The sequence below is a fragment of the Bacillus sp. ABP14 genome (assembly GCF_001831375.1).
GTDB classification, from domain to species: Bacteria; Bacillota; Bacilli; order Bacillales; family Bacillaceae_G; genus Bacillus_A; species Bacillus_A paranthracis.
Genome location: NZ_CP017016.1, coordinates 87,501 through 143,454 on the forward strand (window position 1 = coordinate 87,501; position 55,954 = coordinate 143,454).

At 39.4% G+C, this 55,954-nt stretch carries 70 protein-coding genes, 2 rRNA genes and 2 other annotated features (2 of these 74 only partly in view); all 72 genes read left to right on the forward strand.

Annotation, left to right across the window (positions count from 1 at the left end; translation table 11 throughout):
• A 23S ribosomal RNA gene (locus BGI23_RS00450) occupies positions 1–769 on the forward strand (it extends 2,154 nt beyond the left edge of the window).
• 50 nt (positions 770–819) lie between these two features.
• Positions 820–935 (forward strand): 5S ribosomal RNA (rrf, locus tag BGI23_RS00455).
• Positions 936–1,141: 206 nt separating this feature from the next.
• Positions 1,142–1,603: a transcriptional regulator CtsR gene (gene ctsR / locus BGI23_RS00460; protein WP_001244563.1), complete on the forward strand. Its 462-nt coding sequence runs from the start codon at positions 1,142–1,144 to the stop codon at positions 1,601–1,603.
• 171 nt (positions 1,604–1,774) lie between these two features.
• Positions 1,775–2,323, forward strand: coding sequence for a protein-arginine kinase activator protein McsA (locus BGI23_RS00465; protein WP_044790592.1), 549 nt, complete (start codon positions 1,775–1,777; stop codon positions 2,321–2,323).
• A 4-nt stretch (positions 2,324–2,327) separates the two neighbouring features.
• Complete coding sequence (locus BGI23_RS00470) at positions 2,328–3,392, forward strand: protein-arginine kinase McsB (protein WP_000050825.1); 1,065 nt, start codon at positions 2,328–2,330, stop codon at positions 3,390–3,392.
• A gap of 22 nt (positions 3,393–3,414) precedes the next feature.
• Positions 3,415–5,850 (forward strand): ATP-dependent protease ATP-binding subunit ClpC, encoded by a 2,436-nt coding sequence (gene clpC, locus BGI23_RS00475; protein ID WP_000971177.1) that lies wholly within the window; start codon positions 3,415–3,417, stop codon positions 5,848–5,850.
• 96 nt (positions 5,851–5,946) lie between these two features.
• On the forward strand, positions 5,947–7,323 hold the full coding sequence (gene radA / locus BGI23_RS00480; protein ID WP_001085212.1) for a DNA repair protein RadA: 1,377 nt from the start codon (positions 5,947–5,949) through the stop codon (positions 7,321–7,323).
• A gap of 3 nt (positions 7,324–7,326) precedes the next feature.
• The gene (disA, locus tag BGI23_RS00485) at positions 7,327–8,400 is read left to right on the forward strand and encodes a DNA integrity scanning diadenylate cyclase DisA (protein ID WP_000392171.1); all 1,074 of its coding nucleotides are present in this window, start codon (positions 7,327–7,329) and stop codon (positions 8,398–8,400) included.
• A gap of 160 nt (positions 8,401–8,560) precedes the next feature.
• The gene (locus tag BGI23_RS00490; protein WP_000919684.1) at positions 8,561–9,670 is read left to right on the forward strand and encodes a PIN/TRAM domain-containing protein; all 1,110 of its coding nucleotides are present in this window, start codon (positions 8,561–8,563) and stop codon (positions 9,668–9,670) included.
• A 16-nt stretch (positions 9,671–9,686) separates the two neighbouring features.
• Positions 9,687–10,367 carry a 2-C-methyl-D-erythritol 4-phosphate cytidylyltransferase gene (gene ispD / locus BGI23_RS00495; protein ID WP_000288305.1) on the forward strand — a complete coding sequence of 227 codons (681 nt, stop codon included), beginning with the start codon at positions 9,687–9,689 and terminating at the stop codon, positions 10,365–10,367.
• Positions 10,368–10,482: 115 nt separating this feature from the next.
• Positions 10,483–10,959, forward strand: coding sequence for a 2-C-methyl-D-erythritol 2,4-cyclodiphosphate synthase (gene ispF, locus BGI23_RS00500; RefSeq protein WP_000488383.1), 477 nt, complete (start codon positions 10,483–10,485; stop codon positions 10,957–10,959).
• Positions 10,960–11,048: 89 nt separating this feature from the next.
• Positions 11,049–12,506 carry a glutamate--tRNA ligase gene (gene gltX, locus BGI23_RS00505; RefSeq protein WP_044790591.1) on the forward strand — a complete coding sequence of 486 codons (1,458 nt, stop codon included), beginning with the start codon at positions 11,049–11,051 and terminating at the stop codon, positions 12,504–12,506.
• A 47-nt stretch (positions 12,507–12,553) separates the two neighbouring features.
• Positions 12,554–12,799, forward strand: a binding site (T-box leader).
• 138 nt (positions 12,800–12,937) lie between these two features.
• A complete protein-coding gene (cysE, locus tag BGI23_RS00510; protein ID WP_000476500.1) occupies positions 12,938–13,603 on the forward strand; it encodes a serine O-acetyltransferase in 666 nt (221 codons plus the stop codon).
• Positions 13,584–14,981: a cysteine--tRNA ligase gene (cysS, locus tag BGI23_RS00515; protein ID WP_000152260.1), complete on the forward strand. Its 1,398-nt coding sequence runs from the start codon at positions 13,584–13,586 to the stop codon at positions 14,979–14,981. The genes cysE and cysS overlap by 20 nt, the downstream gene beginning before the upstream one ends.
• A gap of 2 nt (positions 14,982–14,983) precedes the next feature.
• Positions 14,984–15,391 (forward strand): Mini-ribonuclease 3, encoded by a 408-nt coding sequence (locus tag BGI23_RS00520; RefSeq protein WP_000564261.1) that lies wholly within the window; start codon positions 14,984–14,986, stop codon positions 15,389–15,391.
• Positions 15,388–16,131 carry a 23S rRNA (guanosine(2251)-2'-O)-methyltransferase RlmB gene (gene rlmB, locus BGI23_RS00525; protein WP_000093759.1) on the forward strand — a complete coding sequence of 248 codons (744 nt, stop codon included), beginning with the start codon at positions 15,388–15,390 and terminating at the stop codon, positions 16,129–16,131. The genes BGI23_RS00520 and rlmB overlap by 4 nt, the downstream gene beginning before the upstream one ends.
• 3 nt (positions 16,132–16,134) lie before the next feature.
• Entirely contained in the window at positions 16,135–16,647 is a 513-nt protein-coding gene (locus BGI23_RS00530; protein ID WP_000997882.1) for an NYN domain-containing protein, read from the forward strand.
• A gap of 67 nt (positions 16,648–16,714) precedes the next feature.
• Positions 16,715–17,374, forward strand: coding sequence for an RNA polymerase factor sigma-70 (locus tag BGI23_RS00535; protein WP_000387198.1), 660 nt, complete (start codon positions 16,715–16,717; stop codon positions 17,372–17,374).
• A gap of 128 nt (positions 17,375–17,502) precedes the next feature.
• A complete protein-coding gene (gene rpmG, locus BGI23_RS00540) occupies positions 17,503–17,649 on the forward strand; it encodes a 50S ribosomal protein L33 (RefSeq protein ID WP_002070160.1) in 147 nt (48 codons plus the stop codon).
• Positions 17,650–17,681: 32 nt separating this feature from the next.
• Positions 17,682–17,861 carry a preprotein translocase subunit SecE gene (gene secE, locus BGI23_RS00545; protein ID WP_001241321.1) on the forward strand — a complete coding sequence of 60 codons (180 nt, stop codon included), beginning with the start codon at positions 17,682–17,684 and terminating at the stop codon, positions 17,859–17,861.
• Positions 17,862–17,992: 131 nt separating this feature from the next.
• Positions 17,993–18,526, forward strand: a complete 534-nt coding sequence (gene nusG / locus BGI23_RS00550; protein WP_000415794.1) for a transcription termination/antitermination protein NusG — start codon at positions 17,993–17,995, stop codon at positions 18,524–18,526.
• A gap of 167 nt (positions 18,527–18,693) precedes the next feature.
• Positions 18,694–19,119 (forward strand): 50S ribosomal protein L11, encoded by a 426-nt coding sequence (gene rplK, locus BGI23_RS00555; RefSeq protein ID WP_001085872.1) that lies wholly within the window; start codon positions 18,694–18,696, stop codon positions 19,117–19,119.
• A gap of 177 nt (positions 19,120–19,296) precedes the next feature.
• Entirely contained in the window at positions 19,297–19,989 is a 693-nt protein-coding gene (gene rplA, locus BGI23_RS00560) for a 50S ribosomal protein L1 (RefSeq protein ID WP_002020168.1), read from the forward strand.
• A 49-nt stretch (positions 19,990–20,038) separates the two neighbouring features.
• Positions 20,039–20,182 (forward strand) — a sequence feature (ribosomal protein L10 leader region).
• 39 nt (positions 20,183–20,221) lie between these two features.
• Positions 20,222–20,722 (forward strand): 50S ribosomal protein L10, encoded by a 501-nt coding sequence (gene rplJ, locus BGI23_RS00565; protein WP_000048716.1) that lies wholly within the window; start codon positions 20,222–20,224, stop codon positions 20,720–20,722.
• Positions 20,723–20,789: 67 nt separating this feature from the next.
• Positions 20,790–21,149, forward strand: coding sequence for a 50S ribosomal protein L7/L12 (gene rplL, locus BGI23_RS00570; protein ID WP_000159736.1), 360 nt, complete (start codon positions 20,790–20,792; stop codon positions 21,147–21,149).
• 76 nt (positions 21,150–21,225) lie between these two features.
• Positions 21,226–21,825 carry a class I SAM-dependent methyltransferase gene (locus tag BGI23_RS00575; RefSeq protein ID WP_070805070.1) on the forward strand — a complete coding sequence of 200 codons (600 nt, stop codon included), beginning with the start codon at positions 21,226–21,228 and terminating at the stop codon, positions 21,823–21,825.
• A gap of 292 nt (positions 21,826–22,117) precedes the next feature.
• Positions 22,118–25,651 (forward strand): DNA-directed RNA polymerase subunit beta, encoded by a 3,534-nt coding sequence (gene rpoB / locus BGI23_RS00580; RefSeq protein ID WP_000147555.1) that lies wholly within the window; start codon positions 22,118–22,120, stop codon positions 25,649–25,651.
• Positions 25,652–25,688: 37 nt separating this feature from the next.
• Positions 25,689–29,300: a DNA-directed RNA polymerase subunit beta' gene (gene rpoC, locus BGI23_RS00585; protein ID WP_000567938.1), complete on the forward strand. Its 3,612-nt coding sequence runs from the start codon at positions 25,689–25,691 to the stop codon at positions 29,298–29,300.
• 113 nt (positions 29,301–29,413) lie between these two features.
• Positions 29,414–29,662, forward strand: coding sequence for a 50S ribosomal protein L7ae-like protein (locus BGI23_RS00590; RefSeq protein ID WP_000121830.1), 249 nt, complete (start codon positions 29,414–29,416; stop codon positions 29,660–29,662).
• Positions 29,663–29,776: 114 nt separating this feature from the next.
• Positions 29,777–30,199, forward strand: coding sequence for a 30S ribosomal protein S12 (gene rpsL / locus BGI23_RS00595; protein ID WP_001142340.1), 423 nt, complete (start codon positions 29,777–29,779; stop codon positions 30,197–30,199).
• Between the two features lie 29 nt (positions 30,200–30,228).
• Positions 30,229–30,699: a 30S ribosomal protein S7 gene (rpsG, locus tag BGI23_RS00600; protein WP_001137493.1), complete on the forward strand. Its 471-nt coding sequence runs from the start codon at positions 30,229–30,231 to the stop codon at positions 30,697–30,699.
• Between the two features lie 206 nt (positions 30,700–30,905).
• Complete coding sequence (fusA, locus tag BGI23_RS00605) at positions 30,906–32,984, forward strand: elongation factor G (RefSeq protein WP_000532231.1); 2,079 nt, start codon at positions 30,906–30,908, stop codon at positions 32,982–32,984.
• Positions 32,985–33,101: 117 nt separating this feature from the next.
• On the forward strand, positions 33,102–34,289 hold the full coding sequence (tuf, locus tag BGI23_RS00610; protein ID WP_001029615.1) for an elongation factor Tu: 1,188 nt from the start codon (positions 33,102–33,104) through the stop codon (positions 34,287–34,289).
• A gap of 400 nt (positions 34,290–34,689) precedes the next feature.
• Positions 34,690–34,998, forward strand: coding sequence for a 30S ribosomal protein S10 (gene rpsJ / locus BGI23_RS00615; RefSeq protein WP_001040596.1), 309 nt, complete (start codon positions 34,690–34,692; stop codon positions 34,996–34,998).
• Positions 34,999–35,032: 34 nt separating this feature from the next.
• The gene (gene rplC / locus BGI23_RS00620) at positions 35,033–35,665 is read left to right on the forward strand and encodes a 50S ribosomal protein L3 (protein ID WP_000160207.1); all 633 of its coding nucleotides are present in this window, start codon (positions 35,033–35,035) and stop codon (positions 35,663–35,665) included.
• A 25-nt stretch (positions 35,666–35,690) separates the two neighbouring features.
• On the forward strand, positions 35,691–36,314 hold the full coding sequence (rplD, locus tag BGI23_RS00625) for a 50S ribosomal protein L4 (RefSeq protein WP_001127258.1): 624 nt from the start codon (positions 35,691–35,693) through the stop codon (positions 36,312–36,314).
• Positions 36,314–36,604 (forward strand): 50S ribosomal protein L23, encoded by a 291-nt coding sequence (gene rplW, locus BGI23_RS00630; protein WP_001205558.1) that lies wholly within the window; start codon positions 36,314–36,316, stop codon positions 36,602–36,604. The genes rplD and rplW overlap by 1 nt, the downstream gene beginning before the upstream one ends.
• A gap of 28 nt (positions 36,605–36,632) precedes the next feature.
• Positions 36,633–37,463 (forward strand): 50S ribosomal protein L2, encoded by an 831-nt coding sequence (gene rplB / locus BGI23_RS00635; protein ID WP_000511580.1) that lies wholly within the window; start codon positions 36,633–36,635, stop codon positions 37,461–37,463.
• Between the two features lie 60 nt (positions 37,464–37,523).
• Complete coding sequence (gene rpsS, locus BGI23_RS00640) at positions 37,524–37,802, forward strand: 30S ribosomal protein S19 (protein WP_000124453.1); 279 nt, start codon at positions 37,524–37,526, stop codon at positions 37,800–37,802.
• Between the two features lie 17 nt (positions 37,803–37,819).
• Entirely contained in the window at positions 37,820–38,161 is a 342-nt protein-coding gene (gene rplV / locus BGI23_RS00645; RefSeq protein WP_001148024.1) for a 50S ribosomal protein L22, read from the forward strand.
• A gap of 3 nt (positions 38,162–38,164) precedes the next feature.
• Positions 38,165–38,824, forward strand: a complete 660-nt coding sequence (gene rpsC / locus BGI23_RS00650; protein ID WP_000529956.1) for a 30S ribosomal protein S3 — start codon at positions 38,165–38,167, stop codon at positions 38,822–38,824.
• 1 nt (position 38,825) lies between these two features.
• On the forward strand, positions 38,826–39,260 hold the full coding sequence (rplP, locus tag BGI23_RS00655) for a 50S ribosomal protein L16 (protein WP_000928971.1): 435 nt from the start codon (positions 38,826–38,828) through the stop codon (positions 39,258–39,260).
• Complete coding sequence (gene rpmC / locus BGI23_RS00660; protein WP_000855718.1) at positions 39,250–39,450, forward strand: 50S ribosomal protein L29; 201 nt, start codon at positions 39,250–39,252, stop codon at positions 39,448–39,450. Before rplP ends, rpmC begins: the two co-directional genes overlap by 11 nt.
• Positions 39,451–39,470: 20 nt before the next feature.
• Positions 39,471–39,734, forward strand: coding sequence for a 30S ribosomal protein S17 (gene rpsQ / locus BGI23_RS00665; RefSeq protein WP_000004106.1), 264 nt, complete (start codon positions 39,471–39,473; stop codon positions 39,732–39,734).
• Positions 39,735–39,777: 43 nt separating this feature from the next.
• Positions 39,778–40,146, forward strand: a complete 369-nt coding sequence (rplN, locus tag BGI23_RS00670; RefSeq protein ID WP_000615912.1) for a 50S ribosomal protein L14 — start codon at positions 39,778–39,780, stop codon at positions 40,144–40,146.
• Positions 40,147–40,184: 38 nt separating this feature from the next.
• On the forward strand, positions 40,185–40,496 hold the full coding sequence (gene rplX / locus BGI23_RS00675; protein WP_000558200.1) for a 50S ribosomal protein L24: 312 nt from the start codon (positions 40,185–40,187) through the stop codon (positions 40,494–40,496).
• Between the two features lie 26 nt (positions 40,497–40,522).
• Positions 40,523–41,062 (forward strand): 50S ribosomal protein L5, encoded by a 540-nt coding sequence (gene rplE, locus BGI23_RS00680; protein ID WP_001080827.1) that lies wholly within the window; start codon positions 40,523–40,525, stop codon positions 41,060–41,062.
• A gap of 33 nt (positions 41,063–41,095) precedes the next feature.
• Complete coding sequence (rpsN, locus tag BGI23_RS00685; protein WP_001085700.1) at positions 41,096–41,281, forward strand: 30S ribosomal protein S14; 186 nt, start codon at positions 41,096–41,098, stop codon at positions 41,279–41,281.
• A gap of 29 nt (positions 41,282–41,310) precedes the next feature.
• Complete coding sequence (gene rpsH / locus BGI23_RS00690) at positions 41,311–41,709, forward strand: 30S ribosomal protein S8 (RefSeq protein WP_000245511.1); 399 nt, start codon at positions 41,311–41,313, stop codon at positions 41,707–41,709.
• Between the two features lie 32 nt (positions 41,710–41,741).
• Positions 41,742–42,281: a 50S ribosomal protein L6 gene (gene rplF, locus BGI23_RS00695; RefSeq protein ID WP_000086558.1), complete on the forward strand. Its 540-nt coding sequence runs from the start codon at positions 41,742–41,744 to the stop codon at positions 42,279–42,281.
• Between the two features lie 31 nt (positions 42,282–42,312).
• A complete protein-coding gene (gene rplR / locus BGI23_RS00700) occupies positions 42,313–42,675 on the forward strand; it encodes a 50S ribosomal protein L18 (protein ID WP_000628816.1) in 363 nt (120 codons plus the stop codon).
• A 21-nt stretch (positions 42,676–42,696) separates the two neighbouring features.
• Positions 42,697–43,197, forward strand: a complete 501-nt coding sequence (gene rpsE / locus BGI23_RS00705; RefSeq protein ID WP_000554646.1) for a 30S ribosomal protein S5 — start codon at positions 42,697–42,699, stop codon at positions 43,195–43,197.
• 13 nt (positions 43,198–43,210) lie between these two features.
• Positions 43,211–43,393 (forward strand): 50S ribosomal protein L30, encoded by a 183-nt coding sequence (gene rpmD / locus BGI23_RS00710; RefSeq protein ID WP_001085234.1) that lies wholly within the window; start codon positions 43,211–43,213, stop codon positions 43,391–43,393.
• A 33-nt stretch (positions 43,394–43,426) separates the two neighbouring features.
• The gene (gene rplO / locus BGI23_RS00715; protein ID WP_000766080.1) at positions 43,427–43,867 is read left to right on the forward strand and encodes a 50S ribosomal protein L15; all 441 of its coding nucleotides are present in this window, start codon (positions 43,427–43,429) and stop codon (positions 43,865–43,867) included.
• Positions 43,867–45,168, forward strand: a complete 1,302-nt coding sequence (gene secY / locus BGI23_RS00720) for a preprotein translocase subunit SecY (protein WP_000490114.1) — start codon at positions 43,867–43,869, stop codon at positions 45,166–45,168. Before rplO ends, secY begins: the two co-directional genes overlap by 1 nt.
• A 56-nt stretch (positions 45,169–45,224) precedes the next feature.
• Positions 45,225–45,875, forward strand: a complete 651-nt coding sequence (locus BGI23_RS00725) for an adenylate kinase (RefSeq protein WP_001048996.1) — start codon at positions 45,225–45,227, stop codon at positions 45,873–45,875.
• Positions 45,875–46,621: a type I methionyl aminopeptidase gene (map, locus tag BGI23_RS00730; RefSeq protein WP_000582539.1), complete on the forward strand. Its 747-nt coding sequence runs from the start codon at positions 45,875–45,877 to the stop codon at positions 46,619–46,621. Before BGI23_RS00725 ends, map begins: the two co-directional genes overlap by 1 nt.
• Positions 46,622–46,689: 68 nt before the next feature.
• Positions 46,690–46,908 (forward strand): translation initiation factor IF-1, encoded by a 219-nt coding sequence (gene infA, locus BGI23_RS00735; protein ID WP_001029884.1) that lies wholly within the window; start codon positions 46,690–46,692, stop codon positions 46,906–46,908.
• A 35-nt stretch (positions 46,909–46,943) separates the two neighbouring features.
• The gene (gene rpmJ, locus BGI23_RS00740; protein WP_000868344.1) at positions 46,944–47,057 is read left to right on the forward strand and encodes a 50S ribosomal protein L36; all 114 of its coding nucleotides are present in this window, start codon (positions 46,944–46,946) and stop codon (positions 47,055–47,057) included.
• 21 nt (positions 47,058–47,078) lie between these two features.
• The gene (rpsM, locus tag BGI23_RS00745) at positions 47,079–47,444 is read left to right on the forward strand and encodes a 30S ribosomal protein S13 (protein ID WP_000090789.1); all 366 of its coding nucleotides are present in this window, start codon (positions 47,079–47,081) and stop codon (positions 47,442–47,444) included.
• A 24-nt stretch (positions 47,445–47,468) separates the two neighbouring features.
• Positions 47,469–47,858 carry a 30S ribosomal protein S11 gene (gene rpsK, locus BGI23_RS00750; RefSeq protein WP_000101799.1) on the forward strand — a complete coding sequence of 130 codons (390 nt, stop codon included), beginning with the start codon at positions 47,469–47,471 and terminating at the stop codon, positions 47,856–47,858.
• Between the two features lie 180 nt (positions 47,859–48,038).
• Positions 48,039–48,983 (forward strand): DNA-directed RNA polymerase subunit alpha, encoded by a 945-nt coding sequence (locus BGI23_RS00755; protein WP_000569643.1) that lies wholly within the window; start codon positions 48,039–48,041, stop codon positions 48,981–48,983.
• A 35-nt stretch (positions 48,984–49,018) separates the two neighbouring features.
• Positions 49,019–49,381, forward strand: coding sequence for a 50S ribosomal protein L17 (gene rplQ, locus BGI23_RS00760; RefSeq protein ID WP_000331490.1), 363 nt, complete (start codon positions 49,019–49,021; stop codon positions 49,379–49,381).
• Positions 49,382–49,484: 103 nt separating this feature from the next.
• The gene (locus BGI23_RS00765) at positions 49,485–50,327 is read left to right on the forward strand and encodes an energy-coupling factor ABC transporter ATP-binding protein (RefSeq protein WP_000711783.1); all 843 of its coding nucleotides are present in this window, start codon (positions 49,485–49,487) and stop codon (positions 50,325–50,327) included.
• Positions 50,303–51,184 carry an energy-coupling factor ABC transporter ATP-binding protein gene (locus BGI23_RS00770; RefSeq protein WP_000406520.1) on the forward strand — a complete coding sequence of 294 codons (882 nt, stop codon included), beginning with the start codon at positions 50,303–50,305 and terminating at the stop codon, positions 51,182–51,184. The genes BGI23_RS00765 and BGI23_RS00770 overlap by 25 nt, the downstream gene beginning before the upstream one ends.
• Entirely contained in the window at positions 51,172–51,966 is a 795-nt protein-coding gene (locus BGI23_RS00775) for an energy-coupling factor transporter transmembrane component T family protein (protein WP_001186536.1), read from the forward strand. Before BGI23_RS00770 ends, BGI23_RS00775 begins: the two co-directional genes overlap by 13 nt.
• A 14-nt stretch (positions 51,967–51,980) precedes the next feature.
• Positions 51,981–52,724 carry a tRNA pseudouridine(38-40) synthase TruA gene (gene truA, locus BGI23_RS00780; RefSeq protein WP_070807269.1) on the forward strand — a complete coding sequence of 248 codons (744 nt, stop codon included), beginning with the start codon at positions 51,981–51,983 and terminating at the stop codon, positions 52,722–52,724.
• Positions 52,725–52,876: 152 nt separating this feature from the next.
• On the forward strand, positions 52,877–53,314 hold the full coding sequence (gene rplM, locus BGI23_RS00785) for a 50S ribosomal protein L13 (protein WP_001260793.1): 438 nt from the start codon (positions 52,877–52,879) through the stop codon (positions 53,312–53,314).
• Positions 53,315–53,335: 21 nt separating this feature from the next.
• Positions 53,336–53,728, forward strand: coding sequence for a 30S ribosomal protein S9 (rpsI, locus tag BGI23_RS00790; protein ID WP_000079986.1), 393 nt, complete (start codon positions 53,336–53,338; stop codon positions 53,726–53,728).
• A gap of 161 nt (positions 53,729–53,889) precedes the next feature.
• A complete protein-coding gene (locus tag BGI23_RS00795; RefSeq protein ID WP_001101006.1) occupies positions 53,890–54,318 on the forward strand; it encodes a YbaK family protein in 429 nt (142 codons plus the stop codon).
• A 66-nt stretch (positions 54,319–54,384) separates the two neighbouring features.
• Positions 54,385–55,098, forward strand: coding sequence for an N-acetylmuramoyl-L-alanine amidase CwlD (gene cwlD, locus BGI23_RS00800; protein WP_000822435.1), 714 nt, complete (start codon positions 54,385–54,387; stop codon positions 55,096–55,098).
• A 144-nt stretch (positions 55,099–55,242) separates the two neighbouring features.
• Positions 55,243–55,954, forward strand: partial view of an Mrp/NBP35 family ATP-binding protein gene (locus tag BGI23_RS00805; protein ID WP_000256606.1) — the 5' portion only. The gene runs 356 nt beyond the window's last position; only the first 712 of its 1,068 coding nucleotides appear in the window; the start codon lies at positions 55,243–55,245; its stop codon lies off the right edge, out of view.

Genomic DNA, 55,954 nt, shown 5'->3' on the forward strand with positions numbered 1-55,954 from the left:
TTGAAACCGGAGCGCTAGCTTCGGTGGAGGCGCTGGTGGGATACCGCCCTGACTGTATTGAAATTCTAACCTACGGGTCTTATCGACCCGGGAGACAGTGTCAGGTGGGCAGTTTGACTGGGGCGGTCGCCTCCTAAAGTGTAACGGAGGCGCCCAAAGGTTCCCTCAGAATGGTTGGAAATCATTCGTAGAGTGCAAAGGCATAAGGGAGCTTGACTGCGAGACCTACAAGTCGAGCAGGGACGAAAGTCGGGCTTAGTGATCCGGTGGTTCCGCATGGAAGGGCCATCGCTCAACGGATAAAAGCTACCCCGGGGATAACAGGCTTATCTCCCCCAAGAGTCCACATCGACGGGGAGGTTTGGCACCTCGATGTCGGCTCATCGCATCCTGGGGCTGTAGTCGGTCCCAAGGGTTGGGCTGTTCGCCCATTAAAGCGGTACGCGAGCTGGGTTCAGAACGTCGTGAGACAGTTCGGTCCCTATCCGTCGTGGGCGTAGGAAATTTGAGAGGAGCTGTCCTTAGTACGAGAGGACCGGGATGGACGCACCGCTGGTGTACCAGTTGTTCTGCCAAGGGCATAGCTGGGTAGCTATGTGCGGAAGGGATAAGTGCTGAAAGCATCTAAGCATGAAGCCCCCCTCAAGATGAGATTTCCCATAGCGTAAGCTAGTAAGATCCCTGAAAGATGATCAGGTTGATAGGTTCGAGGTGGAAGCATGGTGACATGTGGAGCTGACGAATACTAATAGATCGAGGACTTAACCATATAATATGTAGCAAATGTTATCTAGTTTTGAAGGAATATGCCTTCAATAGTTTGGTGATGATGGCAGAGAGGTCACACCCGTTCCCATACCGAACACGGAAGTTAAGCTCTCTAGCGCCGATGGTAGTTGGGACCTTGTCCCTGTGAGAGTAGGACGTCGCCAAGCAACTAAACACGAGTCAAATGACTCGTGTTTTTTCGTGTTTTCTTTTATAATCCATAGTAATAAAAAATGTATTTAAATAATTATTATTTTGATTAAATACAGGGGAATGTGGCTAGGATAGTAAATAAGCAAAACAGTTGCAAATTTTATTAATACGTATATAATTAAAGTCAAAGATAGTCAAAGTCAATAAAGGTGGCGGATAAATGAGAAATATATCTGATATCATTGAGCAATATCTAAAGCAAGTTATTGACTTAAGTAATAATAATGTGATTGAAATCAAGAGAAATGAGATTGCGGATCGATTCGAGTGCGTACCATCTCAAATCAATTATGTAATCAATACCCGTTTTACGTTAGAAAGAGGATTTGTAGTAGAAAGTAAACGTGGTGGAGGAGGTTACATTCGCATTATAAAAGTCAAACTGCATGACGATATAGACATTATTGATCAAATGCTTCATATGATTGATCATAGCGTTGCGCAAGGAAATGCAGAGAGTATGATTATACGTTTAATAGAAGAGGGAATCATAACGAATCGTGAAGCTAAACTTATGTTAAGCGTACTAGATCGTTCTGTATTATCAATGGATGTTCCTTCTCGAGATGAACTTAGGGCTCGAATATTATGCGCAATGTTAAGAACACTGAAATATAAATAAATACAGCTTTTGTAAAAGAATAATAACTAAAAGATAAGGCAGTTAAATATTGTAGAAGTTTTGAAAAAAGAACACGCACTTTTGTAAACGAATAAAGGAAAGTGAACAGTCTAGTAATGTATGAAAAGTACTATGAGATAGATCGTTCCTGTTGTAAAGGTGGGGATAGTGATGACTTGTCAAAACTGTAATATAAGACCAGCAACTTTACATTATACAAAAGTAATTAACGAAAAGAAGGCGGAAGTTCATCTTTGTGAGCAATGTGCAGAACAAAGTGGCTATACGTCTTTCTTTCAATCATCGCAGTCTAACTTTTCATTCCATGATTTATTTGCTGGGTTATTACACGGTGAATCAACAATGTTTGAAGAAGGAAAAAGCGGATTTTCGAACACAAGTATATTGAGATGTCCAAATTGTAAAATGACATATGAGCAACTTACAAAGGTAGGACGCTTTGGATGTGCTTCTTGTTACGATACATTTAAGGAACATTTAAAGCCGTTATTAAAACGTCTTCACGGCGGGCATACAGATCATTGTGGAAAAATTCCGGAGCGTATAGAAGGAAATATTCACTTAAAGAAAGAATTAGATGAACTAAAACTCATTCTGAAACAATACGTACAGAAAGAGGAATTTGAGAAAGCTGCTGAAGTAAGGGATAAAATTAGAAACCTTGAAACTCAGCTTAGTGAGCATAGAGAGGGGGAATAGTTCTATGTCACTGGACAAAATTATGAATGAAGCGATTAGTCCATGGATGAAGGGGGATGGCCCTGATTCTGATATTGTTTTAAGTAGTCGAATTCGTTTGGCTCGTAATTTTAAAAAATATCAATTCTCTACTATGCAAAACGAAGAAGAAGCTAAACAGATTCAAGAATTATTTAAAAAGGAATTTATAAATAAAACAGTAGAACCTTTTGGAGAGTTTGAACTATTAAAAATGAATGAATTAACGCCTCTTCAAAGGAGAGTATTAGTTGAAAAGCATTTAATTAGTCCCAACCTTGCAGGAACAGAATATGGAGCGTGTCTATTGTCAGAAAACGAACATATTAGTGTTATGCTGAATGAAGAAGACCATATTCGGATTCAGTGCTTATTTTCAGGATTGCAGTTATCAGAGGCCCTTCAAAGTGCCAATCAAATAGATAATTGGATTGAGAAAGAGGTTGAATATGCTTTTGATGAATCACTTGGATATATTACGAGCTGCCCTACTAACGTTGGTACAGGACTTAGGGCTTCCGTAATGATCCATTTACCGGGGCTCGTTTTAACGAAAAGAATTAGCCGTATTATACAAGTAATTCAAAAATTAGGGTTAGTAGTAAGAGGAATATACGGTGAAGGTAGCGAAGCGTTAGGTAATATATTTCAAGTGTCAAACCAAATGACGCTAGGAAAATCTGAAGAAGATATTATTGCAGATTTAAAGAGTGTTATTCAACAAATCATACAGCAAGAAAAGATGGCTAGAGAATTAATTGTACAAAATTCAAGTATTGAGCTTGAAGATAAAGTTTATCGCTCTTATGGCATACTAGCTAACAGTCGTTTAATTCAATCTGCGGAAGCAGCCAATTGCTTATCAGATTTACGACTTGGTATTGATTTAGGATATATAAAAGGTATATCGAGAAATATTTTGACTGAGCTAATGGTTCTTACACAACCAGGCATTTTACAACAATATGCGGGAGGACCTTTAGGGCCAGAAGAAAGAGATTATCGAAGAGCAACCTTAATCCGTGAGCGATTACGTATTGAAAAAAACTAAGCGCAAGTAGGAGGCGATTTCTATGATGTTTGGAAGATTTACAGAAAGAGCACAGAAAGTATTAGCTTTATCTCAAGAGGAAGCGATTCGTATTGGGCATAACAATATTGGAACAGAACATATTTTACTTGGGCTTGTACGCGAAGGTGAAGGAATTGCAGCAAAAGCGTTGATTGCTCTTGGATTAAGCCCGGAGAAAGTTCAAAAAGAGGTAGAAGCGTTAATTGGACGCGGAACAGAAGCTTCTCAAACCGTACATTATACACCGCGTGCTAAAAAGGTTATTGAGCTGTCTATGGATGAAGCTCGTAAATTAGGTCATTCTTACGTTGGAACAGAACATATTTTACTTGGTTTAATCCGCGAGGGTGAAGGGGTAGCAGCACGTGTTTTAAATAACTTAGGTGTTAGCTTAAATAAGGCAAGACAACAAGTATTGCAACTTCTTGGAAGTAATGAAGCAAGTTCAGGTCATCAAGGTGGTTCTTCAACAAATGCAAATACACCAACACTTGATAGCTTAGCACGTGATTTAACAGTTGTTGCACGTGAAAATCGTTTAGACCCTGTTATTGGACGTGGTAAAGAAATTCAACGTGTAATTGAGGTTTTAAGCCGTAGAACAAAAAACAATCCTGTATTAATTGGGGAGCCTGGTGTAGGTAAAACGGCAATTGCAGAAGGATTAGCACAACAAATCGTAAATAATGAAGTTCCTGAAACTTTAAGAGATAAGCGTGTTATGACACTAGATATGGGTACAGTGGTAGCCGGAACGAAATACCGTGGTGAATTTGAAGACCGTTTGAAGAAAGTAATGGATGAAATCCGCCAAGCAGGAAATATCATTCTATTTATTGATGAACTTCATACATTAATTGGTGCAGGTGGAGCAGAAGGTGCTATTGACGCATCGAACATTTTAAAACCATCTTTAGCTCGTGGGGAATTACAATGTATTGGGGCGACAACGTTAGATGAATATCGCAAATATATTGAAAAAGATGCAGCTTTAGAGAGACGTTTCCAACCAATTCACGTTGATGAGCCAAGTTTAGATGAATCAACTCAAATTTTGAAAGGTTTACGCGATCGTTATGAGGCACATCACCGCGTATCTATTACAGATGATGCAATTGATGCAGCTGTAAAGCTTTCAGATCGTTATATTACAGATCGTTTCTTACCAGATAAAGCAATTGATTTAATTGATGAAGCTGCTTCAAAGGTTCGCTTACGCTCTTATACAACACCACCAAATCTAAAAGAGCTTGAAGTGAAGCTTGAGGAAATTAGAAAAGAAAAAGATGCAGCTGTACAAAGTCAAGAGTTTGAAAAAGCTGCTTCCTTACGTGATATGGAACAACGTTTACGTGAGAAGTTAGAAGATACGAAGCGTCAATGGAAAGAGCAACAAGGAAAAGAAAACTCAGAAGTGACAGTAGAAGATATTGCAAATGTTGTTTCTACGTGGACTCGTATCCCAGTTTCTAAACTTGCACAAACAGAGACTGATAAATTATTAAACTTAGAATCCATCCTTCACGATCGTGTTATTGGTCAAGATGAAGCGGTAGTAGCTGTAGCAAAAGCTGTTCGCCGTGCTAGAGCAGGATTGAAAGATCCGAAACGTCCGATTGGCTCGTTTATTTTCTTAGGACCAACAGGTGTAGGTAAAACGGAGTTAGCAAGAGCGTTAGCAGAATCTATGTTCGGTGATGAAGATGCAATGATTCGCATCGATATGTCTGAGTACATGGAGAAACATTCTACTTCTCGTTTAGTTGGATCTCCTCCAGGGTATGTTGGATATGAAGAAGGTGGACAATTAACAGAAAAAGTTCGCCGTAAGCCATATTCAGTTGTCCTATTAGACGAGGTAGAGAAAGCTCACCCTGATGTGTTTAACATTTTACTACAAGTATTAGAAGATGGTCGCTTAACAGATTCGAAAGGGCGTACAGTTGATTTCCGCAATACAATTGTTATTATGACATCTAACGTTGGTGCAGAGGCGTTAAAACGTAATAAGCATCTTGGATTTAACGTACAAGATGAGGGCCGCGATTATTCGGATATGAAAGGTAAAGTAATGGATGAGCTGAAAAAAGCCTTCCGTCCAGAATTCTTAAACCGTATTGATGAAATTATCGTGTTCCATATGCTTGAGAAAAAACATATTCAAGAGATTGTAACACTTATGGTAAATCAGTTAGTAAATCGCTTAAAAGAGCAAGAAATTGAATTGCAATTAACAGAAGGAGCAATTTCGGCCATTGCTGATAAAGGGTTTGACCGAGAGTACGGTGCTCGTCCGCTTCGTAGAGCAATTCAGAAACATGTAGAAGATAGACTATCGGAAGAACTTTTAAAAGGTGCTATTGAGAAAGGACAAAAAGTTATCTTTGATGTTGAAGGAGAATCATTTGTCATTCATAGTGCTGAAAAGGTAAAATAAGTATAGACAAACTAAGAGGGCTACGAGATAGCCCTCTTTCTTGTACGACAAGGATAAATTGTTTATAGATGAAAGTGAAGTGAGATATAAAACGATATGGCTAAAAAGAAAACAAAATTCACATGTCAAGAGTGTGGGTATCAGTCACCAAAATATATGGGGAAATGTCCTGGATGTGGTCAATGGAATACGCTTGTTGAAGAGATGGAACCGGTTGTATCATCAAGGCGCCTTAATTATGCCAATGCAATTCAAACAGAAGTAACAAAACCAAGACGTCTAACAGAAGTGGAAACAAAGTCTGAGGCGCGTATTGAAACAAAATTTCAAGAATTTAACCGTGTACTTGGTGGCGGGATTGTAGATGGATCCTTAGTACTGATTGGTGGAGACCCCGGGATTGGAAAATCAACGTTACTATTACAAATATCATCGCAATTAGCAGATTCTTCATATGATGTCCTATATATATCGGGTGAAGAATCAGCAAAACAGATTAAACTGCGTGCGGATCGTTTACATGTAAATGGTAGTAATCTATTTGTTGTATCAGAGACGGATTTACAGCGAATTGCAACACATATTGAAGAGGTGAACCCAGCCTTTGTTGTTATTGATTCTATTCAAACAATACATCTACCTGAAGTAACATCAGCGCCGGGAAGTGTGGCACAAGTTCGTGAATGTACAGCGGAATTAATGAAACTTGCAAAAACGAAAGGAATCCCTATTTTTATCGTTGGACATGTGACAAAAGAGGGGGCGATTGCAGGACCTCGTATGTTAGAACATATGGTCGATGCAGTTCTTTATTTTGAAGGAGACCGTCATCATACATACCGTATTTTGCGAGCAGTAAAGAATCGCTTTGGTTCTACGAATGAAATGGGTATTTTTGAAATGAAAGAACTTGGTCTTGCAGAAGTATTAAACCCTTCTGAGATTTTCCTTGAGGAAAGACCAGTTGGGGTTGCGGGATCAACAGTGGTTGCCTCAATGGAAGGAACAAGACCAGTTTTAGTAGAAATACAAGCATTAATTTCCCCTACTAGTTTTGGAAACCCTCGAAGAATGGCAACGGGAATTGATCATAACCGTGTATCGCTTATTATGGCAGTGCTAGAAAAAAGAACAGGCTTATTATTGCAAAATCAGGATGCATATTTAAAAGTAGCAGGTGGTTTGAAGTTAGATGAACCAGCAATTGATTTAGCTGTCGCTTTAAGTATAGCTTCAAGTTTTAGAGATAAATCTACGGCACCAACCGATGCAGTAATAGGAGAAGTAGGATTAACTGGAGAAATAAGAAGAGTATCAAGAATTGAACAACGTGTACAAGAAGCGGCTAAATTAGGATTTCAACGCGCTATTATTCCTAGAAAAAATTTGGGAGGATGGACAATTCCAGATGGGATTGAGGTAGTTGGTGTATCTAATTTAGGAGAAGCACTTCGTTTGACATTAGGAGGCTAGGCTATGGAAGAAAACAAGCAACGTGTCAAAAGTATGATTAATATTTTACAACTTGTGGCCCCGGGAACACCACTGCGCGAAGGGATAGATAATGTACTTCGCGCACAAACAGGGGGATTAATTGTTCTTGGATATAATGAGCAGATTAAAAGTATTGTTGATGGAGGTTTTCATATTAATTGTGCATTCTCTCCAGCTAGTTTATATGAATTAGCAAAAATGGATGGGGCACTTATTTTAAATGAAACTGGAAGTAAAATTTTGATTTCGAACGCACAGTTAGTTCCAGAGTCATCTATTGACTCTATTGAGACAGGTATGCGCCACCGAACGGCGGAGCGTGTAGCAAAGCAGACAGGCAGCCTTGTTGTGGCTATTTCACAAAGACGTAACGTAATTACGCTATATCAAGGGAATTTACGTTATACACTAAAAGATATAGGCGTTATTTTAACAAAGGCGAATCAAGCTATCCAAACGTTAGAAAAATATAAGGCTGTATGGAATGATGGGATTACGAATTTGGGCATTCTAGAATTTGAAGAGGTTGTTACAATGTCCGAGGTAGTCCATGTTTTACATAGTGTTGAAATGGTACTACGTATTAAAAATGAAATATTGAGCTATATTCATGAATTGGGAACAGAAGGTAGGTTAATTCGTTTACAACTTACGGAACTATTAGCCGACTTAGAAGCAGAGGCAGCGCTATTAATTAAAGATTACTATCAAGAAAAAACACAAGACCATCATCAAATTTTGAAAAAGTTACAAGAACTTGCGAATACACAACTTCTAGAGGACAGTGATTTAGTTAAATTGCTCGGATACCCGGGACAAACGAGTTTAGAAGAAAGTGTGACGCCGAGAGGATACCGAATCACAAGCAAAATTTCGCGTGTTCCACCACTTATCATTGAAAACTTAATTAATCGATTTAAAACTTTGCAAGGTGTTTGTCGTGCAACTATTAATGAATTAGATGATGTGGAAGGAATTGGGGAAGTCAGGGCGAAGAAAATACGAGAAGGTCTAAAAAGAATTCAAGAGCATCTCTATATGAGTAGACACAATTAAGAATATTACATTGATTCTATAATATAACGACACTAGAACATTTTTGGTATATGATATGATATATTGGTAAATAAAACTATTTATAAAAAAACACGTCCGCTTTTGCATTCGGCGTTTTGATTAGCGAAACAATGGTTAATAATGAGTAGGAGGTGGTTGGATGTTAAAACGGATTGTACAGCTCTTCTTTTTAGTAATCGGGGGAGCGTTAGGGATTTACTTAATCCCAAAAGTTATTAATGTATTAGACATCGGTGCTGTTCCATTATTGGAAGGATCGTATGTTCGTGCAATTATTGGTGCAATTATTTTATTTTTAACAACATTTTGGCTTGTAGATTATATTGTTCAACTTATTAAGCATATTGAAGAGGCTCTTGTAAAAGCGCCTGTAGCAGATGTTTTGTTTGGTACATTAGGTTTAATCTCTGGGCTTATTGTTGCGTATTTAATTTTAATACCAATTCGTGAATTTACAATTCCAGTTATTAGTACAGTGTTGCAAGTGTTCTTTACTCTTTTACTAGGATATTTAGGATTCCAAGTAGGGTTTAAAAAGAGGAATGAATTGCTAGGATTATTTACATTACCACAACGTGGGAAAAAGAAAAATAATAATAGTGAGAATGAAGAACCAGAAAATGAGGTAGAAGAATCTTTAGCGCATTGGAAAATTCTCGATACAAGTGTAATTATCGATGGACGTATTGCTGATATTTGCCAAACAAAGTTTTTAGAAGGAACAATTGTCATTCCACAATTCGTGTTAGAAGAACTTCAGCACATTGCCGATTCTTCTGATGCTTTAAAACGTAATCGTGGTCGTAGAGGATTAGATATTTTAAATCGTATTCAAAAAGAGATGCCGATTCCGGTAGAAATTTATGAAGGCGATTTCGACGATATTCAAGAAGTGGATAGCAAACTTGTAAAGTTAGCGAAAATCACTGGTGGAACGGTAGTAACGAATGACTTCAACTTAAACAAAGTCTCTGAATTACAAGGGGTAACGGTGTTAAACATTAACGATTTAGCTAATGCAATTAAACCTGTTGTACTCCCAGGTGAAGAACTAAGTGTTTATGTTGTAAAAGATGGAAAAGAACAAAATCAAGGTGTAGCATATTTAGATGACGGCACGATGATTGTAGTAGAAGATGGTAGAGAATATGTAGGCTCACAACTCGATGTACTCGTTACGAGTGTGTTACAAACGTCGGCTGGGCGCATGATTTTTGCCAAACGTAAATTATTAGAAAAAGCATTATAAGTAGAGGATTATTAATATGTATACATTAATTATTCCGGCAGCTGGTCAAGGAAAGCGGATGGGTGCTGGCAAAAATAAGTTGTTCTTACTTATTAATGAAGTACCGATTATTGTGCATACGTTACGTGCTTTCGAACAGGATAAAGCATGTAAAAATATTATTATGGCAATTAACGAAGAAGAGCGTCCGTATTTTGAAGAGTTAATGCAGAAGTATCCGGTTGCAAAGCCAGTACAATTTATTCAAGGTGGAGCTGAAAGACAAGATAGTGTATATAATGCGATTCAGCATACGAGTGATGTTGAGTATGTTCTTGTACATGACGGTGCGCGCCCGTTCGTAACGAATAAAGTGATCCAAGATGTATTAACTGCAGCAGAAAAATATGGAGCTTCCATTTGTGCGGTGCCAGTGAAAGATACTGTTAAGAAAGTAGAGCAGGGTGTTGTTGTAGAAACAGTAGAAAGATCTCAGCTGACAGCTGTACAAACACCGCAAGGGTTCTCTGTTTCTCTTTTGTTAGAAGCTCATAGAAGTGCGAAGCAGAGTTGTTTCCTTGGTACAGATGATGCAAGTCTCGTAGAACGTATCGGGAAGCAAGTAGGTGTAGTAGAGGGGAGTTACTATAATATTAAAGTGACGACTCCAGAGGATTTACTAATTGCTGAAAGTTTTCTTCATGTTCAAAAGAAATGATAGCAATGATTATAGCGAAGAGAAGCTCGGCAAAGGCCGGGCTTTTCTTTATAAGGATAGCGATATAATATAGAATCATAAAGCTCAGTAGTTTAGCTCGAGGAGGATGTAAAAAATGTTTCGAATTGGACAAGGTTTTGATGTGCATGAATTCGCGGAAGGTAGACCGTTAATTATTGGCGGAATTACAATTCCACATGAGAAAGGATTAATCGGTCACTCTGATGCAGATGTATTGTTACATACAATCGCGGATGCGTGTTTAGGTGCAATTGCAGCAGGAGATATTGGGAAACATTTTCCTGATACAGACCCCGCCTTTAAAGATGCTGATTCAGCTATATTATTGCAAAAGGTTTGGGGATTTGTGCGTGAACAAGGTTATGAATTAGGGAATTTAGATTGTACAATTATTGCTCAAAAGCCAAAAATGGCACCACATATTGAAAGTATGCGTAAACGCATTAGTGAACTATTAGAAACGTCTATTGATAATATCAATGTAAAGGCAACAACAACAGAAAAACTAGGATTTACAGGTAGAGAAGAAGGAATTGCTTCTCAAGCAGTTGTTTTATTACAGAAAAAATAATGGTTTTTAATTCGTAAGATGGATAATCACATTTTTTTGGTGTACAATTATAGAATGTGTTGACATTAAGAATGGAAGGTGTACCAATTATGGAAAAGCAAGTGAGAGTGCGCTATGCGCCAAGTCCAACAGGACACTTACATATCGGAAATGCGCGTACGGCATTATTTAATTATTTATTTGCTCGTCATCAAGATGGTAAGTTTATTATTCGTATTGAAGATACTGATGTAAAACGTAATGTTGCTGGTGGAGAAGAAAGCCAATTAAAATACTTGAAATGGCTCGGTATGGACTGGGATGAAGGTGTTGATGTTGGTGGTGAATTTGGACCATATCGTCAAACAGAGCGTTTAGATATTTATAAAAAGTTATATGAAGATTTATTAGAGCGTGGTTTAGCTTACAAATGTTATATGACAGAAGAAGAGCTAGAAGCAGAACGCGAAGGGCAAATCGCTCGTGGTGAAACACCTCGTTATGCAGGTAACCATCGTGATTTAACTGAAGCGCAAGTGAAAGAATTTGAAGCTGAGGGACGTATTCCAAGTATTCGTTTCCGTGTACCAGCTGACCGTGATTACACATTTAAAGATATTGTAAAAGATGAAGTTGCATTCCATTCAAATGATTTCGGTGATTTCGTTATCGTGAAAAAAGATGGGATTCCAACTTATAACTTTGCAGTAGCAGTAGATGATCACTTAATGGAAATTACACACGTACTTCGTGGTGATGACCATATTTCAAACACGCCAAAACAAATGATGATTTATGAAGCTTTCGGTTGGGATATTCCTCAATTCGGTCATATGACTTTAATTGTAAATGAAAGCCGTAAAAAATTAAGTAAGCGTGATGAATCTATTATTCAATTTATCGAGCAATATAAAGAACTTGGATATCTTCCAGAAGCAATCTTTAACTTCATTGCACTACTAGGTTGGTCGCCAGTAGGAGAAGAAGAAATCTTCTCTCAAGAAGAGTTTATCAAAATGTTCGATGCAGCTCGTTTATCAAAATCACCTGCATTATTTGATTCTCAAAAACTGAAATGGATGAACAACCAATATATGAAAAAGCAAGATTTAGATACGGTGGTAGAATTAAGCTTACCGCATTTAGTGAAAGCTGGACGTATAGGTGAAACTTTAAGTGAACAAGAACAAGCTTGGATTCGTGATGTAATTGCGTTATATCATGAACAAATGAGCTTTGGAGCTGAAATTGTAGAGCTTTCTGAAATGTTCTTCAAAGATCATGTTGATTATGAAGAAGAAGGACAAGAAGTATTAAAAGGTGAACAAGTACCAGAAGTACTTCGTGCATTTGCTGGTCAAGTAGAAGCACTAGAAGCTATGGAACCGGCAGCAGTTAAGGCGGCTATTAAAGCAGTTCAAAAGGAAACAGGTCATAAAGGTAAAAACCTATTTATGCCAATCCGTGTTGCAACTACTGGTCAAACACACGGCCCGGAGCTTCCTAATGCTATTGCACTTCTTGGAAAAGAAAAAGTTTTAAATCGTCTTCAAAAAGTAATTGGTTAACATTTTCTAGGTTTAGAAATATAATAAGTATACTTAAAACCTAATAAGGAAAAGCGACGAGAAGGAGAAGTAGAAAATCAGGCTTTTTACAGAGAGAACCACCTTAGGCTGGAAGTGGTTTATAAGCGGGTTTTTGAAATGCCCCTTCGAGTCTTCTGCTGAACAGCAAATTGTTTTGCGAAACGTCTTAGGACGTAAAGTAAGCAGAAGCGGTGTACACCGTTATCAGAGATGAGTTTGAGGCTTTTTTTAGCCTAAACAGAGTGGAACCGCGCTTATAAGGCGTCTCTGTCAATATGACAGAGGCGTCTTTTTTTATACCGTAAAATTGGGTATGAGTATAAGTTTTATCCACGTGTATAAAGATTTAGGGGGATAAGTAGGGAGTTAGTTCACTCGAAAAAGCAGCCCATAAAGGGGAGGGAACGTCGATGTTTAAGAGGCTTCGGGAAGATATTGAAGTCGTTTTTGAACAGGATCCAGCGGCAAGAAGTTATTTCGAAGTCATTTTGACTTACTCTGGATTACATGCAGTTTGGGCCCATCGAATTGCACATGCTTTTTATAAAAAGAATTTCTTCTTTATTGCACGTTGGATCTCACAAGTTAGTCGTTTCTTTACTGGCATTGAGATTCATCCAGGAGCAACAATTGGTCGTCGTTTTTTCATTGACCATGGAATGGGAGTTGTAATTGGAGAAACGTGCGAAATTGGTGACAATGTAACGATCTATCAAGGAGTTACATTAGGTGGTACGGGTAAAGAAAAGGGAAAGAGGCACCCTACAATTCAGGATAATGTATTAATTGCAACAGGTGCTAAAGTACTAGGCTCTATTACAGTTGGAGAGAATTCTAAAATTGGAGCAGGTTCTGTCGTATTAAAAGAAGTCCCTGCACATTCTACAGTTGTAGGTATACCTGGCCGAGTCGTTATTCAAAATGGCGTAAAGATTGGTCAAGAATTGAATCATTCCGACCTTCCAGACCCAATTTTTGATAAATTAAAGGTCATGGAAGTAGAACTTGATAAATTGAAAAAACAACTTGAAGTAAAGGTAGAAAGGAAGGATAAAAATGACTATTCACATTTATAATACGTTAACACGTCAAAAGGAAGAGTTTATTCCATTAGAAGAAAATAAGGTAAAGATGTATGTATGCGGACCTACAGTTTATAACTATATTCACATCGGGAACGCAAGACCACCTATGGTATTTGATACAGTGCGCCGTTATTTAGAATATAAAGGATACGATGTGCAGTATGTATCTAACTTTACTGACGTAGATGATAAATTAATTAAAGCCGCAAATGAGTTAGGCGAAGATGTGCCGACAATTGCGGACCGTTTCGTGGAAGCGTACTTTGAAGATGTAACGGCATTAGGTTGCAAACATGCAACAGTTCATCCGCGTGTAACAGAAAATATGGATATTATTATTGAATTTATTCAAGAACTTGTGAATAAAGGATATGCATATGAATCAGAAGGGGATGTGTACTTTAGAACGAAGGAATTCGAAGGGTACGGTAAGTTATCACATCAACCGATCGCGGACTTACGTCACGGTGCGCGTATTGAAGTAGGAGAAAAGAAACAAGACCCTCTTGATTTTGCACTATGGAAAGCTGCGAAAGAAGGAGAAATCTTCTGGGAAAGCCCTTGGGGTCAAGGTCGTCCAGGCTGGCATATCGAATGCTCGGCAATGGCACGTAAATACTTAGGGGATACAATTGATATTCACGCCGGTGGTCAAGACTTGGCATTTCCTCATCATGAGAATGAAATCGCGCAGTCTGAGGCGCTAACAGGAAAAACATTTGCACGTTATTGGATGCACAATGGATATATTAATATTAATAATGAAAAAATGTCTAAGTCACTTGGGAACTTCATTTTAGTTCACGATATCATTAAGCAATATGATCCGCAGTTAATTAGATTCTTTATGCTATCAGTACATTATCGTCACCCAATTAATTTCAGTGAAGAGTTATTACGAAGCACAAATAACGGACTGGAAAGAATTAAAACAGCTTACGGTAATTTGAAACACCGTATGGAAAGTAGTACGGATTTAACAGATCATAATGAGAAATGGTTAGCTGATCTGGAAAAATTCCAAACTGCATTTGAAGAAGCGATGAATGATGATTTCAATACTGCTAATGCAATCACTGAGTTATATAATGTAGCAAATCATGCAAATCAATATTTACTGGAAGAACATACGTCTACAGTGGTAATTCAAGCATACGTAAAACAACTTGAAACATTATTTGATATTTTAGGGTTAGAATTAGCACAAGAAGAGTTACTAGATGAAGAAATTGAGGCGCTTATTCAAAAACGTATTGAAGCTCGTAAAAATCGTGATTTTGCATTATCAGATCAAATTCGCGATGATTTAAAAGACCGTAATATTATTTTAGAAGATACCGCTCAAGGTACAAGATGGAAAAGAGGATAAGAATGATTGATGCAAAGCAATTAAACAGCTTAGCGTTAGCATATATGGGTGATGCGGTATATGAACAATATATCCGCTATCACCTACTTCAAAAAGGGAAGGTTCGTCCTAATCAGTTGCATCGATTAGGGACAAGCTTTGTTTCGGCAAAAGCACAGGCGAAAGTTGTTTATCATTTATTAGAGACAGCATTTTTAACTGAGGAAGAAGAGGCAGTACTAAGAAGAGGGCGTAATGCAAATTCAGGTACTGTTCCGAAAAATACAGATGTACAAACATATCGACATAGTACAGCCTTTGAAGCGTTAATTGGCTATCATCACTTATTAAATAATCGTGAAAGATTAGACGAAATTGTATATAAGGCAATTGCTGTTCTAGAAGAAAAGGAAGGGGGCACATCATCATGAGTAGTGAATATATTATCGGACGTAACCCTGTAATTGAAGCGTTACGATCAGGGAGAGATATTAATAAAATTTGGATCGCAGAAGGTGCTGCCAAAGGACAAGTGCAAATTGTACTGGCACTAGCGAAAGAAAATAAAATTATTTTGCAACATGCACCAAAAAAGAAGTTAGATCAATTAGTTGAGGGGAACCATCAAGGTGTAATTGCTCAAGTGGCCGCATATCAATATGCTGAGCTAGAAGATCTATTCAAAGTAGCAGAGAAGCGTAACGAAGATCCGTTCTTCTTAATTTTAGATGAAATTGAAGACCCGCATAACCTCGGTTCTATTATGCGTACTGCGGATGCGACAGGAGCTCATGGAATTATAATTCCGAAAAGAAGAGCTGTGGGACTTACTGCATCAGTTGCGAAAGCATCTACTGGGGCAATTGAATATATTCCTGTTGCACGCGTAACGAATTTATCTCGTACAATCGATGAATTAAAAGAACGTGGACTTTGGATTGCTGGTACAGATGCAAAAGGGAAAACGGATTATCGTAATTTAGATGGGAAAATGCCAATTGGATTAGTAATTGGAAGTGAAGGAAAAGGTATGAGTCGTATTATTGGTGAAAAATGTGATTTCTTAATTACTTTACCGATGGTTGGTAAAGTTACATCCTTAAATGCTTCAGTGGCCGCGAGTTTGTTAATGTATGAGGTATATCGTAAACGTAACGAAATTGGTAAATAAAAAATGAACGATATTTTAATCGTTGACGGTTACAACATTATTGGAGCTTGGGGAGACTTGAAGAAACTACGGGATGTAGATTTGCAGTCATCAAGAGATGCACTGATTGATAAGATGGCGGATTACCAAGGTTACACAGGGACAAAGGTAATGATAGTTTTTGATGCGTATACAGTCCACGGTATTGAAAAAAAGATGAAACAATCGCGTGTGGAAGTTATATTCACGAGGAAGAATCAAACGGCAGATGAAAAGATAGAGCAACTTGCGATTGAACTTAGAAATATAAATACGCAAATATATGTTGCGACTTCTGATTATACGGAACAATGGGTTATATTTGCTCAAGGTGCGCTCCGGAAATCTGCGCGGGAATTAGAGTTGGAAGTACAAGCGATGGAGCAACAAGTAAGAAGGCGTACACAAGACGCAAAAGAAAAGCAACCCGCCATGCGAAAGATATTTAGTAAAGATATTACAGAAAAATTAGAAAAATTAAGAAGAGGAGAGCGTTGAAGCATTGACGCTCTTTGTCTTTTTACTGTATAATATTTCTAAATAAATAGCGGTCGGAGGGATCAAGGTGGAAGCAGGCTTCGTAAGTGTAGGCGACGTTACATTTCGTGATTTAGAAGATGAGGCAATCGTTGAGTTAGTTCGAAAAGGTAATACTGACGCTCTAGAATATTTGATTCACAAATATAAGAACTTTGTTCGCGCGAAATCGAGATCTTATTTCTTAGTGGGTGCCGATCGAGAAGATATTGTTCAAGAAGGTATGATTGGATTGTTTAAAGCGATTCGTGATTATAAGGAGGACAAGCTGTCTTCGTTCAAAGCATTTGCTGAACTGTGTATCACTCGACAAATTATTACCGCTATTAAAACAGCAACCAGGCAAAAGCATATTCCGTTAAATTCATATGTGTCTTTAGATAAACCGATTTATGACGAGGAATCTGATCGGACATTATTAGATGTTATTTCGGAAGCGAAGGTAACTGATCCTGAAGAAATGATTATAAGTCAGGAAGAATATACAGACATAGAATCTAAAATATCTGAATTATTAAGCGATTTAGAAAGAAAGGTGCTTTCTTTATATCTAGACGGCCGTTCTTATCAAGAGATTTCGGAACAGTTAAATAGACATGTGAAATCTATTGATAACGCTTTACAGAGGGTGAAGCGGAAATTGGAACGATATATGGAAATGAGAGAGAGTACCACTTTAAATTCATAACAAGTACTACAGGTGTAAAAAATCACCTGTTTTCTTTTTGTAGGGAGTACAAAAGGCATGACATTGACATTGTCTTTTATTGTATGATACATTTTTAGGGACATAATGTTACAAGGTTGGTGTAACTAATGAGGAAAAAAGTTGTACTCTCATGTGAAGAGTGTAAAAATCGAAACTACTCTACGATGAAAGATACGAGCTCAGTAGAGCGACTTGAAATAAAGAAATTTTGTAAAACATGCAATCAGCATACAGTTCACAAGGAAACAAAATAAATAATTGAAATAATACACTGGAGGTCCCGTAGATGCGTTTAACGAACTTTTTCGGCGATGTAGGTCGCGAAATGAAAAAAGTAAGTTGGCCTAAAAAAGATGAATTACTCCGTTCAACAGCGACTGTTATCGCTACAGTTGTCTTCTTTGCGATTTTCTTCGCAGTTGTTGATATGGGCATTTCTTCTTTAATTCGGTTAATTCTTGGTTAATTCTTGAATAAGAAGCACTTATCCATGATATAATGTTATTTATAAGAACTGTGTAAAAGCCCGGTGAACGGGTTTTTTCATTTGCGCAAAAAAATGTACGTCAGGGAGGGAAGGACGCTCGTCCTAAATGAATGGAAAAAAGTTGGTATGTTGTCCATACTTATTCTGGATATGAAAATAAAGTAAAAGCAAACCTAGAGAAACGTGTAGAATCAATGGGTATGCAAGATAAAATTTTCCGTGTTGTTGTCCCGGAAGAAGTAGAAGTAGAAATGAAAAATGGTAAAGAAAAATTAATGAAAAGAAAAGTGTTCCCAGGTTATGTATTAGTAGAATTAATCATGACTGATGACTCTTGGTATGTTGTACGTAACACGCCAGGTGTAACTGGGTTCGTTGGTTCTTCTGGTTCTGGATCTAAACCATCACCTCTATTAGAAGAGGAAGTTGTTACCATTATGAAACATATGGGAATGGACAACGAGGTGGTTGATTTCGACTTTGAACTTCATGAGACAGTACGTGTAAATGAGGGACCATTCGCAGATTATACAGGTGCTATCGAAGAAATTGATGTGGAGAAGAAGAAGGTTAGCGTGCTTGTGGACATGTTTGGTCGCGAGACTCCAGTTGAACTTGACTTCCATCAAATTGAAAAATTATAAAATGAAACTTGAAATGAATTGTAAAAAGTGATAATATCTTTTAAGTCAGTACGTCTTCGTTAGCGGAGACGTTTTTTGAAAGATTTTATCCTTAGAGATAAAATATGACGTGGGAGGGCAAATCACTGTCCAATTGACCACATCACGGACTTAAGGAGGTGTGTCTCGTGGCTAAAAAGGTAATTAAAATGGTAAAGCTTCAAATTCCTGCAGGTAAAGCTAACCCAGCTCCACCAGTTGGTCCAGCATTAGGACAAGCAGGTGTTAACATCATGGGCTTCTGTAAAGAGTTTAACGCTCGTACAGCAGATCAAGCTGGTCTTATCATCCCTGTTGAAATTACGGTATTTGAGGACCGTTCATTCACTTTCATTACTAAAACTCCTCCTGCTGCTGTTCTTCTTAAGAAAGTAGCTGGTATTGAGTCTGGTTCTGGTGAACCAAACCGTAATAAAGTGGCAACTGTTAAGCGTGATAAAGTACGCGAAATCGCTGAAACTAAAATGCCTGACCTAAACGCTGCTAGCGTAGAAGCTGCAATGCGTATGGTTGAAGGTACTGCACGCAGTATGGGCATCGTTATCGAAGACTAATTCGATTTGTTTTTTAAAAAAGGTTGCGGGTCTGGAATTCCAATTCGCAACCTTTATTATCGTAAATGATTATCGTTTTTAAATAAATGGGTGGCGCGCATCCTCAGGTTATACCTGAAAATAAGCGTAAACGTGGGAGGTTATTCCGCTAAAACCACATTCGAGGAGGAAATAAAAATGGCTAAAAGAGGTAAAAAGTACGTAGAAGCTGCAAAGCTTGTTGATCGTGCAGCTGCTTACTCTGCAACAGAAGCAGTAGAATTAGTAAAGAAAACAAACACAGCTAAATTTGATGCAACTGTAGAAGCTGCATTCCGTTTAGGTGTTGACCCTAAGAAAGCTGACCAACAAATCCGTGGTGCAGTTGTTCTTCCACACGGTACTGGTAAAGTACAACGTGTATTAGTGTTCGCTAAAGGTGAAAAAGCTAAAGAAGCTGAAGCTGCTGGAGCTGACTTCGTAGGCGATGCTGATTACATCGGTAAAATCCAACAAGGTTGGTTCGATTTCGATGTAGTAGTAGCAACTCCTGACATGATGGGTGAAGTTGGTAAACTTGGTCGCGTATTAGGACCTAAAGGTTTAATGCCAAACCCTAAAACTGGAACAGTTACTTTCGATGTAACTAAAGCTGTTAACGAAATCAAAGCTGGTAAAGTTGAATACCGCGTTGATAAAGCTGGTAACATCCACGTTCCAATCGGTAAAGTATCTTTCGAAGATGCTAAATTAGTAGAAAACTTCAGAACAATCGCTGACACTTTACAAAAAGTTAAGCCAGCTGCTGCAAAAGGTACTTACATGAAGAACGTAACAGTTGCTTCTACAATGGGACCTGGCGTACGTGTAGACGTTTCTACATTAGCGTAAATTTTGGAAGTTGACTTCATAAAGAAGTTTTAATATAATCATTTATGTTGTGAATTTAATTAGTGTACCGTAGACAGTAGGTGTCAATAGACTTAATTTCCTACCTAGGTGTTAATATACGAAGCGGAATTTTTTTCTGTGACTATATGCCTCCATGTCTACAAGTTGGGCATGGAGGTTTTTAGTGCACTTTCGGTACATCTTCTATATAATCTACAGGAGGTGTAATAACATGAGCAAAGTAATCGAAACTAAACAACAAGTTGTAACTGAAATCGCGGACAAACTTCGCGCTAGTAAATCTACAATCGTTGTTGACTACCGTGGTTTAACAGTTTCTGAAGCAACAGAATTACGTAAGCAATTACGTGAAGCTGGCGTTGAGTTCAAAGTTTACAAAAACTCTCTAACTCGTCGTGCTGCAGAATCTGCTGAAATGGCTGAGTTAAATGAATTCTTAACAGGACCAAACGCAATCGCGTTCAGTAACGAGGATGTAGTTGCTCCTGCGAAAGTATTAAACGACTTCGCTAAAGATCATGAAGCTTTAGAAATTAAAGCAGGCGTAATCGAAGGTAAACTTGTAACACTTGATGAGGTTAAAGCTATCGCTACTCTTCCATCACGTGAAGGCTTACTTTCTATGCTTCTTAGCGTTCTTCAAGCTCCAATCCGTAACCTTGCACTTGCTACTAAAGCAGTTGCAGACCAAAAGGAAGAGCAAGGCGCTTAATTTTTTAAAAGATAATTACGTATTATCGATAAAACAATACAAACCTATTTAAGGGAGGATATTTACAATGACTAAAGAACAAATCATTGAAGCAGTTAAATCTATGACTGTATTAGAACTTAACGACTTAGTAAAAGCTATCGAGGAAGAATTCGGCGTAACTGCTGCTGCTCCTGTAGCTGTTGCTGGTGGCGCTGGAGAAGCTGCTGCTGAGAAAACTGAATTTGATGTGGAACTAACTAGCGCTGGTGCACAAAAAATCAAAGTTATCAAAGTTGTTCGTGAAATCACTGGTCTTGGCTTAAAAGAAGCTAAAGAATTAGTTGACAACACTCCAAAAGTAATCAAAGAAGCTGCTGCTAAAGAAGAAGCTGAAGAAATCAAAGCTAAACTTGAAGAAGTTGGCGCTGCTGTAGAAGTTAAGTAATTAACTTTTGATGCTTTAAAAAAAGCTCGCTCTCATGCGAGCTTTTTTTTTAACTGTAAAGAAAAGAGGTGGCCATATGGCAGACCATTATTTTTCTAACGACCCTTCTAGTAAAAGTGATCGTAAGCGATGGGAATTTACGCTTCGTGGATCTCAATTTACTTTCTTATCTGACCGTGGGGTGTTCTCGAAAAACGAAGTGGACTTTGGTTCTCGTCTTTTAATTGAAGCGTTTCAAGTGCTAGATATTAAAGGTGACATATTAGACGTAGGTTGTGGGTATGGACCAATTGGTTTATCGTTGGCGAAAGAGTTTCAAGACCGTAAAGTTCACATGGTGGATGTGAATGAAAGGGCACTTGAGCTTGCGAAAGAAAATGCCGCTAACAATAGAATTGGAAATGTGCACATTTTTCAAAGTAGCGTCTATGAAAATGTAGATGGTATGTATGCTGCTATTCTATCTAATCCTCCAATTCGTGCAGGTAAAGATATCGTGCATGAGATTTTAGAAAAAGCTGTAGAACATTTAGTTCCAGGTGGGGAGTTGTGGATTGTTATTCAAAAGAAACAAGGTGCACCATCTGCGCTGAAGAAACTAGAAGAAGTATTTTCTGAAGTCGAAGTTGTAGAAAAGAAAAAAGGATATTATATCATAAAATCAAAAAAACGTTGACGGTTATTTTTGGCTATGTTAACATTATACAATGCCAATATATGATTTTCTGCGTTGAGAAAGATGTATATTTTTGTTTCTCTTGGAAAAGATAGTAAAATCAGCAGATTATGAAACAGAATGATGGTTTTCTTATAGAAGCCATTTTTCTTTTTTGAACAGGTAGAAAGACTCAACGTATTTATCTTTAAGAGAAAAAGACTACGCTAAATAGCAGTAGTTGTATTTATTTGTGATTTTGCACAAATTTTTTTGTGCATTTATAATACTCATGATTTGAGGGGTGAAGCAGTTGACAGGTCAACTAGTTCAATACGGACGCCACCGCCAACGAAGAAGTTATGCCCGTATTAGTGAAGTATTAGAGTTACCAAATCTTATCGAAATTCAAACCTCTTCTTATCAGTGGTTTCTTGATGAGGGTTTGCGAGAAATGTTCCAAGACATTTCTCCGATTGAAGACTTTACGGGAAATCTATCGCTTGAATTTATCGACTACAGCTTAGGTGAACCTAAATACTCTGTAGACGAATGCAAAGAGCGTGATGTGACGTATGCAGCACCACTTCGTGTAAAAGTGCGTCTAATCAACAAGGAAACTGGTGAAGTAAAAGAACAAGATGTGTTCATGGGAGATTTCCCACTCATGACAGAGACTGGAACATTCGTAATTAACGGTGCAGAACGTGTTATCGTTTCCCAGTTAGTTCGCTCTCCAAGCGTATACTATAGTGGCAAAGTGGATAAAAACGGAAAACGTGGTTTTACTGCTACTGTAATTCCAAACCGCGGAGCTTGGTTAGAGTATGAGACAGATGCTAAGGATGTTGTATATGTGCGTATTGACCGTACGCGTAAACTTCCTGTAACTGTTTTGTTACGCGCATTAGGGTTTGGCTCTGATCAAGAAATCACCGAGCTTTTAGGTGATAACGAATACTTAAGCAACACATTGGAAAAAGACAACACAGATAGCACAGAAAAAGCATTGCTTGAAATTTATGAGCGTCTACGTCCTGGTGAACCACCAACAGTAGAAAATGCTAAGAGCTTACTTGTGTCTCGTTTCTTTGATCCAAAGCGCTACGATTTAGCAAATGTAGGTCGCTACAAGATCAACAAAAAGTTACACATTAAAAACAGATTGTTTAATCAACGTTTAGCTGAAACATTAGTGGATCCAGAAACTGGTGAAATTTTAGCAGCAGAAGGAACAATCTTAGATCGTCGTACACTTGATCGCATTTTACCTTACTTAGAGAAAAACATTGGATTCAAAACAGCGAAACCAATGGGTGGAGTGGTAGAAGGCGATGTTGAGCTGCAATCTATTAAGATTTATGCTCCTGAGTCAGAAGGCGAGCGCGTAATTAACGTAATTGGTAATGCAAATATTACTCGCGATGTAAAACACATCACACCAGGTGATATCCTTGCTTCTATCAGTTACTTCTTCAACCTACTATATAAAGTAGGGGATACAGATGATATCGACCACTTAGGAAACCGTCGTCTGCGTTCTGTTGGAGAACTATTACAAAATCAATTCCGTATCGGTCTTTCTCGTATGGAACGTGTTGTTCGTGAGAGAATGTCGATCCAAGATACAAATGCAATTACACCACAGGCATTAATTAATATTCGTCCTGTTATTGCATCTATTAAAGAGTTCTTCGGAAGTTCTCAGTTATCTCAGTTCATGGACCAAACAAATCCGTTAGCAGAGTTAACTCACAAACGAAGATTATCTGCATTAGGACCTGGTGGTTTAACGCGTGAGCGCGCAGGCTTTGAAGTACGTGACGTTCACTACTCTCACTATGGTCGTATGTGTCCGATTGAAACACCAGAGGGACCAAACATCGGTTTGATTAACTCATTATCTTCGTTCGCGAAAGTAAATGAGTTTGGTTTCATTGAAACACCATACCGTCGTGTTGACCCAGAAACTGGTCTTGTAACAGGGCATGTTGATTATTTAACAGCAGATGAAGAAGATAATTATGTTGTAGCCCAAGCGAATATGAAATTATCTGAAGAAGGAGAATTCCTTGATGAAGATATCGTAGCTCGTTTCCGCGGTGAAAACATTGTCACAAATAAAGAACGCATCGACTACATGGATGTATCACCAAAACAAGTAGTGTCGGCAGCGACAGCTTGTATTCCGTTCTTAGAAAACGATGACTCTAACCGCGCACTTATGGGAGCGAACATGCAACGTCAGGCGGTTCCGTTAATGAATCCGGAATCTCCGATTGTAGGTACAGGTATGGAGTACGTATCAGCAAAAGACTCAGGTGCTGCAGTAATCTGTAAACACCCTGGTGTTGTTGAACGCGTAGAAGCACGTGAAGTTTGGGTACGTCGCTATGTAGAAGTTGACGGTCAAACAGTAAAAGGCGACTTAGATCGCTACAAAATGCAAAAATTCATTCGTTCTAACCAAGGAACTTGCTACAACCAACGTCCAATCGTAAGTGTTGGAAATGAAGTTGTAAAAGGTGAAATCCTTGCGGATGGTCCTTCTATGGAATTAGGTGAACTAGCACTTGGACGTAACGTGCTTGTTGGCTTCATGACTTGGGACGGTTATAACTACGAGGATGCGATCATTATGAGTGAGCGCCTTGTAAAAGATGATGTGTACACTTCTATTCATATTGAAGAATATGAGTCAGAAGCTCGTGATACGAAGCTTGGACCAGAAGAAATCACACGTGATATTCCAAACGTTGGGGAAGATGCATTACGCAACCTTGACGAGCGCGGTATCATTCGCGTTGGTGCGGAAGTAAAAGATGGAGATTTACTTGTTGGTAAAGTAACACCTAAAGGTGTAACAGAATTAACAGCTGAAGAACGTCTATTACATGCTATCTTTGGAGAAAAAGCGCGTGAAGTACGTGATACATCACTACGTGTACCACACGGTGGTGGCGGTATTATCTTAGACGTAAAAGTATTCAACCGTGAAGATGGCGACGAATTGCCACCAGGCGTGAATCAACTTGTGCGTGCATATATCGTTCAAAAACGTAAAATTTCTGAAGGTGACAAGATGGCCGGACGTCACGGTAACAAAGGTGTTATCTCTCGTATTTTACCAGAAGAAGATATGCCTTACTTACCAGACGGTACGCCAATCGATATCATGTTAAACCCATTAGGGGTACCATCTCGTATGAATATCGGTCAGGTATTAGAGCTTCATCTTGGTATGGCAGCAAGATACCTTGGCATTCACATTGCAACACCAGTATTCGATGGTGCTCGTGAGGAAGATGTTTGGGGCACAATTGAAGAAGCTGGTATGGCAAATGACGCGAAAACAATCCTGTATGACGGACGTACTGGTGAACCATTCGATAACCGTGTATCTGTTGGTGTCATGTATATGATCAAACTTGCGCACATGGTTGACGATAAACTTCATGCTCGTTCTACTGGACCATACTCACTTGTAACGCAGCAGCCTCTTGGAGGTAAAGCTCAGTTCGGTGGACAGCGTTTCGGTGAGATGGAGGTTTGGGCACTTGAAGCTTATGGTGCTGCTTATACTCTTCAAGAAATCTTAACAGTGAAGTCTGATGATGTTGTTGGACGTGTTAAGACGTATGAAGCAATTGTTAAAGGCGAAAATGTTCCAGAGCCAGGCGTTCCTGAATCATTCAAAGTATTGATTAAAGAGCTGCAAAGTTTAGGTATGGACGTTAAAATGATGTCTAGCGACGATACAGAAATTGAAATGCGTGATACGGAAGATGACGATGATCATCAATCAGCAGACAAATTGAATGTCGAAGTTGAGACAACTAAGGAATAATTGGGATAACCTGTAGACTAAAAGGGAGGTAGGCCCCTTGATAGATGTAAATAACTTTGAATATATGAAGATTGGACTTGCTTCACCTGACAAGATTCGTTCTTGGTCATACGGTGAAGTTAAGAAACCAGAAACAATTAACTATCGTACGTTAAAGCCTGAAAAAGATGGCTTGTTCTGTGAGCGCATTTTCGGACCACAAAAGGACTGGGAATGTCATTGCGGAAAATACAAACGTGTACGTTATAAAGGTGTAGTTTGTGATCGATGTGGCGTTGAAGTAACGCGTGCGAAAGTGCGTCGTGAACGTATGGGTCATATCGAATTAGCTGCTCCTGTATCTCATATTTGGTATTTCAAAGGTATCCCGAGCCGCATGGGACTTGTCTTAGACATGTCCCCTCGCGCGCTTGAAGAAGTAATTTATTTCGCTTCTTATGTTGTAACAGAAAGTGGAGATACACCACTTGATAAGAAGCAATTACTTTCTGAAAAAGAATACCGTGCATATCGTGATCGATATGGTAGCACATTCCAAGCTGCTATGGGTGCAGAAGCGATTAAAAAGCTATTACAAGACATCGATTTAGATAAAGAAGTAGACTTCTTAAAAGAAGAATTAAAAACAGCACAAGGACAACGCCGTACTCGTGCTATTAAACGTCTAGAAGTATTAGAAGCATTCCGTAACTCTGGAAATGAGCCATCTTGGATGATCTTAGATGTTCTACCAGTAATCCCACCAGAACTACGCCCAATGGTACAGTTAGATGGTGGACGTTTTGCTACTTCTGACTTAAACGACTTATACCGTCGTGTAATTAACCGTAATAACCGTTTAAAACGTCTATTGGACTTAGGTGCACCAAGCATTATCGTTCAGAACGAAAAACGTATGTTACAAGAAGCTGTAGACGCATTAATCGATAATGGTCGTCGTGGCCGTCCAGTTACTGGACCAGGTAACCGTCCATTAAAATCACTATCTCACATGCTTAAAGGTAAACAAGGACGCTTCCGTCAAAACTTATTAGGTAAACGTGTTGACTACTCTGGTCGTTCTGTAATCGTTGTAGGACCGAACTTAAAGATGTACCAATGTGGATTACCAAAAGAGATGGCGCTTGAACTGTTCAAACCTTTCGTAATGAAAGAGTTAGTTGAAAAAGGATTAGCACACAACATTAAGAGTGCGAAACGTAAAATCGAGCGTGTACAACCTGAAGTTTGGGACGTTTTAGAATCTGTGATTAAAGAACATCCAGTACTTCTAAACCGCGCACCAACACTTCACCGTCTTGGTATTCAGGCGTTTGAACCTACATTAGTAGAAGGTCGCGCAATCCGTCTTCACCCACTTGTATGTACTGCATACAACGCGGACTTTGACGGTGACCAAATGGCCGTTCACGTACCTTTATCATCAGAAGCACAAGCAGAAGCTCGTCTTCTTATGTTAGCGGCACAAAACATCTTGAACCCGAAAGACGGTAAACCAGTTGTTACTCCATCTCAGGATATGGTATTAGGTAACTACTACTTAACACTTGAGCGTGAAGGCGCAATCGGTGAAGGTATGGTCTTCAAAGATGCGAACGAGGCATTACTTGCATACCAAAATGGATATGTACATCTTCATACACGTGTTGCAGTAGCTGCAAGCGCAGTAAACAACGCAACATTTACTGAAGAGCAAAAGAGTATGCTTCTATTAACAACAGTTGGTAAATTAATATTTAACGAAATCTTACCAGAGTCGTTCCCTTATATTAATGAACCAACAAATTCAAACCTTGAAAAAGAAACACCAGCGAAATATTTCGTTGAAAAAGGTGCGAACATTAAAGAGATTATTGCTAGTCGCGAAGAAGTGGCGCCATTCAGCAAGAAAATCCTTGGTAACATCATTGCGGAAGTGTTTAAACGTTTCAAAATTACAGAAACGTCTCGCATGCTTGACCGTATGAAAAACTTAGGATTCAAGTACTCTACAAAAGCTGGTATTACAGTTGGGGTATCTGACATTCTTGTATTAGGTGAAAAAGATGAAATTCTCCACGAAGCACAAGCAAAAGTAGATAATGTAATTAAACAATTCCGTCGCGGTTTAATCACGGAAGAAGAACGTTACGATCGTGTTATCTCTATTTGGAGTAATGCAAAAGATGTTATCCAAGGAAAACTGATGAAATCCTTGAATAAACGCAACCCAATCTTCATGATGAGTGATTCCGGTGCCCGTGGTAACGCATCGAACTTTACTCAGCTTGCTGGTATGCGTGGTCTGATGGCCAATCCATCTGGTCGTATCATCGAACTTCCAATCAAATCAAGTTTCCGTGAAGGTTTAACAGTACTTGAGTACTTCATCTCTACGCATGGTGCGCGTAAAGGTCTTGCCGATACAGCACTGAAAACTGCCGATTCTGGTTACTTAACACGTCGTCTTGTTGACGTTGCACAAGATGTAATCGTTCGTGAAGATGATTGTGGAACAGATCGCGGTTTATTAATTGGTGCGATTAAAGAGGGTAATGAAGTTATCGAGTCATTATATGATCGTCTTGTTGGACGTTTTGCAAGAAAAACTGTAAAACATCCTGAAACAGGTGAAGTATTAGTTGCTGAAAATCAATTAATTACTGAAGATATCGCTCATATTGTTGAAAATTCGGGTGTTGAAACTGTAAACATTCGTTCAGCGTTCACGTGTAACACTCGCCACGGTGTATGTAAGAAGTGTTACGGTCGTAACTTAGCAACTGGAACAGACGTAGAGGTAGGGGAAGCGGTAGGTATTATCGCAGCTCAATCTATCGGTGAGCCAGGTACACAGTTAACGATGCGTACGTTCCATACAGGTGGGGTTGCCGGAGATGATATCACTCAAGGTTTACCTCGTATCCAAGAGATCTTCGAAGCTCGTAATCCGAAAGGTCAGGCAGTTATCAGTGAAATCGACGGTGTTATCGCAGCGATCAACGATGTTAAAGATCGCCAAGAAGTAGTTGTACAGGGTGAAGTTGAAACTCGTACGTATGCTATTCCTTACGGTGCTCGTCTGAAAGTAATTCCAGGACAGCAAATTAGCCACGGTAAAGAGTTAACAGAAGGTTCTATTGATCCGAAAGAATTACTAAAAGTAACGGACATTACGGCAGTTCAAGAATACTTATTACGTGAAGTTCAAAAAGTATACCGTATGCAAGGGGTAGAAATTGGTGACAAACACGTAGAAGTAATGGTACGCCAAATGTTACGTAAAGTTCGTGTAAGTGATGCAGGTGAAACAGATGTATTACCAGGAACATTACTAGATATCCATCAGTTTACTGATGCCAATGCGAAGGTGTTACTACAAGGTAAACAACCAGCAACAGCTAGACCTGTTCTACTTGGTATTACAAAAGCTTCACTTGAAACAGATTCATTCTTATCTGCAGCATCGTTCCAAGAAACAACTCGTGTCTTAACTGATGCAGCAATTAAGGGTAAACGTGATGAGCTTCTAGGATTGAAAGAAAATGTTATTATCGGTAAACTTGTTCCTGCTGGAACAGGCATGAATCGTTATCGCAAAGTGGATCTTGTTAAAACAACACAAGATGACATGAATGTAGAAAACGATGAAGTTTATGTGGAACAGTAAAATTTTCCGTCGTAAATTTTGTATAAAAACAGTTAATCCTAGTTGACATTGTATGAGTCAAAATGTTACTATAAGCAAGGTTGCTCCTGAACGATGCTTTGGAGGATATTTATATGTCTTATCAAAAAGTGTCAAATGCTGAAAATGTGGTCGTTGGTCATAAACGTACATTGGAAGCAATCAAAAATGGTATAGTTAAAGAAGTTGTCATTGCAGAAGATGCTGATATGCGGTTAACCCATGTTATCATTCGTACTGCATTGCAACATAACATACCCATAACAAAAGTTGAATCAGTTCGTAAACTTGGAAAAGTTGCGGGGATTCAAGTGGGAGCTTCAGCAATAGGAATAATAAGTTAAAACTGTTTTTGTGAGGAGAGAGCATTTGCTCTCCCTTGCAAAAACTTTGTTTTCAACTAATAATGAACCACCTGGATATGTGGTCATACAAACATGCGAAGGGAGGATAATCAAATGCCTACTATTAACCAATTAGTGAGAAATGGTCGTACTGATAAAGTATGGAAATCTAAATCACCTGCGTTAAACAAAGGTTTTAACTCTTTAAAGAAAAAATCAACTGATATCTCTGCACCTCAAAAACGTGGTGTATGTACTCGTGTTGGTACAATGACTCCAAAGAAACCAAACTCAGCGTTACGTAAATATGCTCGTGTTCGTTTAACAAATGGTATTGAGGTAACAGCATACATCCCAGGTATCGGTCACAACTTACAAGAGCACAGCGTAGTATTAATTCGCGGTGGTCGTGTAAAAGACTTACCAGGGGTACGTTACCACATCGTTCGTGGTGCGCTTGATACAGCTGGTGTTGACAAGCGTATGCAAGGCCGTTCTAAATACGGTACTAAAAAGCCAAAAGCGGCTAAGAAATAATAACTTTTTAATGAAAGGAGGAACTCAATATGCCTCGTAAAGGACCTGTTGCAAAACGTGACGTGTTACCAGATCCAATGTACAATTCAAAGCTAGTAACACGCCTTATCAACAAAATGATGGTTGACGGTAAAAAAGGTAAATCTCAAACAATTCTTTATAATGCGTTCGATATCGTAAGCGAACGTACTGGTAAAGAGCCAATGGAAGTATTCGAGCAAGCTCTTAAGAACATTATGCCTGTTCTTGAAGTACGCGCTCGTCGTGTTGGTGGTGCTAACTACCAAGTTCCAGTTGAGGTTCGTCCAGAACGCCGTACAACTTTAGGTCTTCGTTGGTTAGTAAACTACGCTCGTCTTCGTGGTGAAAAAACTATGGAAGAGCGTCTTGCTAACGAAATCTTAGATGCAGCTAACAACGCTGGTGCATCTGTTAAGAAACGTGAAGACACTCATAAAATGGCAGAAGCTAACAAAGCATTTGCTCATTACCGTTGGTAGGATACAACGTAAAATAAATGTAAGCATAGACCGCTTTATTTGTCGCTTATGGAAGTGTGGAGAGGGAGAATGCCTCTCCCTTTCAATGGCGCTCGTTTTACATAATGAGAGTACTGGACATACTGACATATGTAACAATATAAAGTGGCTTTTTTGCTACTTAAAATAAAAAATCCAATCCATATATGGAAGGAGCAAGACACCAAATGGGAAGAGAGTTCTCTTTAGAAAACACTCGTAATATTGGTATCATGGCTCACATCGATGCTGGTAAAACAACAGCTACTGAGCGTATTCTGTACTACACAGGACGTATTCATAAAATCGGTGAAACTCACGAAGGTGCATCTCAGATGGACTGGATGGAGCAAGAGCAAGAGCGTGGTATCACAATTACTTCTGCTGCAACTACAGCACAATGGAAAGGTCACCGTGTAAACATCATTGACACTCCAGGTCACGTAGACTTCACAGTAGAAGTAGAACGTTCTTTACGCGTACTTGATGGCGCGGTAGCAGTACTTGATGCACAATCTGGTGTTGAACCACAAACAGAAACTGTTTGGCGTCAGGCTACTACTTATGGCGTACCTCGTATCGTATTCGTTAACAAAATGGATAAGATTGGTGCGGACTTCTTATACTCTGTAGGAACAATCCACGATCGTTTACAAGCAAACGCACATCCAATTCAGTTACCAATCGGTGCTGAAGATGAGTTCAATGGTATCATTGACCTTGTTGAAGAATGTGCTTACATGTACGGTAACGATTTAGGAACAGACATTCAACGTGTTGAGATTCCTGAAGAGCACAAAGAACTAGCTGAAGAATACCGTGGAAAACTTATCGAAGCGGTAGCTGAGCTAGATGAAGAAATGATGATGAAGTACCTAGAAGGTGAAGAAATCACTGTAGAAGAGCTTAAAGCTGGTATCCGTAAGGCTACAACTTCTGTAGAATTCTTCCCAGTAATCTGTGGTTCTGCATTCAAAAACAAAGGTGTTCAAATTCTGTTAGACGCAGTTATCGACTACCTACCATCTCCATTAGACGTACCTGCTATTAAAGGTATCGTTCCTGATACAGATGAAGAAGTAGAACGTAAGTCTAGCGATGAAGAGCCTTTCTCAGCATTAGCATTCAAAATCATGACTGACCCTTATGTTGGTAAGTTAACGTTCTTCCGTGTGTACTCTGGTGTGTTAAACTCTGGATCATACGTGAAAAACTCAACTAAAGGTAAGCGTGAGCGTGTAGGTCGTATCCTACAAATGCACGCTAACAGCCGTGAAGAGATCTCAACAGTTTACGCTGGTGACATCGCTGCTGCTGTAGGTTTAAAAGATACTACTACTGGTGATACTCTTTGTGACGAGAAGAGCCTTGTTATCCTTGAGTCTATGGAATTCCCAGAGCCAGTTATCTCTGTAGCTATCGAACCAAAATCTAAAGCTGACCAAGATAAAATGGGTACAGCATTAGCTAAGCTTTCTGAAGAAGATCCAACATTCCGTGCTCACACTGACCAAGAAACTGGCCAAACAATCATCGCTGGTATGGGTGAACTTCACCTTGATATCATCGTTGACCGTATGCGCCGTGAGTTCAAAGTTGAAGCAAACGTTGGTGCTCCTCAGGTAGCATACCGTGAGACTTTCCGCTCTGCTGCGAAAGTTGAAGGTAAGTTCGCTCGTCAATCTGGTGGACGTGGACAATTCGGACACGTTTGGATTGAGTTTGAACCTAACGAAGAAGGTAAAGGATTCGAATTCGAAAACAAGATCGTCGGTGGTGTTGTTCCACGTGAATACATCCCAGCTGTAGGCGCAGGTCTTGAAGATGCACTTAAAAATGGTGTACTTGCTGGATATCCAGTAGTAGACATTAAAGCTGCATTAGTTGACGGATCTTACCATGATGTCGATTCATCTGAGATGGCGTTCAAAATCGCTGCATCTATGGCACTTAAAGCTGCGGTTTCTAAATGTAACCCAGTAATTCTTGAGCCAATGATGAAAGTTGAAGTTGTAATTCCTGAAGAGTACATGGGTGACATTATGGGTGACGTAACATCTCGTCGTGGACGTGTAGAAGGTATGGAAGCTCGCGGTAACGCTCAAGTTGTTCGCGCTATGGTTCCACTTTCTGAAATGTTCGGTTATGCAACGTCATTACGTTCTAACACTCAAGGACGCGGAACATTCTCTATGGTGTTTGACCACTATGAAGAAGTACCAAAGTCTGTTTCTGAAGAAATTATCAAAAAAAATAAAGGTGAATAATTGATTTTTATCGATTGTTCAAGTATAACTACTTATGTAAGCTTAGAAAGTGGGACGCAAGTTTCGCTTTCTAGACTAAATATAAAATAACCTATATAAACTAAGGAGGAATTTAGAATGGCTAAAGCTAAATTCGAACGTTCTAAACCCCATGTTAACATCGGTACAATCGGCCACGTTGACCATGGTAAAACTACATTAACTGCTGCGATCACTACAGTTCTTGCAAAAGCTGGTGGTGCTGAAGCACGCGGATACGATCAAATCGATGCTGCTCCAGAAGAAAGAGAGCGCGGTATCACAATCTCAACTGCACACGTTGAGTACGAAACTGAAACTCGTCACTATGCACACGTTGACTGCCCAGGTCACGCTGACTATGTTAAAAACATGATCACTGGTGCTGCTCAAATGGACGGCGGTATCTTAGTAGTATCTGCTGCTGATGGCCCAATGCCTCAAACTCGTGAGCACATCCTTCTTTCTCGTCAAGTAGGTGTACCTTACATCGTTGTATTCTTAAACAAATGCGACATGGTAGACGACGAAGAATTATTAGAATTAGTAGAAATGGAAGTTCGCGACCTATTATCTGAATACGGATTCCCAGGTGACGACATTCCTGTAATCAAAGGTTCTGCTCTTAAAGCTCTTCAAGGAGAAGCTGATTGGGAAGCAAAAATCATTGAATTAATGGCTGAAGTTGATGCTTACATCCCAACTCCAGAACGTGAAACTGACAAACCATTCTTAATGCCTGTAGAGGATGTATTCTCTATCACAGGTCGTGGTACAGTTGCTACTGGTCGTGTTGAGCGCGGTATCGTTAAAGTTGGTGACGTTGTAGAAATCATCGGTCTTGCTGAAGAAAATGCTTCTACAACTGTAACTGGTGTAGAAATGTTCCGTAAACTTCTTGACCAAGCTCAAGCTGGTGACAACATCGGTGCTTTACTTCGTGGGGTTGCTCGTGAAGACATCCAACGTGGACAAGTACTTGCAAAAAGCGGTTCTGTAAAAGCTCACGCTAAATTCAAAGCTGAAGTTTTCGTATTATCTAAAGAAGAAGGTGGACGTCACACTCCATTCTTCGCTAACTACCGTCCACAGTTCTACTTCCGTACAACTGACGTAACTGGTATCATCCAATTACCAGAAGGTACTGAAATGGTAATGCCTGGTGACAACGTAGAAATGACTATCGAACTTATCGCTCCAATCGCTATCGAAGAGGGAACTAAATTCTCTATTCGTGAAGGTGGACGTACAGTAGGTTACGGCGTAGTTGCTACTATCGTTGAGTAATCTTAACTGATATAAAAAACCCCGAGGGATTTTCCCTTGGGGTTTTTGTTTGCATTTATATAATGAACAAAATGATTGTTTCATGTTTTGACGAGTTTCTTCTATAATAATGTGAAATCATTAAAACTGAAATCCAGAAACTGTAAAATGAATTCTGCTAGATGAAAACTTGAAATTCTTTAAAGTGCCATGTATAATAGCAAAAGTAGAGAAAAGCAGATGCAAACAAAAAGATGCTTGCATCTAGACGAATAACATTGTATAATAGACAATGTTGGTCTTTGACTGCGATGAAGTGGAAGGTTGCTGACACACCCGGCCGCTTTGCCATGGCATGGTGTGAGGAAATTTCCATGGAGAAGGTCTATTTTAGAAATAGGCGAACGAAGGAGGGAAAATAATGGCAAAAGAAAAAATTCGTATCCGTTTAAAAGCTTACGATCACCGTATTCTTGATCAGTCAGCTGAGAAAATTGTAGAAACAGCTAAGCGTTCTGGGGCAACAGTTTCTGGTCCGATCCCATTACCAACTGAAAAAACTGTTTACACAATTCTTCGTGCTGTTCATAAGTACAAAGATTCTCGTGAGCAATTCGAAATGCGCACGCACAAACGTCTAATCGACATCGTGAGTCCTACTCCACAAACAGTAGATTCATTAATGCGTTTAGACTTACCATCTGGTGTAGATATCGAAATCAAACTATAATTTATATAACTTAAAAATGTAGGAGGTGTAACTCATGACCAAAGGAATCTTAGGAAGAAAGATCGGTATGACTCAAGTATTTGCTGAGAACGGTGAGTTAATCCCAGTAACAGTTATCGCTGCTAATCCAAACGTTGTTCTTCAAAAGAAAACAACTGAAACTGATGGCTACAACGCAATTCAGTTAGGATTTGAAGATAAGCGTGAAAAGTTAACTAACAAACCTGAACAAGGCCACACTGCTAAAGCATCTACAACTCCTAAGCGCTTCATTCGCGAAATCCGCGATGCAGACGTGGACGGATTAGAGGTTGGTCAAGAGGTAAAAGTTGACGTATTCGCTACAGGTGAAATCGTTGATGTAACAGGAATTTCTAAAGGTAAAGGTTTCCAAGGTGTTATCAAACGCCACGGACAATCTCGCGGACCTATGTCTCATGGTTCTCGCTATCACCGTCGTCCAGGTTCAATGGGCCCAGTTGCTCCGAACCGTGTATTCAAAGGCAAAAAACTTGCTGGACGTATGGGTGGAGACCAAGTTACTATCCAAAACTTAGAAATCGTTCAAGTTGACACTGAGCGCAACTTATTACTAGTAAAAGGTAACGTTCCAGGTGCTAAGAAATCTCTTGTAGTTGTTCAAGGCGCTGTGAAGGTTAGCAAATAATTCACAATAGGAAGGAGGAATTCCAATGCCAAAAGTTACTGTATATAACCAAACTGGTTCACAGGTTGGTGAAATCGAATTAGCTGAAGCTATTTTCGGTATCGAACCAAATGAAGCTGTACTTTTCGAAGCTGTAATGATGCAACGTGCATCTTTACGTCAAGGTACACACAAAGTAAAAACTCGCTCTGAAGTTCGCGGTGGTGGTCGTAAACCATGGCGTCAAAAAGGAACTGGACGTGCTCGTCAAGGGTCTATCCGCTCTCCTCAATGGCGTGGTGGTGGTACGGTATTCGGACCTACACCAAGAAGCTATGCGTACAAACTTCCTAAGAAAGTTCGTCGTTTAGCAATCAAATCTGCATTAGCTACTAAAGTAGTTGAGAACAACATTGTAGTTCTTGAAGACCTAGTGTTAAATGCACCAAAAACAAAAGATATGCTAGCAGTACTTAAAGGATTAACTGTTGAGAAGAAAGCTCTTATCGTAACTGCTGATGCAAACGAATCTGTAGAGTTATCTGCTCGCAATATCCCTGGAGTAACAGTAATCACTGCTGATGGCGTAAACGTTTTAGACGTGCTTCATCATGATAAGCTAATCATGACAAAAGCGGCAGTGGAAAAAGTAGAGGAGGTGCTTGCATAATGAGAGATCCTCGTGATATCATTAAGCGCCCAGTTATCACTGAACGTTCTATGGAAATGATGGCTGAAAAAAAATACACGTTCGATGTGGACGTTAAATCTAATAAAACAGAAGTTAAAGATGCTCTAGAAGCGATCTTTGGTGTTAAAGTAGAAAAAGTGAACATCATGAACTACAAGCCGAAAGCAAAACGCGTTGGTCGTCACGCTGGTTTTACTAGCCGTCGTCGTAAAGCAATCGTTAAGCTAACTGCTGACAGCAAAGAAATCGAAATCTTCCAAGGCGTTTAATTCTTACTAAAGAAGGAGGGAAATTGAGATGGGAATTAAAAAGTATAATCCAACTACTAACGGTCGTCGTAACATGACTACGAATGATTTCGCTGAAATCACGACTGACAGACCCGAAAAGTCTTTACTTGCTCCTTTAAGCAAAAAGGCTGGTCGTAATAACCAAGGTAAAATCACTGTACGTCATCAAGGTGGCGGACATAAGCGTCAATACCGTATCATCGACTTCAAACGTAACAAAGATGGAATTCCAGGACGCGTTGCTACGATCGAATACGATCCAAACCGCTCTGCGAATATCGCATTAATTAACTACGTTGACGGTGAAAAACGTTACATTCTTGCTCCTAAGAACTTAGAAGTAGGTATGGAAATTATGTCTGGCGCTGAAGCTGACATTAAAATCGGTAACGCATTACCATTAATCAACATTCCAGTAGGTACTGTTGTTCATAACATCGAGCTTAAACCAGGTCGTGGTGGACAATTAGTTCGTTCTGCTGGTACATCTGCACAAGTACTTGGTAAAGAAGGTAAATACGTTCTTGTACGTTTAACTTCTGGTGAAGTGCGTCTTGTATTATCTGCTTGCCGTGCAACTGTAGGTCAAGTTGGTAACGAGTCACACGAACTTATCAAGATCGGTAAAGCTGGTCGCTCTCGCTGGTTAGGTAAGCGCCCAACTGTTCGTGGTTCTGTAATGAACCCAGTTGATCACCCACACGGTGGTGGTGAAGGACGTTCACCAATCGGACGTAAGTCTCCAATGTCTCCATGGGGTAAACCAACTCTTGGATTCAAAACTCGTAAGAAAAACAAAGCGTCTGACAAATTCATCGTTCGTCGTCGTAAAAAATAATGGGATTGTAGTACGGTTCACTTTGAGAACCGTACGGCAATCACGAAGGGAGGCACCAAAATGGCTCGTAGCTTGAAAAAAGGACCATTTGTCGATGATCATTTAATGAGTAAAATTGCAAAGCTAAATGAAACTGAGCAAAAGCAAGTTGTTAAAACTTGGTCTCGTCGTTCAACGATCTTCCCTCAGTTCATCGGTCACACAATCGCTGTATATGACGGTCGTAAACATGTACCTGTATATGTTACTGAAGACATGGTAGGCCACAAGTTAGGTGAATTCGCACCAACTCGTACGTATAAAGGTCATGATGCTGACGATAAGAAAACTAGAAGATAATGAGAGGAGGCACTTCAATGCAAGCTAAAGCAGTAGCGAGAACAGTTCGTATTGCTCCTCGTAAAGTTCGTTTAGTTGTAGACTTAATCCGAGGTAAGCAAGTGGGTGAAGCGATTGCTATCCTTAACCACACACCAAAAACTGCTTCTCCAGTTGTAGAAAAAGTTTTAAAATCTGCAATCGCAAATGCAGAGCATAATTATGAAATGGACATTAACAACCTAGTTGTTGAGAAAGTTTTCGTTGACGAAGGTCCAACGTTAAAACGTTTCCGTCCACGTGCAATGGGTCGTGCAAGCCAAATTAACAAACGCACAAGCCACATCACAGTTGTGGTATCAGAAAAGAAGGAGGGATAATCGATGGGTCAAAAGGTTAATCCAATTGGTCTTCGTGTCGGCGTTATCCGTGACTGGGAATCTCGTTGGTTCGCTGAGAAAGATTACGCTACATTATTACATGAAGACATCAAAATCCGTGAGTACATTAATGTACGCTTAAAAGATTCTGCTGTTGCTAAAGTAGAAATCGAACGTGCAGCAAATCGTGTAAATGTTACAATTCACACTGCAAAACCTGGTATGGTAATTGGTAAAGGTGGTACTGAAGTTGAAGCACTTCGTAAAGCTCTTAACCAATTAACAGGCAAGCGTGTACACATCAACATTTTAGAAGTTAAGAGAGCTGATCTTAACGCTAAATTAGTAGGCGAAAACATCGCTCGTCAATTAGAAAACCGTGTATCATTCCGTCGTGCACAAAAGCAAGTTATTCAACGTGCTATGCGTGCAGGTGCTAAAGGTATTAAAACACAGGTTTCTGGTCGTCTTGGCGGAGCTGATATCGCTCGTGCAGAATCTTACAGTGAAGGAACTGTTCCACTTCATACACTTCGCGCTGATATTGACTATGCAGCAGTTGAAGCTGATACAACATACGGTAAATTAGGCGTAAAAGTATGGATCTACCGTGGAGAAGTCCTTCCTACAAAAAAGAAAGCTTCTGAGGAAGGAGGAAAATAATATGTTAATGCCAAAACGCGTAAAATATCGTAGAGAGCATCGTGGTAAAATGCGTGGTCGTGCTAAAGGTGGAACTGAAGTAGCTTTCGGTGAATTCGGTTTACAAGCACAAGCTGCTTCATGGATTACAAACCGTCAAATCGAAGCTGCTCGTCGTGCAATGACTCGTTACATGAAACGTGGCGGTAAAGTATGGATTAAAATTTTCCCTTCTAAACCTTACACTGCAAAACCTCTAGAAGTACGTATGGGTTCCGGTAAAGGGGCACCAGAAGGCTGGGTAGCAGTAGTAAAACCTGGGAAAATTATGTTCGAAATCGCGGGTGTATCTGAAGAGGTAGCACGCGAAGCATTACGTCTTGCAGCTCACAAGTTACCTGTGAAATGTAAATTCGTAAAACGTGAAGAAAATGGTGGTGAATCTAATGAAAACTAATGATATTCGTGAATTAACCACTGCCGAAATCGAAACAAAAGTTAAAGCTTTAAAGGAAGAGTTGTTTAATCTTCGCTTCCAACTTGCTACAGGACAATTAGAGAATCCAACTCGCATTCGTGAAGTGCGTAAGGCAATTGCTCGTATGAAAACTGTAGTTCGTGAAAGAGAGATCGGAATTAATCGATAAATTGAGGGGAGGTTTGCATAGTGAGCGAACGTAACCAACGCAAAGTTTATACTGGTCGTGTAGTGTCTGACAAAATGGACAAAACGATTACAGTTTTAGTTGAAACTTACAAAACTCATTCCTTGTACGGAAAACGTGTTAAGTATTCTAAGAAGTACAAAGCCCATGATGAGCAAAACCAAGCGAAACTTGGCGATATCGTAAAAATCATGGAAACTCGCCCGCTTTCTGCTACTAAGCGTTTCCGTTTAGTTGAAATCGTTGAAGAAGCGGTTATTATCTAAATAGACGAATCGGAATTTTTAGTCCGAAGGGAGGTTTCATAACATGATCCAACAAGAATCTCGTTTGAAAGTTGCTGACAACTCTGGTGCACGTGAACTTTTAACAATTAAAGTATTAGGCGGCTCTGGTCGTAAATATGCTAACATTGGTGACATTATCGTTGCTACGGTAAAACAAGCAACACCAGGTGGCGTTGTTAAAAAAGGTGACGTTGTTAAAGCAGTAGTAGTACGTACGAAGAGCGGTGCTCGTCGTCCGGATGGTTCTTACATCAAATTTGATGAAAACGCAGCGGTTATCATTAAAGACGATAAGAGCCCACGTGGTACTCGTATCTTCGGACCAGTAGCTCGTGAATTACGTGATAGCAACTTCATGAAGATCGTTTCTTTAGCTCCAGAAGTTCTATAATTTAAGGTATTGCCTTGCTAAGGAGGTGCAGAATTAAGATGCATGTAAAAAAAGGTGATAAAGTACAGGTAATCACTGGTAAAGACAAAGGAAAACAAGGCGTTATCCTTGTGGCTTTCCCAAAGCAAAACCGTGTTATCGTTGAGGGTGTTAACATCGTTAAGAAGCACTCTAAGCCATCTCAATTAAATCCACAAGGTGGAATTATTACTAAAGAGGCACCTATTCACGTTTCTAACGTTATGATTTTAGATCCGAAAACAGGTGAACCTACTCGCGTAGGCTTCAAGGTAGAAGATGGTAAAAAAGTTCGTATTGCAAAAAAATCTGGTGAATTATTAGATAAATAATTTTCTTAAGAAAGGAGGTCACTTCATTGAATCGCCTTAAAGAGAAGTTCCAAAAGGAAATTACTCCTGCTCTAATGAGCAAGTTTAACTATAAATCTGTAATGCAGGTACCAAAAATCGAAAAGATCGTAATCAACACTGGTGTTGGTGACGCGGTATCTAACTCAAAAGCTTTAGACAACGCAGTAGAAGAATTAACACAAATCGCAGGTCAAAAACCTGTTGTAACTCGTGCTAAAAAATCAATCGCTGGTTTCCGTCTTCGTGAAGGTATGCCAATCGGTGCGAAAGTAACTTTACGCGGCGAGCAAATGTATGAGTTCTTCGATAAATTAGTATCAGTTTCTTTACCACGTGTACGTGATTTCCGTGGTGTTTCTAAGAAATCATTCGATGGTCGTGGAAACTATACATTAGGTGTTAAAGAGCAACTTATTTTCCCTGAGATTGATTATGATAAAGTAAGCAAAGTCCGCGGTATGGACATCGTAATCGTTACTACAGCGAACACTGATGAAGAAGCTCGTGAACTTTTAACACAATTCGGTATGCCATTCCAAAAATAATGGAAGCCAACGCTAAGTAGAGGAGGCGAAAACGTGGCTAAAAAATCTATGATTGCGAAACAAAAGCGTACTCCTAAGTTTAAAGTACAAGAGTATACACGTTGCGAACGCTGCGGTCGTCCGCATTCTGTATACCGCAAATTTAAACTTTGCCGTATTTGTTTCCGTGAACTTGCATATAAAGGTCAAATTCCTGGTGTTAAAAAAGCTAGTTGGTAAAACCCACAAATGGGAAGGAGGTAAAACACATGGTGATGACAGATCCAATTGCAGACATGCTTACTCGCATCCGTAATGCGAACATGGTACGTCATGAGAAATTAGAGGTTCCTGCTTCTAAAATCAAAAAAGAGATCGCTGAACTTTTAAAACGTGAAGGTTTCATTCGTGATGTAGAATACATCGAGGATAACAAACAAGGTATCCTTCGTATTTTCCTGAAATATGGTGCAAACAACGAACGTGTAATCACTGGATTAAAACGTATCAGTAAACCTGGCTTACGCGTTTACGCTAAAGCTGACGAAGTACCACGTGTACTTAACGGATTAGGTATCGCTCTTGTTTCTACATCTAAGGGAGTAATGACAGACAAAGACGCTCGTCAATTACAAACTGGTGGAGAAGTAGTAGCATACGTTTGGTAATATATATTTAAAACGAACGGAGGTGTGACCACATGTCTCGTATTGGTAAAAAGATTCTTGAAATCCCTGCAGGTGTTACTATTACAGTTGCAGAAGACAATACTGTAACAGTAAAAGGCCCTAAAGGTGAATTAACTCGTACTTTCAATGCTGATATGCTTATCAAAATTGAAGAGAATACATTAACAGTTGAGCGTCCATCTGAACAGAAGGAACACCGTGCATTACACGGTACAACTCGTGCTTTAATCGGAAACATGGTTGAAGGTGTAACTGAAGGTTTCGCACGCGGACTTGAATTAGTCGGTGTTGGTTACCGTGCTCAAAAACAAGGTGATAAACTTGTATTAAGCGTAGGTTATTCTCATCCAGTAGAAATGACTCCGGAAGCAGGTCTTGAAGTTGAAGTACCTGCACCAACTAAGATCGTAATCAAAGGTATCGACAAGCAACGTGTTGGCGAATTCGCTGCTAACATCCGCGCTGTACGTGCTCCTGAGCCTTACAAAGGTAAAGGTATTCGTTACGAAGGCGAAGTTGTTCGTCGTAAAGAAGGTAAAACTGCTAAGTAAACCCGTTAGGTGAGAGAAAGGAGTGACAAGAATGATCACTAAAGCTGATAAAAATGCGACTCGTAAGAAAAGACATGCGCGTGTACGTGCTAAACTTACTGGTACTGCAGAACGTCCACGTTTAAACGTGTTCCGTTCTAACCAACATATTTACGCTCAAGTTATTGATGATGTAAATGGTGTAACGTTAGTAAGTGCATCTACTCTTGATAAAGACCTTGCTCTTAACGGTACTAGCAATATTGAAGCTGCTACGAAAGTTGGAGAATCAGTTGCTAAGCGTGCTGTAGAGAAAGGCGTTAAAGAAGTAGTATTTGATCGCGGTGGTTACTTATACCATGGCCGTGTTAAAGCTCTAGCTGAAGCTGCTCGTGAGGCTGGATTACAATTTTAATGGTCAAAGGAGGGAAAATTGATGCATCGCATTGACCCAAGTAAATTAGAACTTGAAGAACGTGTAGTTACGATAAATCGTGTCGCGAAAGTTGTTAAGGGTGGTCGTCGTTTCCGCTTTGCTGCACTAGTTGTAGTTGGCGATAAAAACGGTCATGTTGGATTCGGTACTGGTAAAGCACAAGAGGTACCAGACGCAATCCGCAAAGCTATCGAAGACGCTAAGAAAAACTTAATCGCTGTACCATTAGTTGGTACAACAATTCCACACACAATCAACGGTCATTTTGGAGCTGGTGAAGTATTCTTAAAGCCTGCTGCTGAGGGTACTGGTGTTATTGCTGGTGGACCTGTTCGTGCGGTCCTTGAATTAGCAGGTGTACAAGATATTCTTTCGAAATCTCTTGGTTCTAACACACCAATCAACATGATTCGCGCTACTGTGAACGGATTAAGCGAACTTAAGCGCGCTGAAGATGTTGCAAAATTACGCGGTAAATCTGTAGAAGAGCTACTAGGTTAAGGAGGGAAAACAAATGGCGAAAAAGTTAGAAATTACCCTCACTCGTAGTGTAATTGGTCGTCCACAAGATCAACGTGCGACGGTAGAAGCTTTAGGTCTTAAAAAGTTGAATTCAACTGTAGTTAAGGAAGAAACTCCTGCTATTCTTGGTATGATCAACAAAGTTTCTCACCTTGTAACTGTAAAAGAAGCTTAAGGATAACTCATTAATATAAGGAGGTGCCTGGGAATGAAACTTCATGAATTAAAACCTGCAGAAGGTTCTCGTAAAGTACGTAACCGTGTCGGTCGTGGTATCGGTTCTGGTAACGGTAAAACTGCTGGTAAAGGTCATAAAGGACAAAACGCACGTTCTGGCGGCGGTGTTCGTCTTGGCTTCGAAGGTGGTCAAACTCCATTATTCCGTCGTTTACCAAAACGCGGCTTCACAAACATTAACCGTAAAGAGTTTGCTATTGTAAACTTATCAACGTTAAATCGTTTTGAAGATGGTACAGAAGTAACACCTGAATTATTGCTGGAAACTGGCGTTATCAGCAAATTAAACGACGGTGTTAAAATTCTTGCAAGCGGCGCAGTAGAGAAAAAACTAACTGTTAAAGCGCACAAGTTCTCTTCAAGTGCTAAAGAAGCAATTGAAGCAGCTGGCGGATCAGTTGAGGTGATCTAATGTTTCGTACAATCTCCAACTTTATGCGCGTTGCTGAGATAAGACGTAAAATATTATTCACTTTAGCGATGTTAATCGTATTCAGGATTGGCACGTTTATCCCCGTGCCATTTACAAATGGAGACGTACTGAAGGCACAAGATCAATTAAATGCTTTAGGTATTCTAAATACATTTGGCGGTGGAGCCTTGAAAAACTTCTCCATCTTTGCGATGGGAATCATGCCGTATATTACAGCATCCATCATCGTGCAATTATTGCAGATGGATGTTGTTCCTAAATTTTCGGAATGGGCGAAGCAAGGTGAAATGGGCCGTCGTAAACTAACGCAATTCACGCGTTATTTTACAATTGTTCTTGCGTTTATTCAGGGGTTTGGTATGTCAATCGGTTTTAACGGTATGGTAGGTGGACAATTAATTTTGAATCCTGGTTGGAGCACTTATTTATACATTGCTACGGTACTGACTGCTGGTACTGCATTTTTAATGTGGTTAGGTGAACAGATTACAGCTAAAGGTGTAGGTAATGGTATTTCCATTCTTATCTTTGGTGGTATTGCCGCAGCGATCCCAAGTGTTATATCTCAAGTGTATCAGCAACAGTTTCAAAATATCGGAGATCAATTGTTCATGAGTATCGTTAAAGTTGCATTGATTTTACTAGCTGTGCTAGCAGTTATTGTGGGTGTTATTTTCATTCAACAGGCTGTTAGGAAGATCCCAATTCAATATGCGAAGCGTGTAACAGGAGGAAATGGTGGTTATGCTGGAGCACAAAACACACATTTACCGCTTAAGGTAAATAGTGCTGGTGTTATTCCAGTAATTTTTGCTGTTTCATTCTTAATTACTCCTCCGACTATTGCACAGTTCTTCCCGAAACATGATGTATCGCAGTGGATTATTGCAAACTTTAACTATTCTCACCCAGTGGGAATGATCATATATGTTGCGCTCATTGTAGCCTTCACATATTTCTATGCGTTTGTTCAGGTTAATCCAGAGCAAATGTCAGAGAATCTAAACAAACAAGGTGGATATGTTCCAGGTATTCGTCCGGGTAAGAATACAGAACAATATCTAACAAAAATCTTGTATCGTTTGACCTTTGTAGGATCAATTTTCCTAGCAGCGATTGCAATCTTACCAGTTATCTTTACGAAGCTGGGAAATCTTCCTCCATCTGCACAGATCGGTGGAACGAGTATGTTAATCGTTGTCGGCGTTGCTTTAGAAACAATGAAGCAACTAGAAAGCCAACTGGTAAAACGCCATTACAAAGGGTTTATCAAGCAGTGAGTAAGTGGGAAGTATTGTCTTCCCTACATGCTCATGTACTCTGAGGGGGAACAAGGATGAACTTAATTTTAATGGGGCTTCCTGGTGCTGGTAAAGGTACACAAGCCGAACAGATTGTTGCCAAGTATAACATCCCTCACATCTCAACAGGAGATATGTTCCGTGCAGCTATGAAGGCTGAAACTGAAATGGGCTTACAAGCAAAATCCTTTATTGATAAAGGGGCACTTGTTCCAGATGAAGTTACAATCGGAATCGTTCGTGAACGTTTAAGTCAAGAAGACTGCGTAAGAGGCTTCTTATTAGACGGTTTCCCACGAACTGTTGCACAAGCATCAGCTCTTGAAGAGATTATGAAAGATCTTGGCAAAAAAATCGACTATGTTTTAAACATTAATGTGGATTCAGGATTGTTATTAAAACGCCTTACAGGCCGTCGCATTTGTAAAGAGTGCGGTGCGACTTACCACTTAGAATTCAATCCGCCAGCAAAAGCTGACGTGTGCGATAAATGTGGTGGCGAGTTATATCAACGCTCTGATGACAATGAAGAAACTGTAGCAAATCGCTTAGATGTAAATATTAAGCAAACTAAACCTTTGCTTGATTTCTACGAGGAGCTTGGTTACTTACAAAGCATTAATGGTGAGCAAGATATCAATAAAGTATTTGCTGATATCGATGTTCTCATCGGAGGCTTAGCGTAATGATAATCTGCAAAACTCCTCGCGAGATAGAAATCATGCGAGAAGCGGGCAGGATCGTTGCTTTGACTCATCAAGAGTTAAAACAGCACATTACTCCAGGAATTACAACGAAAGAGCTCGATCAAATAGCGGAAAAGACGATTCAAAAATATGGTGCTACGCCATCTTTTAAAGGATACAACGGATTTCCGGGGAGCATATGTGCTTCTGTAAATGAAGAGCTTGTACACGGAATTCCAGGGAAGCGCAAGCTCAAAGAGGGCGATATCATCAGTATCGATATTGGTGCGAAATACAATGGGTACCATGGAGATTCTGCATGGACGTATCCAGTTGGAAACATTTCTGAATCTGTTCAAAAGCTACTTGATGTCACAGAAAAATCGTTGTATCTTGGTCTAGAACAAGTAAAACCAGGCGAGAGATTATCAAATATCTCACATGCGGTTCAAACCCATGCTGAAGAGAACGGATTCTCGATCGTTAGGGAGTATGTTGGTCACGGAATCGGGCAAGACTTACATGAGGACCCTCAAATCCCGCACTATGGTCCACCAAATAGAGGTCCTAGATTAAAGCCGGGAATGGTCATCTGTGTTGAGCCGATGGTGAATCAAGGAAGACGATATGTAAAAACACTATCTGATGACTGGACAGTGGTAACGGTAGATGGTAAATGGTGTGCCCATTTTGAGCACACGATTGCTCTTACAGAAGCAGGATACGAAATCCTTACCACTTTATAAGTAGCTGGCTCTCCGGGATTTCAGAGCAGTGTAAAATGTTACTGATTTGAAGAAGGGAGAACTATTGAATGGCTAAAGATGATGTAATTGAAGTCGAAGGTACCGTTCTTGAAACGTTGCCAAATGCTATGTTCAAAGTAGAATTAGAGAATGGGCATGTCGTATTGGCTCACGTTTCTGGTAAAATCCGTATGAACTTCATTCGTATTTTACCAGGAGACAAAGTTACGGTAGAATTATCTCCGTACGATTTAAATCGTGGTCGTATTACGTACCGTTTTAAATAATATAGCACTCCGTAATCTTTAAGGAGGTTCGAGACATGAAAGTAAGACCGTCAGTTAAACCAATCTGCGAAAAATGTAAAGTTATTCGTAGACGTGGAAAAGTAATGGTTATTTGTGAAAACCCTAAACATAAACAAAAACAAGGTTAATCAGAAGGAGGTGCATTCAGAATGGCACGTATCGCAGGTGTAGATATTCCTCGTGACAAACGCGTTGTTATTTCTTTAACTTACGTATTCGGCATTGGTCGCACAACTGCTGAAAAAATTCTTGCTGAAGCTGGTGTTTCTGAAGAAACACGAGTTCGTGATTTAACGGAAGACGAATTAGGACGTATCCGTGATATCATCGATCGTATTAAAGTTGAGGGAGACCTTCGTCGTGAAGTATCTCTTAACATCAAACGTCTAATGGAGATCGGTTCTTACCGTGGTCTTCGTCACCGTCGTGGTTTACCAGTTCGTGGTCAAAACTCTAAAAACAATGCTCGTACACGTAAAGGTCCACGTCGTACAGTAGCAAATAAAAAGAAATAATAAGTAAAGGAGGTTGAACTAACAATGGCACGTAAAACAAACACTCGTAAAAAACGTGTGAAAAAGAATATTGAAGCTGGTGTAGCTCATATTCGTTCTACTTTCAACAACACAATCGTAACACTTACAGATACTCACGGTAACGCACTTTCTTGGTCTAGTGCTGGTGCACTTGGTTTCCGTGGATCTCGTAAATCTACTCCATTCGCTGCGCAAATGGCTGCTGAAACTGCTGCTAAAGCTGCAATGGAACACGGTTTAAAAACTTTAGAGGTTACTGTTAAAGGTCCTGGTGCTGGTCGTGAAGCTGCAATTCGTGCTCTTCAAGCTGCAGGTCTAGAAGTAACAGCAATTAGAGATGTTACTCCAGTTCCTCATAATGGATGTCGTCCACCAAAACGTCGTCGTGTGTAATTTTTCTGTATAGAATTTTCCCTTTTGTCTATAATGGATATGATGCATTATCGAGAAATTTCGTACAGAAACATCGCTTGTTGTGCACAATCGGGAACTGCCTAAGGGGGACTTTCGGTTAGACAGAGGTTATACCTTTGTTTAACCGGGGTTTCGACGTTTTGAAGGAGGGTTTAGTTAATGATTGAAATCGAAAAGCCGAAAATCGAAACGGTTGAACTTAACGAAGATGCTAAATATGGTAAATTCGTAATTGAACCGCTTGAGCGTGGATATGGTACTACGTTGGGTAACTCCTTACGTCGTATTCTTTTATCTTCACTCCCTGGTGCCGCTGTTACTGCTATCCAAATCGATGGCGTATTACATGAATTTTCAACAGTTGAGGGCGTAGTAGAAGACGTTACAACGATCATCTTAAACTTGAAAAAGTTAGCTCTTAAAATCTACTCTGAAGAAGAGAAGACGTTGGAAATTGATGTGCAGGGCGAAGGTATTGTCACAGCTGCTGATATTACTCACGATAGTGATGTAGAAATCTTAAATCCAGATTTACACATTGCAACGTTAGCAAAAGATGCGCATTTCCGCGTGCGTTTAACTGCAAAGCGTGGCCGTGGGTATACGCCAGCTGATGCAAATAAAAGCGAAGATCAACCAATAGGAGTAATTCCTATTGATTCTATTTATACTCCAGTATCACGTGTGACTTACCAAGTGGAAAAGACACGTGTCGGACAAGTGGCTAATTATGATAAGCTTACGCTTGATGTATGGACGGATGGAAGCATCGGGCCAAAAGAAGCTATCTCTTTAGGTGCCAAAATCTTAACTGAGCATTTAAATATCTTTGTTGGTTTAACTGATGAAGCACAAAATGCTGAGATTATGGTCGAGAAGGAAGAAGATCAAAAAGAGAAAGTTCTTGAGATGACTATCGAAGAACTAGACCTTTCTGTTCGTTCTTATAATTGCCTAAAACGTGCAGGAATTAATACTGTACAAGAGCTTGCGAACAAAACAGAAGAAGATATGATGAAAGTTCGTAACTTAGGACGTAAATCCTTAGAAGAAGTTAAACATAAACTTGAGGAATTAGGTTTAGGTTTACGTAAAGACGACTGAGGATTTAAACCCATCAACAAAGGAGGGAACTACGAATGGCATACAGAAAATTAGGCCGTACAAGTGCGCAACGTAAAGCTATGTTACGTGACTTAGCTACTGATTTAATTATCAACGAGCGCATCCAAACGACAGAAACTCGTGCAAAAGAACTTCGTTCTGTAGTGGAAAAAATGATCACTTTAGGTAAACGCGGAGATCTTCATGCTCGTCGTCAAGCAGCAGCTTTCATTCGCAATGAAGTAGCTAACGCTGAGACTGGTCAAGATGCACTTCAAAAACTATTCGCTGATGTAGCTCCACGCTATGCTGAGCGCCAAGGCGGATACACTCGTATTGCAAAAATTGGTCCACGTCGCGGAGACGCAGCACCAATGGTAATTATCGAGTTAGTATAATGATAATTAAAAGGGCAGGACAGTTCTTTTCAAGAAACTGGTCATGGCCCTTTTTTTTAAATATAAAAATAGGCTTACTTGGCGAAGGAAAGGGTGCCTTGTATTGAAAAAAGAGAAACTTCGGACAGAAAATATATCATTTCAATATCCTGGTGCAGCCACTTATGCATTAAAAGATGTTTCATTCTCCTTATATGAAGGAGAATGGGTATCTGTTATTGGACAAAACGGTTCTGGGAAGTCTACACTTGCAAAATTATTGAATGGTTTGTTTTTGCCGGAAGCAGGGACAATTACAGTAAATGATACAATGGTTTTGTCAGAGGAAACGGTATGGGATGTTCGAAAACAAATTGGGATGGTATTTCAAAATCCAGATAATCAATTTGTTGGAACAACAGTGCAAGATGACGTTGTCTTTGGTTTAGAGAATATCGGAATGCCGAGAGAACAAATGGTAGAAAGATTAGATCAGGCCTTACGACTAGTCCGTATGGAAGATTTTCTTAATGATGAGCCACATTCGTTATCTGGTGGGCAAAAGCAGCGAGTAGCAATAGCAGGCGTTTTAGCACTTCAGCCGTCTATTTTGATATTAGATGAAGCAACGTCAATGCTAGACCCTCAAGGGAGACGTGAAGTGGTAGAAACGGTTAGACAACTTGTTAATGAAAAAGGTATTACCGTGTTATCAATTACGCACGATTTAGAAGAAGCGGCACAGTCAGACCGTGTCATTATTTTAAATAAGGGAGAGATATTAGAGGAAGGGACTCCAGAACAAATTTTCAAGTCCTCTCATATGCTCCAAGAAATTGGATTAGATGTACCATTTTCAGTGAAAATAGCAGAATTATTAAAAAGAAATGAAATTCTCTTGCAAAATACGCATCTTACAATGGAAAGCTTGGTGAACGAACTTTGGAGATTACATTCCAAAAAGTAGAACATCGTTATCAATATAAAACTCCATTTGAAAGACGCGCACTTTATGATGTAGACGTGTCGTTTCCAAGTGGGGGCTATTATGCCATTATCGGTCATACTGGTTCAGGTAAGTCGACGATGATTCAACATTTAAATGGTTTATTGCAGCCGACAAATGGCACAGTTCAAATTGGTGAACATTTCATTTCGGCAGGAAAGAAAGAAAAAAAGCTAAAGCCACTACGTAAAAAGGTAGGTGTTGTCTTTCAATTCCCAGAACATCAGTTGTTTGAAGAGACTGTGGAGAAAGATATTTGCTTCGGACCTACTAATTTTGGTGTATCTGTAGAAGAAGCGAAGCAAAAGGCAAGAGAGGCAATTCAACTTGTAGGGTTAGAACCAGAACTGTTAGTACGTTCACCATTTGAGTTAAGTGGTGGGCAAATGAGGCGTGTTGCGATAGCAGGCGTATTAGCGATGGAACCCGAAGTGCTCGTATTAGATGAACCTACAGCAGGACTAGATCCAAAAGGGCAAAATGAACTTATGGAGATGTTTTATAAGCTACATAAGGAGAAAGGCCTTACAGTTATCCTTGTAACGCATAATATGGAGGATGCTGCTAAATATGCCGAGCAGATTGTAGTCATGCATAAAGGAACGGTCTTTTTGCAAGGAAGTGCAGAGGAAGTATTTTCACATGCTGATGAACTAGAGAAAATTGGTGTGGATCTTCCTATGTCTTTAAAGTATAAACGTGCAATTGAAGAGAAGTTTGGCATTTCAATCCCAAAGGCTACCTTATCTTTAGAGGATCTTACTCATGAAGTTGTGCAGGTGTTACGAAAAGGTGGTCATGAATCATGCAGCAGTTGATTATTGGAAGATATATTCCAGGGAATTCTCTTATTCATCAACTTGATCCACGTACGAAGCTGCTGATTGTCTTTTTATATGTATTTGTTGTTTTCTTAGCAAATAATGCGATTTCATATGGATTTTTATTTTTATATGCACTCATTGCTTTATTTTTTGCAAAAGTGCCGATTCGTTATGTACTTTCGGGCTTAAAACCAATTCTATGGATTTTTCTTTTTACATTTTTCCTGCATATTTTAACAAATAAAGAAGGGGAAGTACTATTCCAGCTTGGTTGGTTTTCGATACATGAAAAAGGATTAGAGCAAGGAATATACATTTCTATACGATTCTTCGTTATTATTTTAATGACGACATTATTAACGTTAACGACGACACCCATTGAGATTACAGATGGTTTGGAGACGTTATTAAAGCCGTTGAAGCGTATAAAAGTTCCTGTTCATGAAATCGCATTAATGATGTCAATTTCTCTTCGTTTTATCCCGACATTAATGGATGAAACGAGTAAAATAATGAAGGCACAATCGTCACGTGGTATTGATTTTGCAGGGGGACCGATAAAAGATAGGATGAAAGCTATCATTTCACTACTCGTTCCTCTATTTATCAGTGCTTTTAAGCGTGCAGAAGACTTAGCAATTGCTATGGAAGCCCGTGGATATCAAAGTGGCGAAGGACGTACTAAATTTAGGCAACTACGCTGGAAAACAAGCGATACTGTAACGATTATAAGCTTACTTTGTTTAGCTTGTATTTTGGCATGGGTGCGATCGTAATGGAGAATAAAGAAATGGATAGAATAAAATGTACGGTTGCATATGATGGCATGCATTTTTGTGGTTATCAAATTCAACCGCAGCATCGTACTGTTCAACAAGAAATAGAGAAAGCTTTACAGAAATTGCATAAAGGGGAACTTGTTCGTGTTCAGGCATCGGGCAGAACAGATTCTACTGTTCATGCTAAAGGACAAGTGATACACTTTGATACACCGTTGTCTCTTGAAGAGTGGCAATGGAGCAATGCATTAAACACTATGTTACCAGATGATATTGTTATCACACAGGTAGAGAAAAAAACAGAAGAATTTCACGCACGTTACGGTGTCGAGAGAAAAGAATATCGTTATCGTGTATTATTATCAAAGACTGCGGATGTATTCCGTAGAAATTACGTATATCAATATCCATATCCGCTCGAAATAAATGCTATAAGAAAAGCGATCCCTTATTTTATTGGAACGCATGATTTCACTTCTTTTTGTTCGGCAAAAACTGACAAAAAAGATAAAGTGAGAACAATTTATGAAATCGAGCTAATTGAGCAGGACGACGAATTAATTTTTCGTTTTGTAGGTAATGGATTTTTATATAATATGGTCAGGATTATTGTTGGTACGTTACTGATCGTAGGGCAAGGAAAGCTTGATCCGGATAGCATTCCAGAGATTTTAGCGAAACAAAATCGTCAGTTTGCTGGAAAGATGGCTCCTGGTCATGGGCTTTATTTATGGCAGGTAAACTATAACAACTAATCCTGGTGTAACATTTGCTTGACATTAGAAACTCAAAAGTATATCATAACATATGGTATTGTTTCTAAAACCACGATTAGCCCCGGAAGGAAATCGTGTTTAAGATAAACAATAGATTTTTTCTATGGAAAAGATAACGAGGAGGGAAACACATGCGTACGACTTTTATGGCAAAAGCTAACGAAGTTGAGCGTAAATGGTATGTGGTTGATGCTGAAGGTCAAACTTTAGGTCGCCTTGCTAGTGAAGTAGCATCCATTTTACGTGGTAAAAACAAACCTACATTTACACCACACGTTGACACGGGTGATCATGTAATTATTATTAACGCTGAGAAAATTCATTTAACAGGTAATAAATTAAACGATAAAATTTACTACCGTCACACTAACCACCCAGGTGGACTTAAACAAAGAACAGCTCTTGAAATGCGTACAAACTACCCTGTACAAATGTTAGAGCTTGCAATTAAAGGCATGCTTCCAAAAGGACGCTTAGGCCGTCAAGTTTCTAAGAAACTAAACGTGTATGCTGGAGCAGAGCATCCACACCAAGCACAAAAACCAGAAGTTTACGAACTTCGCGGATAATCAATTAAAGGAGGGCTTACTTTGGCACAGGTTCAATACTATGGCACTGGACGTCGTAAGAGTTCAGTAGCGCGCGTACGCCTAGTTCCAGGCGAAGGACGCGTTATCATTAACGGTCGTGATTTTGAAAACTATATCCCATTTGCTGCATTACGTGAAGTAGTGAAACAACCTCTAGTTGCAACAGAAACTTTAGGTAACTACGATGTACTTGTAAACGTAAATGGTGGTGGATACACTGGTCAAGCTGGTGCTATTCGTCACGGTATTTCTCGCGCTTTATTAAAAGCTGATCCAGAATACCGTCTAACACTAAAACGTGCAGGTCTATTAACTCGTGACGCACGTATGAAAGAGCGTAAAAAATACGGTCTTAAAGGCGCACGTCGTGCACCTCAGTTCTCAAAACGTTAATTTTTGCGAACTACAAACCCCAACCATTTTGGTTGGGGTTTTTTATGTTTCATTCCTCTTTTGAAATTTTTGTAGTTTGGAATATTTTAGTGCTATCCTCTCGCGTATGCTTCTTCTTTAGAAGTTTAGACTAATACGTATTAGGGAGGTTTATAAGTACTATGAATGTCATTGTCAGCTTACAAGAAAAACAAAAAGAAAAGCAGTTGAAATATGAGCGGAAGATGCTGCGGGAATTATCATTAAAAACATTACGTTCAAATATTAGAGATGCCTTTCAGATGCAGGAACTTCATCGTCAGTATGAAGATTACTGCATTGAATTAGGGATAGAATCGTATTTATTAGGAGCGAGATATAGTAAATTTGGTTATTATGGCGAATCGTTCTTTGATGTGAAATATAGGGCCTTAGAAGAAGAGCAACAATTAACGGAAACACTATTTCAATTTTTAACGAGCATGACTATGCGGGAGATTAAGTTACAAGATGAGGAATTACTTTTTGAATCTTGCCAGCAGTTTATCGGCTTATGGTGGCAGGAAGGATATGAAAAAGGTGAAAGAAGATATCGATTAAAGCTTCATTAAGACAAGCATAAACTTTCCTCTTGTCCCATATAAGTAATTAGAGGGACTAGCTGGAGGAGGAAAGGTATGAAGAGAATTCGAATTATCTCTTTTGCACTCGCTGCGGTTATTTTGTTTTTTTTAGTCAAACAAGAATTTCAAATTACAAAATCGTGGCGAGCTTGGAATTTACCCTTATCAGGGAAAGTAATCGTATTAGATGCTGGGCATGGTGGACCAGACGGAGGGGCTGTTGGTGGCAAGGATATTGTAGAAAAAGATATTACGCTTGAGATTACAAAGAAGGTGCAAGATTATTTACAAGAGCAAGGTGCACTAGTTATTTTAACGCGTGAGGGAGATTATGATTTAGCCCAGAAAGATACAAAGTCATATAGTAGACGTAAAGCAGAAGATTTAAAAAAACGTGTAGAGATTATTAATAAACCCGATGTAGATTTTTTTGCAAGTATCCATTTAAATGCTTTAACTAGTAGTGGATCAAAGGGCGCACAAACGTTCTATTACCGTTCTTCAATTGAAAATGAACGTGCTGCGAAATTTATACAAGCTGAGTTGAGAACGAGTTTAGAGAATACAAATCGTTCTGCTAAAACAATTTCTCATGTGTATTTATTAAAGTATGCGAAAAACCCAGGTGCTTTAATTGAAGCTGGCTTTTTATCGAATGTAAATGAAAGGTATATGTTAAATTCGGAGAAATATCAGCAAAAGGTAGCAGCTGCTGTATATCGTGGTATATTACGTTATTTCACGGAAAAAGGAAATCCTCCAGAATAAGGAGGATTTTTTTGCGTTTCTCTCGTTAACGAAGTTTTCCGAAAATATGTTATACTGGAAATGTAAACGCATTTATTTCAAAAGTAAAGAGAGATATATTTAATTAACATTATGTTATTTTTCATACAGGGGGCTGGGCTAATTATGGTAACGAAAGAGCAAGTAGTGGAAGCGTTAGAAGGGATTGTAGATCCGTTTTTACATAAAACGTTAAAAGAAACAGGGGCAATTAAAGAGGTAACAGTCAAGCCTGAGAAGGAACATGTAAGTGTTAAAATTGCAATCGTAAAAACTGGTACCGCGGAACAAATGCAATTGCAATCTGGAATTGTAAAGTTAGTAAAAGAACTAGGAGCAGCAACAGTAGGGCTTCGCTTTGCAGAATTTACAGAAGAGGAATTAGCTCAGTTTGCACCAGAACAAGAAGAAGAGCAAACTGAATCTTTATTGTCACCAAATTCCAAAACGATATTTTTAGCAGTGGCGAGTGGAAAAGGTGGAGTAGGGAAATCAACAGTTTCTGTTAACCTTGCTATTGCTTTAGCTCGTCTAGGGAAAAAAGTTGGTATCATTGATGCCGATATTTATGGTTTTAGCGTACCTGATATGATGGGGATAGAAAAACGCCCTGTAGTAAGAGGAGATAAAATCATTCCAGTGGAGCGTCTAGGTGTAAAGGTAATATCAATGGGGTTCTTTGTAGAAGATAATGCACCGGTTATTTGGAGAGGACCTATGCTTGGGAAAATGTTAAATCATTTCTTTACAGAAGTAGAATGGGGCGATTTAGATTATTTAGTTTTAGATTTACCACCAGGTACAGGTGATGTTGCGCTAGACTTACATTCGATGCTAC

Excerpts from the sequence above, each read along its gene's own strand:
- ctsR (WP_001244563.1), top strand. The coding sequence starts at position 1,142 with ATGAGAAATATATCTGATATCATTGAGCAATATCTAAAGCAAGTTATT.
- BGI23_RS00465 (WP_044790592.1), top strand. The coding sequence starts at position 1,775 with ATGACTTGTCAAAACTGTAATATAAGACCAGCAACTTTACATTATACA.
- BGI23_RS00470 (WP_000050825.1), top strand. The coding sequence starts at position 2,328 with ATGTCACTGGACAAAATTATGAATGAAGCGATTAGTCCATGGATGAAG.
- clpC (WP_000971177.1), top strand. The coding sequence starts at position 3,415 with ATGATGTTTGGAAGATTTACAGAAAGAGCACAGAAAGTATTAGCTTTA.
- radA (WP_001085212.1), top strand. The coding sequence starts at position 5,947 with ATGGCTAAAAAGAAAACAAAATTCACATGTCAAGAGTGTGGGTATCAG.
- disA (WP_000392171.1), top strand. The coding sequence starts at position 7,327 with ATGGAAGAAAACAAGCAACGTGTCAAAAGTATGATTAATATTTTACAA.
- BGI23_RS00490 (WP_000919684.1), top strand. The coding sequence starts at position 8,561 with ATGTTAAAACGGATTGTACAGCTCTTCTTTTTAGTAATCGGGGGAGCG.
- ispD (WP_000288305.1), top strand. The coding sequence starts at position 9,687 with ATGTATACATTAATTATTCCGGCAGCTGGTCAAGGAAAGCGGATGGGT.
- ispF (WP_000488383.1), top strand. The coding sequence starts at position 10,483 with ATGTTTCGAATTGGACAAGGTTTTGATGTGCATGAATTCGCGGAAGGT.
- gltX (WP_044790591.1), top strand. The coding sequence starts at position 11,049 with ATGGAAAAGCAAGTGAGAGTGCGCTATGCGCCAAGTCCAACAGGACAC.
- cysE (WP_000476500.1), top strand. The coding sequence starts at position 12,938 with ATGTTTAAGAGGCTTCGGGAAGATATTGAAGTCGTTTTTGAACAGGAT.
- cysS (WP_000152260.1), top strand. The coding sequence starts at position 13,584 with ATGACTATTCACATTTATAATACGTTAACACGTCAAAAGGAAGAGTTT.
- BGI23_RS00520 (WP_000564261.1), top strand. The coding sequence starts at position 14,984 with ATGATTGATGCAAAGCAATTAAACAGCTTAGCGTTAGCATATATGGGT.
- rlmB (WP_000093759.1), top strand. The coding sequence starts at position 15,388 with ATGAGTAGTGAATATATTATCGGACGTAACCCTGTAATTGAAGCGTTA.
- BGI23_RS00530 (WP_000997882.1), top strand. The coding sequence starts at position 16,135 with ATGAACGATATTTTAATCGTTGACGGTTACAACATTATTGGAGCTTGG.
- rpmG (WP_002070160.1), top strand. The coding sequence starts at position 17,503 with ATGAGGAAAAAAGTTGTACTCTCATGTGAAGAGTGTAAAAATCGAAAC.
- secE (WP_001241321.1), top strand. The coding sequence starts at position 17,682 with ATGCGTTTAACGAACTTTTTCGGCGATGTAGGTCGCGAAATGAAAAAA.
- nusG (WP_000415794.1), top strand. The coding sequence starts at position 17,993 with ATGGAAAAAAGTTGGTATGTTGTCCATACTTATTCTGGATATGAAAAT.
- rplA (WP_002020168.1), top strand. The coding sequence starts at position 19,297 with ATGGCTAAAAGAGGTAAAAAGTACGTAGAAGCTGCAAAGCTTGTTGAT.
- rplJ (WP_000048716.1), top strand. The coding sequence starts at position 20,222 with ATGAGCAAAGTAATCGAAACTAAACAACAAGTTGTAACTGAAATCGCG.
- rplL (WP_000159736.1), top strand. The coding sequence starts at position 20,790 with ATGACTAAAGAACAAATCATTGAAGCAGTTAAATCTATGACTGTATTA.
- BGI23_RS00575 (WP_070805070.1), top strand. The coding sequence starts at position 21,226 with ATGGCAGACCATTATTTTTCTAACGACCCTTCTAGTAAAAGTGATCGT.
- BGI23_RS00590 (WP_000121830.1), top strand. The coding sequence starts at position 29,414 with ATGTCTTATCAAAAAGTGTCAAATGCTGAAAATGTGGTCGTTGGTCAT.
- rpsL (WP_001142340.1), top strand. The coding sequence starts at position 29,777 with ATGCCTACTATTAACCAATTAGTGAGAAATGGTCGTACTGATAAAGTA.
- rpsG (WP_001137493.1), top strand. The coding sequence starts at position 30,229 with ATGCCTCGTAAAGGACCTGTTGCAAAACGTGACGTGTTACCAGATCCA.
- fusA (WP_000532231.1), top strand. The coding sequence starts at position 30,906 with ATGGGAAGAGAGTTCTCTTTAGAAAACACTCGTAATATTGGTATCATG.
- tuf (WP_001029615.1), top strand. The coding sequence starts at position 33,102 with ATGGCTAAAGCTAAATTCGAACGTTCTAAACCCCATGTTAACATCGGT.
- rpsJ (WP_001040596.1), top strand. The coding sequence starts at position 34,690 with ATGGCAAAAGAAAAAATTCGTATCCGTTTAAAAGCTTACGATCACCGT.
- rplC (WP_000160207.1), top strand. The coding sequence starts at position 35,033 with ATGACCAAAGGAATCTTAGGAAGAAAGATCGGTATGACTCAAGTATTT.
- rplD (WP_001127258.1), top strand. The coding sequence starts at position 35,691 with ATGCCAAAAGTTACTGTATATAACCAAACTGGTTCACAGGTTGGTGAA.
- rplW (WP_001205558.1), top strand. The coding sequence starts at position 36,314 with ATGAGAGATCCTCGTGATATCATTAAGCGCCCAGTTATCACTGAACGT.
- rplB (WP_000511580.1), top strand. The coding sequence starts at position 36,633 with ATGGGAATTAAAAAGTATAATCCAACTACTAACGGTCGTCGTAACATG.
- rpsS (WP_000124453.1), top strand. The coding sequence starts at position 37,524 with ATGGCTCGTAGCTTGAAAAAAGGACCATTTGTCGATGATCATTTAATG.
- rplV (WP_001148024.1), top strand. The coding sequence starts at position 37,820 with ATGCAAGCTAAAGCAGTAGCGAGAACAGTTCGTATTGCTCCTCGTAAA.
- rpsC (WP_000529956.1), top strand. The coding sequence starts at position 38,165 with ATGGGTCAAAAGGTTAATCCAATTGGTCTTCGTGTCGGCGTTATCCGT.
- rplP (WP_000928971.1), top strand. The coding sequence starts at position 38,826 with ATGTTAATGCCAAAACGCGTAAAATATCGTAGAGAGCATCGTGGTAAA.
- rpmC (WP_000855718.1), top strand. The coding sequence starts at position 39,250 with ATGAAAACTAATGATATTCGTGAATTAACCACTGCCGAAATCGAAACA.
- rplN (WP_000615912.1), top strand. The coding sequence starts at position 39,778 with ATGATCCAACAAGAATCTCGTTTGAAAGTTGCTGACAACTCTGGTGCA.
- rplX (WP_000558200.1), top strand. The coding sequence starts at position 40,185 with ATGCATGTAAAAAAAGGTGATAAAGTACAGGTAATCACTGGTAAAGAC.
- rpsH (WP_000245511.1), top strand. The coding sequence starts at position 41,311 with ATGGTGATGACAGATCCAATTGCAGACATGCTTACTCGCATCCGTAAT.
- rplF (WP_000086558.1), top strand. The coding sequence starts at position 41,742 with ATGTCTCGTATTGGTAAAAAGATTCTTGAAATCCCTGCAGGTGTTACT.
- rplR (WP_000628816.1), top strand. The coding sequence starts at position 42,313 with ATGATCACTAAAGCTGATAAAAATGCGACTCGTAAGAAAAGACATGCG.
- rpsE (WP_000554646.1), top strand. The coding sequence starts at position 42,697 with ATGCATCGCATTGACCCAAGTAAATTAGAACTTGAAGAACGTGTAGTT.
- rpmD (WP_001085234.1), top strand. The coding sequence starts at position 43,211 with ATGGCGAAAAAGTTAGAAATTACCCTCACTCGTAGTGTAATTGGTCGT.
- rplO (WP_000766080.1), top strand. The coding sequence starts at position 43,427 with ATGAAACTTCATGAATTAAAACCTGCAGAAGGTTCTCGTAAAGTACGT.
- secY (WP_000490114.1), top strand. The coding sequence starts at position 43,867 with ATGTTTCGTACAATCTCCAACTTTATGCGCGTTGCTGAGATAAGACGT.
- BGI23_RS00725 (WP_001048996.1), top strand. The coding sequence starts at position 45,225 with ATGAACTTAATTTTAATGGGGCTTCCTGGTGCTGGTAAAGGTACACAA.
- map (WP_000582539.1), top strand. The coding sequence starts at position 45,875 with ATGATAATCTGCAAAACTCCTCGCGAGATAGAAATCATGCGAGAAGCG.
- infA (WP_001029884.1), top strand. The coding sequence starts at position 46,690 with ATGGCTAAAGATGATGTAATTGAAGTCGAAGGTACCGTTCTTGAAACG.
- rpmJ (WP_000868344.1), top strand. The coding sequence starts at position 46,944 with ATGAAAGTAAGACCGTCAGTTAAACCAATCTGCGAAAAATGTAAAGTT.
- rpsM (WP_000090789.1), top strand. The coding sequence starts at position 47,079 with ATGGCACGTATCGCAGGTGTAGATATTCCTCGTGACAAACGCGTTGTT.
- rpsK (WP_000101799.1), top strand. The coding sequence starts at position 47,469 with ATGGCACGTAAAACAAACACTCGTAAAAAACGTGTGAAAAAGAATATT.
- BGI23_RS00755 (WP_000569643.1), top strand. The coding sequence starts at position 48,039 with ATGATTGAAATCGAAAAGCCGAAAATCGAAACGGTTGAACTTAACGAA.
- rplQ (WP_000331490.1), top strand. The coding sequence starts at position 49,019 with ATGGCATACAGAAAATTAGGCCGTACAAGTGCGCAACGTAAAGCTATG.
- BGI23_RS00775 (WP_001186536.1), top strand. The coding sequence starts at position 51,172 with ATGCAGCAGTTGATTATTGGAAGATATATTCCAGGGAATTCTCTTATT.
- truA (WP_070807269.1), top strand. The coding sequence starts at position 51,981 with ATGGATAGAATAAAATGTACGGTTGCATATGATGGCATGCATTTTTGT.
- rplM (WP_001260793.1), top strand. The coding sequence starts at position 52,877 with ATGCGTACGACTTTTATGGCAAAAGCTAACGAAGTTGAGCGTAAATGG.
- BGI23_RS00795 (WP_001101006.1), top strand. The coding sequence starts at position 53,890 with ATGAATGTCATTGTCAGCTTACAAGAAAAACAAAAAGAAAAGCAGTTG.
- cwlD (WP_000822435.1), top strand. The coding sequence starts at position 54,385 with ATGAAGAGAATTCGAATTATCTCTTTTGCACTCGCTGCGGTTATTTTG.